56 protein-coding genes, 1 pseudogene and 2 riboswitches (1 of these 59 only partly in view) are annotated in these 55128 nt (G+C 69.5%); of the genes and pseudogenes, 15 read left to right on the top strand and 42 right to left on the bottom strand.

Features of this window, described 5'->3' with window-relative positions; all coding sequences use genetic code 11:
- Window positions 1-2278, bottom strand: the 5' portion of a protein-coding gene (gene carB / locus WMK75_RS02025; protein ID WP_347265986.1) for a carbamoyl-phosphate synthase large subunit. Its footprint begins 1055 nt before the window's first position; 2278 of the gene's 3333 nt are visible here — the first part of the coding sequence; its start codon is at window positions 2276-2278; its stop codon lies beyond the left edge, outside the window.
- A gap of 220 nt (window positions 2279-2498) precedes the next feature.
- Here carB and WMK75_RS02020 point away from each other — a divergent pair, with 220 nt between their 5' ends.
- A complete protein-coding gene (locus WMK75_RS02020) occupies window positions 2499-3332 on the top strand; it encodes a DMT family transporter (RefSeq protein ID WP_347265985.1) in 834 nt (277 codons plus the stop codon).
- A 39-nt stretch (window positions 3333-3371) separates the two neighbouring features.
- Here WMK75_RS02020 and WMK75_RS02015 read toward each other — a convergent pair whose 3' ends face one another.
- Both WMK75_RS02015 and WMK75_RS02010 read right to left on the bottom strand, forming a co-directional pair.
- Complete coding sequence (locus tag WMK75_RS02015) at window positions 3372-3734, bottom strand: cell division protein ZapA (protein WP_347265984.1); 363 nt, start codon at window positions 3732-3734, stop codon at window positions 3372-3374.
- A 3-nt stretch (window positions 3735-3737) separates the two neighbouring features.
- Window positions 3738-4226 (bottom strand): hypothetical protein, encoded by a 489-nt coding sequence (locus tag WMK75_RS02010; protein ID WP_347265983.1) that lies wholly within the window; start codon window positions 4224-4226, stop codon window positions 3738-3740.
- Window positions 4227-4405: 179 nt separating this feature from the next.
- On the opposite strand from WMK75_RS02010, the gene hisB reads away from it, so the two are divergent.
- Both hisB and hisH read left to right on the top strand, forming a co-directional pair.
- Window positions 4406-4993, top strand: a complete 588-nt coding sequence (gene hisB / locus WMK75_RS02005) for an imidazoleglycerol-phosphate dehydratase HisB (protein ID WP_347265982.1) — start codon at window positions 4406-4408, stop codon at window positions 4991-4993.
- Window positions 4993-5622, top strand: a complete 630-nt coding sequence (hisH, locus tag WMK75_RS02000) for an imidazole glycerol phosphate synthase subunit HisH (RefSeq protein ID WP_347266056.1) — start codon at window positions 4993-4995, stop codon at window positions 5620-5622. Before hisB ends, hisH begins: the two co-directional genes overlap by 1 nt.
- Window positions 5623-5766: 144 nt before the next feature.
- Here hisH and WMK75_RS01995 read toward each other — a convergent pair whose 3' ends face one another.
- The 12 genes from WMK75_RS01995 to WMK75_RS01940 all read right to left on the bottom strand — a co-directional run bounded on the left by WMK75_RS01995 (window position 5767) and on the right by WMK75_RS01940 (window position 16443).
- Window positions 5767-8823, bottom strand: a complete 3057-nt coding sequence (locus WMK75_RS01995) for an efflux RND transporter permease subunit (RefSeq protein ID WP_347265981.1) — start codon at window positions 8821-8823, stop codon at window positions 5767-5769.
- Window positions 8820-9983 carry an efflux RND transporter periplasmic adaptor subunit gene (locus WMK75_RS01990; protein ID WP_347265980.1) on the bottom strand — a complete coding sequence of 388 codons (1164 nt, stop codon included), beginning with the start codon at window positions 9981-9983 and terminating at the stop codon, window positions 8820-8822. The genes WMK75_RS01995 and WMK75_RS01990 overlap by 4 nt, the downstream gene beginning before the upstream one ends.
- 70 nt (window positions 9984-10053) lie before the next feature.
- Window positions 10054-10833: a division plane positioning ATPase MipZ gene (locus tag WMK75_RS01985; protein WP_347265979.1), complete on the bottom strand. Its 780-nt coding sequence runs from the start codon at window positions 10831-10833 to the stop codon at window positions 10054-10056.
- 129 nt (window positions 10834-10962) lie between these two features.
- Window positions 10963-11184, bottom strand: coding sequence for a 50S ribosomal protein L31 (rpmE, locus tag WMK75_RS01980; protein WP_347265978.1), 222 nt, complete (start codon window positions 11182-11184; stop codon window positions 10963-10965).
- Between the two features lie 11 nt (window positions 11185-11195).
- On the bottom strand, window positions 11196-11576 hold the full coding sequence (gene rplS, locus WMK75_RS01975; protein ID WP_347265977.1) for a 50S ribosomal protein L19: 381 nt from the start codon (window positions 11574-11576) through the stop codon (window positions 11196-11198).
- Entirely contained in the window at window positions 11573-12442 is an 870-nt protein-coding gene (gene trmD, locus WMK75_RS01970; protein WP_347265976.1) for a tRNA (guanosine(37)-N1)-methyltransferase TrmD, read from the bottom strand. The genes rplS and trmD overlap by 4 nt, the downstream gene beginning before the upstream one ends.
- Window positions 12439-12948 carry a ribosome maturation factor RimM gene (rimM, locus tag WMK75_RS01965; RefSeq protein ID WP_347265975.1) on the bottom strand — a complete coding sequence of 170 codons (510 nt, stop codon included), beginning with the start codon at window positions 12946-12948 and terminating at the stop codon, window positions 12439-12441. Before rimM ends, trmD begins: the two co-directional genes overlap by 4 nt.
- A 3-nt stretch (window positions 12949-12951) precedes the next feature.
- Complete coding sequence (gene rpsP, locus WMK75_RS01960; protein WP_347265974.1) at window positions 12952-13314, bottom strand: 30S ribosomal protein S16; 363 nt, start codon at window positions 13312-13314, stop codon at window positions 12952-12954.
- Window positions 13315-13359: 45 nt separating this feature from the next.
- A complete protein-coding gene (locus tag WMK75_RS01955) occupies window positions 13360-13656 on the bottom strand; it encodes a chorismate mutase (RefSeq protein ID WP_347265973.1) in 297 nt (98 codons plus the stop codon).
- Window positions 13653-14180 (bottom strand): GNAT family N-acetyltransferase, encoded by a 528-nt coding sequence (locus WMK75_RS01950; protein ID WP_347265972.1) that lies wholly within the window; start codon window positions 14178-14180, stop codon window positions 13653-13655. Before WMK75_RS01950 ends, WMK75_RS01955 begins: the two co-directional genes overlap by 4 nt.
- Window positions 14180-15676, bottom strand: coding sequence for a signal recognition particle protein (gene ffh, locus WMK75_RS01945; RefSeq protein WP_347265971.1), 1497 nt, complete (start codon window positions 15674-15676; stop codon window positions 14180-14182). The genes WMK75_RS01950 and ffh overlap by 1 nt, the downstream gene beginning before the upstream one ends.
- 179 nt (window positions 15677-15855) lie before the next feature.
- Window positions 15856-16443, bottom strand: coding sequence for an NAD(P)H-dependent oxidoreductase (locus WMK75_RS01940; protein ID WP_347265970.1), 588 nt, complete (start codon window positions 16441-16443; stop codon window positions 15856-15858).
- Window positions 16444-16537: 94 nt separating this feature from the next.
- On the opposite strand from WMK75_RS01940, the gene WMK75_RS01935 reads away from it, so the two are divergent.
- Window positions 16538-17386, top strand: a complete 849-nt coding sequence (locus WMK75_RS01935; protein ID WP_347265969.1) for a LysR family transcriptional regulator — start codon at window positions 16538-16540, stop codon at window positions 17384-17386.
- Window positions 17387-17401: 15 nt separating this feature from the next.
- Here WMK75_RS01935 and WMK75_RS01930 read toward each other — a convergent pair whose 3' ends face one another.
- Complete coding sequence (locus WMK75_RS01930) at window positions 17402-19366, bottom strand: protein meaA (protein ID WP_347266055.1); 1965 nt, start codon at window positions 19364-19366, stop codon at window positions 17402-17404.
- Window positions 19367-19594: 228 nt separating this feature from the next.
- Between WMK75_RS01930 and ccrA the strand changes: the two genes are divergently transcribed.
- On the top strand, window positions 19595-20884 hold the full coding sequence (gene ccrA / locus WMK75_RS01925; RefSeq protein ID WP_347265968.1) for a crotonyl-CoA carboxylase/reductase: 1290 nt from the start codon (window positions 19595-19597) through the stop codon (window positions 20882-20884).
- Window positions 20885-20933: 49 nt separating this feature from the next.
- Here ccrA and WMK75_RS01920 read toward each other — a convergent pair whose 3' ends face one another.
- Complete coding sequence (locus WMK75_RS01920) at window positions 20934-22184, bottom strand: aromatic amino acid transport family protein (protein ID WP_347265967.1); 1251 nt, start codon at window positions 22182-22184, stop codon at window positions 20934-20936.
- Between the two features lie 269 nt (window positions 22185-22453).
- Here WMK75_RS01920 and gdhA point away from each other — a divergent pair, with 269 nt between their 5' ends.
- Both gdhA and WMK75_RS01910 read left to right on the top strand, forming a co-directional pair.
- Window positions 22454-23809, top strand: coding sequence for an NADP-specific glutamate dehydrogenase (gene gdhA, locus WMK75_RS01915; protein WP_347265966.1), 1356 nt, complete (start codon window positions 22454-22456; stop codon window positions 23807-23809).
- A gap of 102 nt (window positions 23810-23911) precedes the next feature.
- Window positions 23912-24517: a gamma-glutamyl kinase gene (locus tag WMK75_RS01910; protein ID WP_347265965.1), complete on the top strand. Its 606-nt coding sequence runs from the start codon at window positions 23912-23914 to the stop codon at window positions 24515-24517.
- Here the strand turns inward: WMK75_RS01910 and WMK75_RS01905 are convergent.
- Entirely contained in the window at window positions 24505-24957 is a 453-nt protein-coding gene (locus WMK75_RS01905) for a type II toxin-antitoxin system RatA family toxin (protein ID WP_347265964.1), read from the bottom strand. The genes WMK75_RS01910 and WMK75_RS01905 overlap by 13 nt on opposite strands.
- A 55-nt stretch (window positions 24958-25012) precedes the next feature.
- Between WMK75_RS01905 and WMK75_RS01900 the strand changes: the two genes are divergently transcribed.
- Window positions 25013-25201, top strand: coding sequence for a hypothetical protein (locus tag WMK75_RS01900; protein ID WP_347265963.1), 189 nt, complete (start codon window positions 25013-25015; stop codon window positions 25199-25201).
- A 27-nt stretch (window positions 25202-25228) separates the two neighbouring features.
- Here the strand turns inward: WMK75_RS01900 and WMK75_RS01895 are convergent, their stop codons facing one another.
- A complete protein-coding gene (locus tag WMK75_RS01895) occupies window positions 25229-26077 on the bottom strand; it encodes a neutral zinc metallopeptidase (protein WP_347265962.1) in 849 nt (282 codons plus the stop codon).
- Between the two features lie 139 nt (window positions 26078-26216).
- Between WMK75_RS01895 and WMK75_RS01890 the strand changes: the two genes are divergently transcribed.
- The 4 genes from WMK75_RS01890 (at window position 26217) to WMK75_RS01875 (ending at window position 31273) form a co-directional block, all read left to right on the top strand.
- On the top strand, window positions 26217-26813 hold the full coding sequence (locus WMK75_RS01890; RefSeq protein WP_347265961.1) for a DedA family protein: 597 nt from the start codon (window positions 26217-26219) through the stop codon (window positions 26811-26813).
- A gap of 52 nt (window positions 26814-26865) precedes the next feature.
- The gene (locus WMK75_RS01885) at window positions 26866-27360 is read left to right on the top strand and encodes a disulfide bond formation protein B (RefSeq protein WP_347265960.1); all 495 of its coding nucleotides are present in this window, start codon (window positions 26866-26868) and stop codon (window positions 27358-27360) included.
- A 154-nt stretch (window positions 27361-27514) separates the two neighbouring features.
- Window positions 27515-30193: a DNA gyrase subunit A gene (gene gyrA, locus WMK75_RS01880; RefSeq protein WP_347266054.1), complete on the top strand. Its 2679-nt coding sequence runs from the start codon at window positions 27515-27517 to the stop codon at window positions 30191-30193.
- Between the two features lie 36 nt (window positions 30194-30229).
- Window positions 30230-31273 carry an AI-2E family transporter gene (locus WMK75_RS01875; protein WP_347265959.1) on the top strand — a complete coding sequence of 348 codons (1044 nt, stop codon included), beginning with the start codon at window positions 30230-30232 and terminating at the stop codon, window positions 31271-31273.
- Between the two features lie 3 nt (window positions 31274-31276).
- Here WMK75_RS01875 and WMK75_RS01870 read toward each other — a convergent pair whose 3' ends face one another.
- From WMK75_RS01870 to WMK75_RS01835, 8 genes are all read right to left on the bottom strand, one after another.
- Window positions 31277-33655, bottom strand: coding sequence for a DUF3772 domain-containing protein (locus WMK75_RS01870; RefSeq protein ID WP_347265958.1), 2379 nt, complete (start codon window positions 33653-33655; stop codon window positions 31277-31279).
- 8 nt (window positions 33656-33663) lie between these two features.
- On the bottom strand, window positions 33664-34695 hold the full coding sequence (locus WMK75_RS01865) for a cysteine synthase A (RefSeq protein ID WP_347265957.1): 1032 nt from the start codon (window positions 34693-34695) through the stop codon (window positions 33664-33666).
- 32 nt (window positions 34696-34727) lie between these two features.
- Window positions 34728-35834, bottom strand: a complete 1107-nt coding sequence (locus WMK75_RS01860; RefSeq protein WP_347265956.1) for an NUDIX domain-containing protein — start codon at window positions 35832-35834, stop codon at window positions 34728-34730.
- Between the two features lie 120 nt (window positions 35835-35954).
- Window positions 35955-36098, bottom strand: a complete 144-nt coding sequence (gene yacG / locus WMK75_RS01855) for a DNA gyrase inhibitor YacG (protein WP_347265955.1) — start codon at window positions 36096-36098, stop codon at window positions 35955-35957.
- Window positions 36095-37156 carry a ribonuclease E/G gene (locus WMK75_RS01850; RefSeq protein ID WP_347265954.1) on the bottom strand — a complete coding sequence of 354 codons (1062 nt, stop codon included), beginning with the start codon at window positions 37154-37156 and terminating at the stop codon, window positions 36095-36097. Before WMK75_RS01850 ends, yacG begins: the two co-directional genes overlap by 4 nt.
- Complete coding sequence (locus tag WMK75_RS01845; protein ID WP_347265953.1) at window positions 37153-37776, bottom strand: Maf family protein; 624 nt, start codon at window positions 37774-37776, stop codon at window positions 37153-37155. The genes WMK75_RS01850 and WMK75_RS01845 overlap by 4 nt, the downstream gene beginning before the upstream one ends.
- A 22-nt stretch (window positions 37777-37798) precedes the next feature.
- Window positions 37799-38017 (bottom strand): translation initiation factor IF-1, encoded by a 219-nt coding sequence (gene infA, locus WMK75_RS01840; protein ID WP_010397442.1) that lies wholly within the window; start codon window positions 38015-38017, stop codon window positions 37799-37801.
- Window positions 38018-38157: 140 nt separating this feature from the next.
- Window positions 38158-39282 (bottom strand): FliM/FliN family flagellar motor C-terminal domain-containing protein, encoded by a 1125-nt coding sequence (locus WMK75_RS01835; RefSeq protein WP_347265952.1) that lies wholly within the window; start codon window positions 39280-39282, stop codon window positions 38158-38160.
- 150 nt (window positions 39283-39432) lie between these two features.
- On the opposite strand from WMK75_RS01835, the gene cobF reads away from it, so the two are divergent.
- A complete protein-coding gene (gene cobF, locus WMK75_RS01830) occupies window positions 39433-40194 on the top strand; it encodes a precorrin-6A synthase (deacetylating) (RefSeq protein ID WP_347265951.1) in 762 nt (253 codons plus the stop codon).
- Window positions 40195-40212: 18 nt separating this feature from the next.
- On the opposite strand, the gene WMK75_RS01825 is transcribed toward cobF, so the two are convergent.
- From WMK75_RS01825 to cbiE, 7 genes are all read right to left on the bottom strand, one after another.
- Window positions 40213-40926 (bottom strand): CbtA family protein, encoded by a 714-nt coding sequence (locus WMK75_RS01825; RefSeq protein WP_347265950.1) that lies wholly within the window; start codon window positions 40924-40926, stop codon window positions 40213-40215.
- Complete coding sequence (locus WMK75_RS01820; RefSeq protein WP_347265949.1) at window positions 40926-41096, bottom strand: CbtB domain-containing protein; 171 nt, start codon at window positions 41094-41096, stop codon at window positions 40926-40928. The genes WMK75_RS01825 and WMK75_RS01820 overlap by 1 nt, the downstream gene beginning before the upstream one ends.
- A gap of 30 nt (window positions 41097-41126) precedes the next feature.
- Window positions 41127-41319, bottom strand: a riboswitch (cobalamin riboswitch).
- 19 nt (window positions 41320-41338) lie between these two features.
- Complete coding sequence (locus WMK75_RS01815) at window positions 41339-41689, bottom strand: DUF1636 family protein (RefSeq protein ID WP_347265948.1); 351 nt, start codon at window positions 41687-41689, stop codon at window positions 41339-41341.
- On the bottom strand, window positions 41686-42984 hold the full coding sequence (locus WMK75_RS01810) for a cobyrinate a,c-diamide synthase (protein WP_347265947.1): 1299 nt from the start codon (window positions 42982-42984) through the stop codon (window positions 41686-41688). The genes WMK75_RS01815 and WMK75_RS01810 overlap by 4 nt, the downstream gene beginning before the upstream one ends.
- A complete protein-coding gene (gene cobM / locus WMK75_RS01805) occupies window positions 42981-43754 on the bottom strand; it encodes a precorrin-4 C(11)-methyltransferase (protein WP_347265946.1) in 774 nt (257 codons plus the stop codon). Before cobM ends, WMK75_RS01810 begins: the two co-directional genes overlap by 4 nt.
- Window positions 43751-44116, bottom strand: coding sequence for a cobalamin biosynthesis protein (locus WMK75_RS01800; protein WP_347265945.1), 366 nt, complete (start codon window positions 44114-44116; stop codon window positions 43751-43753). The genes cobM and WMK75_RS01800 overlap by 4 nt, the downstream gene beginning before the upstream one ends.
- The gene (gene cbiE / locus WMK75_RS01795) at window positions 44113-45294 is read right to left on the bottom strand and encodes a precorrin-6y C5,15-methyltransferase (decarboxylating) subunit CbiE (protein ID WP_347265944.1); all 1182 of its coding nucleotides are present in this window, start codon (window positions 45292-45294) and stop codon (window positions 44113-44115) included. The genes WMK75_RS01800 and cbiE overlap by 4 nt, the downstream gene beginning before the upstream one ends.
- Here cbiE and WMK75_RS01790 point away from each other — a divergent pair.
- Window positions 45293-46033 (top strand): cobalt-precorrin-6A reductase, encoded by a 741-nt coding sequence (locus WMK75_RS01790; RefSeq protein ID WP_347265943.1) that lies wholly within the window; start codon window positions 45293-45295, stop codon window positions 46031-46033. The genes cbiE and WMK75_RS01790 overlap by 2 nt on opposite strands.
- On the opposite strand, the gene cobJ is transcribed toward WMK75_RS01790, so the two are convergent.
- Genes cobJ through WMK75_RS01755 form a run of 7 tightly spaced genes read right to left on the bottom strand, consistent with a single transcriptional unit; the run spans window position 46012 to window position 53817 of the window.
- Complete coding sequence (gene cobJ, locus WMK75_RS01785) at window positions 46012-46746, bottom strand: precorrin-3B C(17)-methyltransferase (RefSeq protein ID WP_347265942.1); 735 nt, start codon at window positions 46744-46746, stop codon at window positions 46012-46014. The two genes, WMK75_RS01790 and cobJ, sit on opposite strands and share 22 nt — an antisense overlap.
- Window positions 46743-47456 carry a precorrin-2 C(20)-methyltransferase gene (gene cobI, locus WMK75_RS01780; protein ID WP_347265941.1) on the bottom strand — a complete coding sequence of 238 codons (714 nt, stop codon included), beginning with the start codon at window positions 47454-47456 and terminating at the stop codon, window positions 46743-46745. Before cobI ends, cobJ begins: the two co-directional genes overlap by 4 nt.
- Entirely contained in the window at window positions 47456-48085 is a 630-nt protein-coding gene (locus WMK75_RS01775; protein WP_347265940.1) for a precorrin-8X methylmutase, read from the bottom strand. The genes cobI and WMK75_RS01775 overlap by 1 nt, the downstream gene beginning before the upstream one ends.
- Window positions 48069-49196: a cobalamin biosynthesis protein CobG gene (locus WMK75_RS01770; RefSeq protein ID WP_347265939.1), complete on the bottom strand. Its 1128-nt coding sequence runs from the start codon at window positions 49194-49196 to the stop codon at window positions 48069-48071. The genes WMK75_RS01775 and WMK75_RS01770 overlap by 17 nt, the downstream gene beginning before the upstream one ends.
- Entirely contained in the window at window positions 49193-52438 is a 3246-nt protein-coding gene (cobN, locus tag WMK75_RS01765; protein ID WP_347265938.1) for a cobaltochelatase subunit CobN, read from the bottom strand. Before cobN ends, WMK75_RS01770 begins: the two co-directional genes overlap by 4 nt.
- Window position 52439: 1 nt before the next feature.
- The gene (gene cobW / locus WMK75_RS01760; RefSeq protein ID WP_347265937.1) at window positions 52440-53465 is read right to left on the bottom strand and encodes a cobalamin biosynthesis protein CobW; all 1026 of its coding nucleotides are present in this window, start codon (window positions 53463-53465) and stop codon (window positions 52440-52442) included.
- Between the two features lies 1 nt (window position 53466).
- Complete coding sequence (locus WMK75_RS01755) at window positions 53467-53817, bottom strand: DUF1636 domain-containing protein (protein ID WP_347265936.1); 351 nt, start codon at window positions 53815-53817, stop codon at window positions 53467-53469.
- A 112-nt stretch (window positions 53818-53929) separates the two neighbouring features.
- A riboswitch (cobalamin riboswitch) is annotated at window positions 53930-54140 on the bottom strand.
- Window positions 54141-54175: 35 nt separating this feature from the next.
- Between WMK75_RS01755 and cobO the strand changes: the two genes are divergently transcribed.
- Window positions 54176-54802, top strand: coding sequence for a cob(I)yrinic acid a,c-diamide adenosyltransferase (gene cobO / locus WMK75_RS01750; protein ID WP_347265935.1), 627 nt, complete (start codon window positions 54176-54178; stop codon window positions 54800-54802).
- Between the two features lie 115 nt (window positions 54803-54917).
- Here cobO and WMK75_RS01745 read toward each other — a convergent pair.
- Window positions 54918-55128, bottom strand: a pseudogene (locus WMK75_RS01745) (IS5/IS1182 family transposase); the annotation flags it as partial.

Genomic DNA, 55128 nt, shown 5'->3' with positions numbered 1-55128 from the left:
CCTCGCGGATATAGCGGTGGAGCTGGTCCATGTCGCGCACGATCTCCATGGCGCGACCGCCCAGCACATAGGACGGGCGGATGACCAGCGGGAATCCGATGCGCCCGGCGATCTCCAGCGCCTCGGCGTCGGAATGGGCGATGCCGTTCACCGGCTGCTTCAGCTCAAGCTCGTGCAGCAGCTTCTGGAAGCGCTCGCGGTCCTCGGCCAGGTCGATGGCGTCCGGCGTGGTGCCGAGGATCGGGATGCCCTCCTCCTCAAGCGCGTTCGCCAGTTTCAGCGGCGTCTGGCCGCCGAATTGCACGATGACCCCGTGCAGCGTGCCGTTTTCCTGCTCGATGCGCAGAATCTCAAGCACATGCTCCAGCGTCAGCGGCTCGAAATACAGGCGGTCCGAGGTGTCGTAATCGGTCGAGACGGTCTCGGGGTTGCAGTTGATCATGATGGTCTCAAAGCCGACCTTGGTCAGCGCGAAACAGGCATGGCAGCAGCAATAGTCGAACTCGATGCCCTGACCGATGCGGTTCGGGCCGCCGCCAAGGATCACCACCTTCTTGCGGTCGGAAGGGCGGGCCTCGTTCTCGACCTCGCCCATCGCCGGGGCCTCATAGGTCGAATACATGTAGGGCGTCTGGGCCTCGAATTCGGCGGCGCAGGTGTCGATGCGCTTGAAGACCGGGTGCAGGTCATGGGCGCGGCGGGCGTGGCGGACCTGCGTTTCGGACTGGCCGGAAAGTTTCGCCAGACGGGCATCGGTAAAGCCCATCATCTTGAGCTGGCGCAGGCCCTCCAGATCCTTGGGCAGACCGGCTTCGTGCACCGCACCTTCCGCATCGACGATCTCGCGCAGGCGCGACAGGAACCAGGGATCGAAAGCGGTGGCATGGCCGATCTCGTCATCCGTCAGCCCGTGGCGCATGGCCTGGGCGATCAGGCGCAGCCGGTCCGGGGTCTGCTGGCTGATCGCCTTGATCACCGCCGCCTTGTCGGGGGCGCCGGGGATCTCGATGTCATCAAGCCCGCTCAGCCCGTTCTCCATCGAGGCCAGCGCCTTTTGCAGCGACTCGTGGAAGGTGCGGCCGATGGCCATGACCTCGCCCACGGATTTCATTGCCGTGGTCAGCTCGGGTTTCGAGCCGGGGAATTTCTCGAAGGCGAAACGCGGGATCTTGGTCACGACATAATCGATCGAGGGCTCGAAGGATGCGGGCGTGACCTTGGTGATGTCGTTGTCCAGCTCGTCCAGCGTATAGCCCACGGCCAGTTTCGCCGCGATCTTGGCGATCGGAAAGCCGGTGGCCTTGGACGCCAGCGCCGAGGAGCGGCTGACCCGCGGGTTCATCTCGATCACCACCATGCGGCCATCGCGCGGGTTGATCGCCCATTGCACGTTCGAGCCGCCGGTTTCCACACCGATCTCGCGCAGCACCGCGATGGAGCCATTCCTCATGCGCTGGTATTCGCGGTCGGTCAGGGTCAGCGCCGGGGCGACGGTGATCGAGTCGCCGGTGTGCACGCCCATCGGATCGACGTTCTCGATCGAGCAGACGATGATGGCATTGTCGGCGCGGTCGCGCACGACCTCCATCTCGAATTCCTTCCAGCCCAGAAGCGATTCATCGACCAGCACCTGCGCCACGGGCGAGGCTTCAAGCCCCGAGCGCACGATGCGTTCGTAATCGTCGCGGTTATAGGCGACGCCGCCGCCGGTGCCGCCCAGGGTGAAGGCCGGGCGGATGATCGCCGGCAGGCCGATGTCCTCGAGGTCGGCCAGCGCCTGGGCGATGCCGGCCTTGATGTCGTATTTGCCATTGGGCAGCTTCGGCGCCGCCACGATCGAGGCGCGCGGATTTTCCAGCCCGATGCGGTCCATGGCCTCGCGAAACAGCTTGCGGTCCTCGGCCATCTCGATGGCGGCACGCTGCGCCCCGATCAGCTCGACTCCGTAGCGGTTCAGAACGCCGGCATCGGCCAGCGCCAGGGCGGTGTTCAGCCCGGTCTGCCCGCCCATCGTGGGCAACAGCGCGTCGGGCCGTTCCCGGGCGATGATCTTTTCGACCACCTCGACGGTGATCGGCTCGATATAGGTGGCATCGGCCATTTCCGGGTCGGTCATGATCGTCGCCGGGTTCGAGTTCACCAGGATGACCCGATAGCCCTCTTCGCGCAGCGCCTTGCAGGCCTGGGCGCCGGAATAGTCGAATTCGCAGGCCTGCCCGATGACGATGGGACCGGCGCCGATGATCAGGATGGATTTGATATCGGTTCTTTTCGGCATGATCGTCCCTCGGGCTGGCGGCTGATAAATCGTCCGGGGTTATAGCCAAGGCGGGCAAAGTCGCAAGGGTCCGCACCGCGGGCGCGGTCAAAAAACCGCCCGCCCCGGCGATCTGCCGCCGCGCTGGACACCACCGCCGGGGCTTGCCAATCCCGCGCCCGGCGCGCAGCCTTGCGCGCAGCGCCGCTGCCGGCGGCGCCGACCCGAGGGAGGGACAGCCATGAGCCTGGCGGCCTTTGCCACCGTGCTTTTCGCCGCCGCGCTGCATGCCAGCTGGAATGCCATCGTCAAGGGCGGGCGCGACAAGCTGATGATGACGGCGCTGATCGCGGTGACCGCCGCCGCCATCGCCGGTGTGGTGCTGCCCTTCCTGCGCCAGCCGGCACCGGCAAGCTGGCCCTATATCGTCGCCTCGGTCCTGCTGCAAAGCGGCTATTTCGTGCTGGTCGCGCGCATCTATCACGTCGCCGACATGAGCCAGGCCTATCCGGTGATGCGCGGCACCGCGCCGCTGCTGGTGGCGCTGGCCAGCATGGTGCTGCTGAAGGAAAGCCTGGGCGCCGGCGCGCTGCTGGGCATCGGGCTGATCTGCGCGGGTGTGCTCAGCATGGCGGCGGCGGGCGGGCGCGGCGACAATCGCGGCACGGGGCTGGCGCTGCTCAATGCGGTGGTGATCGCCGGCTATACGCTGGTCGATGGCATCGGCGTGCGCATCTCGGGGGCGCCGGCGGGCTATGCCTTCTGGATCTTCCTGCTGACCGGGTTGCCCTTCCTGGCCTGGGGGCTGGTCGCGCGCCGCGACGATTTCCTTGGCGCGATGCGCCAATACATGCTGGCCGGCCTGGTCGGAGGCATCGGCACCTCGGCCTCCTACGGGCTGGCGCTCTGGGCGATGACGCTGGCGCCGGTGGCCATGGTCTCGGCGCTGCGCGAGACCTCGATCCTGTTCGGCGCCGCGATCTCGGGGCTGATCCTGCGCGAGACGGTCGGCCGGGCGCGCATCGCTGCCGCCTGCCTGATCGCCGCCGGCGCCATGGCGCTGCGCCTGGCCTGACAGCACAGCGCCGGGGTCCTTGCCGCCCGGATGGCGGCCCTAGCCGGGCAGCTGTTCCTCGGCCTTCTGCGCCAGCGCCTCGGCGCGCGCCGCCAGTTCCGCCATGGCCTCGACCACCGTGGGCGGCAGCACCGGCACCTCGACGCGCTGCGGATTGGTCTTCAGCCGGGTGATCTCGCGGTCGGCGGCGGCCGCGCGATCCTCAAGCCCCAGGGTGCGCTCGGCCAGCATCAGCCCGGCCAGCAGCAACAGGCGCGGCTCGGGCATGCGGCCGGCCTGCTGCAAGATCACCTGCGCCTCGGCATCCAGGAGCGCCGCGGCGCGTTTCAAGAGCCGCTCCTCGCCCTCCTGACAGGTCAGGGCATAGGCCTTGTGTCCGATCGAGAAATCCACTTCCGCCATGGCTCAGCCCCTTTCCACATCCGCGTCCAGCGCAAGCTCGGCCTGGGCGTCCATACGTTCCAGCGTCGCCAGCATGTCGCCCAGTTGCCCGACCTCGGCGGCGCGCGCCGCGCGCAGCGATTCGATCTCGGCCTCGAATGCGGCCCGGATGCGCTCGGCAGGCTCGCCCGCGGCCTCGAGCAGGGCGCGATTGGCGGCGGCCAGTGCCTCATTGGCGGCGCTCAGCCCCGCCGCCTCCTGCCCGGCGGTGACCAGGCGCTGATGCGCCTCGGCCAGCCGCGCCTCGCAGGCGGCCAGGCTGGCGCCCTGGCTTTCGTGCAGGGCCACCAGTTCCTGCGACAGGCGGCGGTTTTCCTGGCGCAGCGCCTCGTCCCCCGCCGCTTCGCCTTCCGCCGCCTTGCCGCGGGCCGCGACCGCTTTCTCGATGTGGCGGTCGATGCGTTCCAGCGCCGCGGTCAACCGCTTTTCGCTGGCGTTCAGCTCGTTCCTCATGGGCCCGGATCCTTTCAACTCGCTCGTCCCCGCTGCTGGCGTTTTTTCACTTTGTGGCACCCTGTGGCCGATATGACAAGAACGCCGGCGCGCGCGGCGACCGCCATGGGCGGCAGCGGCTTTTCAGCCCCGGCACCGCTGCCTATAAGACGGCAGGCCCAGAACGGAGAGACAGCCAGATGCGCAGCGCAACCATCATCCGCGAGACGGCCGAGACCCGCATCGAGGTCACGCTGAACCTTGACGGGACCGGCCGCTATGACAACCAGACCGGGGTCGGCTTTTTCGATCATATGCTGGACCAGCTGGCGCGGCATTCGCTGATCGACCTGACCGTGCGCGCCAGGGGCGACCTGCATATCGACGACCACCACACGGTCGAGGACAGCGGCATCGCCATCGGCCAGGCGCTGTGCCGCGCGCTGGGCGACAAGCGCGGCATCCGCCGCTATGGCAGCTTTCACCTCGCCATGGACGATGCGCTGATCCGCGCCGCGCTTGACCTTTCGGCGCGCCCCTATCTGGTCTGGAACGTGGATTTCCCGACCGCGAAGATCGGCAGTTTCGACTGCGAACTGGTGCGCGAATTCTTTCAGGCGCTGGCGGTGCATGGCGGCATCACGCTGCATGTCGACCGCCTGCACGGGCTGAATTCGCATCACATCGCCGAGGCCGCCTTCAAGGCCGTGGCCCGCGCCCTGCGCGAGGCGGTCGAGCCGGATGCGCGCATGGCGGGCGTGCTGCCATCGACCAAGGGGGCGCTATGATGCGGGTGGCGCTGGTCGATTACGACAGCGGCAACCTGCATTCGGCCGCGAAGGCCTTTGCGCTGATGGGGCGCGAGGCCGGGGCCGAGGTGGTGGTGACCTCGGACCCCGAACAGGTCGCGCGCGCGGACCGCATCGTGCTGCCCGGCGACGGCGCCTTTCCGGCCTGCCGCGCGGCGCTGGACGCGGTGCCGGGCCTGCACGAGGCCCTGCACGAGGCGGTGCTGGCGCGCGGCGTGCCCTTCATGGGCATCTGCGTCGGCATGCAGATGCTGGCCGATCTGGGCCATGAATACCGCGACACCCCGGGCCTTGGCTGGATCGGCGGCGAGATCGCGCCGATCCGCGCCCCCGGTCTGAAGGTGCCGCACATGGGCTGGAACGATCTGACCCTGCATGCCGCGCATCCGGTGCTGGCGGGCATCGCCAGCGGCGATCACGCCTATTTCGTGCACAGCTGGCAGTTTTGCACCCGCGATCCGGCGCATCTGCTGGCCTCGGTCGATTACGGCGGCCCAGTGACGGCGGTCGTCGGGCGCGACAATATCATCGGCACGCAGTTCCACCCGGAAAAGTCCCAGGCCCTGGGCCTGCGCATCATCGCGAATTTCCTGCGCTGGCGTCCCTGAGGGGCGGCGCGGCAGCCAGGACCCCGCTGATGCCTGATCCACGGGCAGAGAAACCACGGGCGCGATCCGCAGGGCCAGCCTTGGCGACCGGGCGGGCAGCCCGGCCAGGCCGCTGATCCCGAAGCCGCCGCACGGCGCCCGTGCTCACTCGCCCGCCGGCTCGATCGCCGGGTTCAGGCCGATGCGCCGCCGCAGCCAGGCCCCGGCCCGCAGCTGCCCGCCATGGATGACCGAAAACAGCGAGGGCACGAAAAGCAGCGACAGCAGCGTGGACAGCAGCAGCCCGCCGATCACCGCGATCGCCATGGGCGCGCTGAACTCGGCGCCCTCGCCGCTGCCGATGGCCGAGGGCACCATGCCCGCGGTCATGGCGATGGTGGTCATCACGATGGGCCGGGCGCGCTTGTGCACCGCATCGAGGATCGCCTCGCGCCGGGGCGTGCCGCGGTCGATGGCGCTGACCGCGAACTCGACCAGCATGATGGCGTTCTTGGTCACGATCCCCATCAGCATCAAAAAGCCGATGACCACCGCCATGCTGATGGCATTGCCGGTCAAAAACAGCGCCAGGATCGCGCCGCCGATGGCCAGCGGCAGCGACATCAGGATGGCGATCGGGGTGATGAAACTGTGAAACAGCAGCACCAGCACGACATAGGTCAGCATGACGCCCGAGACCATCGCCACCGTGAAGGCCTGGAACACCTCGCCCATGATCTCGGCATCGCCCGAGGGCTGGATCTCGGTTCCGGGCGGCAATTCGACCTGCCCTTGCAGCTCGGTGACCCGGGCGCTGACCGGCCCCAGCAGCGCCCCGCCCGCCAGATTGCCCGAGACCGTGGTGCGATAGCGCCGGTCATAGCGCCCGATCTCGGTGGCGCCGGCCGAGAGCGAGATCTCTGCCACCGCCTCGAGCGGCAGCTGGCCGGAAAGGCTGGGCACGCGCAGGTTGCGCACCGTCATCAGGTCGCGGCGCGCGGCCTCGTTGAGGCGCGTGACGATCGGGATCTGCTCGTCGCCGGTGTTGAAGCGCGCCAGGTTCGATTCGCTGTCGCCCAACGTCGCCACGCGCAGGGTGGTGGCCAGGGCAGAGGCGGTGACGCCAAGCTGCGCCGCCACCCCGGGGCGCGGATGGATCTGGATCTCGGGGCGCTGCAGGCTGGCCGAGGAGGTGACACCCTCCAGCACCGGCAGGGGCTTCATCGCCGCCATCAGCCGCTCGGCCGCCAGAGCCGCGCCCGCCTCGCTGTCGCCCAGGACCGAGATCGACAGGTCGGCATTGCCCTCCTCGTTCTGGAAGTTCAGCCGCATGTCGGGAATGTCGGTCAACTCGCGCGCCAACTCGTCCTCGATGGCAAAGCTCGAGCGCGCGCGCTCTTCCTTGGGGCCGTAGTTGACGGTCAGCTTTGCCTTGGTCACGTCGCTGTCGCCGCCATTGACAAAGACCGAGCGCACCTCGGGCACCGCTGCGATCCGCCCCGAGACGAGCCGCGCGGCGGCGGCGGTGTCCTCGACCGTGGCGCCGGGGGGCAGTTCGATGCTGATCTGGCTGCGCCCGACATCCTGCGCCGGGACGAATTCGGTCGGCAGCAGCGTGGCCGACCAGATCGAGCCGGCAAAGACCGCCAGCCCCAGCAGCAGCGTCAGGGCGCGGTGGCGCAGCGTCCAGCGCAGCACCGCCATCAATGCCCCCAGCACCGGCCCGTCGCGCGGCGCCGCACCATGGTGGCCGCCGCGCAGGAAATAGGCGGCCAGCATCGGCGTGATCAGCCGCGCCACCAGCAGCGAAAACAGCACCGAGACCGCCACTGTCAGGCCGAACTGCTTGAAATACTGCCCCGGGATGCCGCCCATGAAACTGACCGGGGCAAAGACCGCCACGATGGAAAAGCTGATGGCGATGACGGTCAGGCCGATCTCGTTCGCCGCCTCCATGCTGGCCTGATAGGGGGGCACGCCCATATTGATGTGGCGCACGATGTTCTCGATCTCGACGATGGCATCGTCGACCAGGATGCCGGTGACCAGGGTGATCGCCAGCAGGCTGATGCCGTTCAGCGTGAAGCCCAGCCAATACATGACAAAGAAAGTTGGGATGATCGACAGCGGCAGCGCCACGGCGGCGATCAGCGTCGCGCGCCAGTTGCGCAGGAACAGAAACACCACCACCACTGCCAGGGCCGCGCCCTCGTAAAGCGTGTCCATGGTGGAATGGTAGCTGCCCGAGGTATGGGTGGTCGCATCGTCGATCAGGGTGATCTGCGTGCCGGGATGGCGCGCGGCGATGGCGGCGACGCGCGCCTTGCTGCCGTCGCCCGCCACAAGGTCGGACTTGCCCGAGCCGCGAAACACCCCGAAGGCGACCACGGGCTGGCCGTCGAGCAGCGCGAACCTGCGCGCCTCGGCGGCGCCGTCGCTGACGCGGCCCAGCTGGTCCAGCCGCACCGTGCGCCCGTTCGCGATCAGGATGGGCGTCGCCGCCAGCCGCGCGACATCCTCGGCCGAGCCAAGGGCGCGGATGCTGAATTCGCTGCCGGCCAGATCGCCGCGCCCGCCGCCCATGTCGATGTTCTTGGCGCGCAGCTGTTCGGAAATCCCGGCCACGGTCAGGCCGAAGGCCATGATCCGGTCGGGGTCGAGATCGACGTTGATCTGGCGCTCGGCGCCGCCGATGCGCGAGACGCTGGCCACGCCCGGCACCGTCAGCAGCTCGCGCGCCAGCACGTCGTCGACGAAATCGGACAGTTCGGCGATGGATTTGCGCGGGTCGCTGACCGCATAGGTCAGGATCGCGCCGCCGCTGATGTCGATACGGTGGATCTGCGGCTCGACGATGGAGTCGGGCAGGTCGGCGCGCACCCGGGCCACGGCATCCTTCACGTCGTTCACCGCCCGGTCGGTGTCGGTCTCAAGCTCGAACTCGACATAGATGCGGGCGGAACTGTCGGTGGCGGTGGCGGTGATGTGGCGCACGCCGCTGATCGAGGCCACGGCATCCTCGATCGGCTGGATCACCTGCCGCGACAGCTCGCTGGGCGCAGCGCCGGGCTGCGCCACGCTGATGCTGACCAGCGGCAGATCGATATTGGGCATGGCGGTGACCGGCAGGCGGCTGAAACTGTAAAGCCCGACCAGCAGCAAGACCAGGAACAGGGCGACGGGCGGCACCGGATGCCGGATCGACCAGGCCGAGAAATTCATGGCGCCGCCCGCACCAGATCGCCGCTGCGGAAAAAGGCCCCGGCGCGGGCGACGACCTGTTCGCCCACCTCGAGCCCCTGCAGGATCTCGCGCCGGTCGCGCCAGATCAGGCCGGCGCGCACCGGCCGCGTCTCGATGCGGCCGTCGCGCACCACCTGCACCCGCGCGCCCTGCGCGTCGGCCAGCACCGCGGCCACCGGCACGGTCAGCGCCTCGCGCCGGTCGGTGATGATCCAGCCGCTGGCAAATAGCCCCGGCCGCAGCCGCGGATCCTGCTGCAGCGCGATGCGCGCCAGCCCCAGCCGCGTCGCCGGATCGACCTCGGCCGGAGCAAGGCGCAATTGCCCCGCCAGGGGACCGATGCCCGCGACCTCAAGTTCGGCGGTGTCGCCGGGCCGGATCTGGCTGACCGCGGTCTCGATCACCTCGGCGGCCAGCTCGATCTCGCCGCCGGCGACCAGGGTGAAGAGTGGCGGACCGCCAGTCGTGGAATTGGCGCCCAGCACGGCATTGCGGCCGATCACCACGCCATCCACCGGCGCCAGCACCCGCGCATAGGACAGGTTCAGCCGCGCGATGGCACGCGCGGCCTCGGCCGCGGCCAGCGCCGCCCGCGCCACCGCAAGCCCGTCGGCGGCGGAATCGGCCGCCGCCCGCGCCGCGACCTCGGCGGCGATCACCTGGTCCAGCACCGCCTGGGCGGCATTGCCGCTGTCGCGCAGGCTGCGGGTGCGCGTCAGCGCCGCCTCGGCCTGCACCAGCGCCGCGCCGGTGCTGGCGATCTGGTTCTCGGCCTGATGCACGCCGGCCTCGGCGCGCTGCCACTCGGCCTCGGCCTGGGTCAGCTGCGCGGCCAGCGCGGTGTCGGACAGCCGCAGCAATTCGTCCCCGGCCTTCACGCTGTCGCCCAGTTCGGCCGAAATCGCGGTGATCTTGAAACCCGCGACATTGGCATGCACCTCGGCCAGCTGCCGCGCCACCAGCGAGCCCGAGACCGGCACCCGCGCCTCGATCTGCCGGTGCTCGGCCGTGGCCAGCGTCACCAGCGGCAGGTCGGCCTGCACCGCGGCGCCGGCCGTTTCGGCCGCGACGGGCCCTGCCGCGCCCGACAGCGCAACAGCGGCCGCCAGGGCCCGGATGATGCTGCGCGCTGCCGTCATGATCCTTCCCATCCGCCCTTCGCGCGCACAACATAATGGGTGCGTGCCCCGGCAACAATGCCGCCGCGGCCTAGAAGGACACGCCGACCCCCGGCAGCCTCAGCTCGCCGATCAGCTCGCGCAGTTCCTGGCGCGCGGCGATGTTGGACATGCTCAGCTGTTCGGTGCCGATGTCCTTGAGATCGAGCAGCGTCAACCCGCGCGGGAACAGTTCGCGAAAGATCACCCGTTCGGAAAATCCCGGCGCCACGCGAAAGCCGATGCGTTTCGACAGCATGTCCAGCGCGCCGCCGACCTTGCGCTTGTTGTGCATCGCCTGGGTGCCAAGGCGGTTGCGCAGCACCAGCCAGTCGATCGGCCCCGCGCCCGCCTCGCCGCGCAGTTGCCGCGCCGACCAGACCATCTCGGCATAGATCGAGGGGCCGAGGATCTTGCCCTCGGGCGAAAGCCGCGCCAGCAGGTCGAAATCGATGAAACTGTCGTTCATCGGCGTGATCAGCGTATCGGCCAGCGTATGCGCCATCTGGCTGAGCCTGGTATGCGAGCCGGGACAGTCGAGCAGGATGAAATCACATTCCGCCTCAAGCGCGCCGACGGCGCGCGACAGCGGGTCGATGCCGTCGCTTTCGGGTTCGAGATGACCCAGCAGCGGGCCTGGCAGGTCCAGCCCCTCGCGCTGGGCGAAATGGGCGCGGTTTTCCAGATAGCGGCCGAAGCTGCGCTGGCGCACGTCCAGATCCAGGGCGCCGACACGGTGGCCCATGCGCGCCAGCGCCGTCGCCACATGCATCGAGGTCGTGGACTTGCCCGATCCGCCCTTTTCATTCCCGACGACGATGATATGCGCCACGACTCCTCCCGATTGGCCGGCTGATGCGGCGGCAACCTTAGGGCGCGGGCGGGGCGATGAAAAGCGCCTGCCGGACATGCGAGACGCCGCCCCGGGGGGCGGCGCCAACGTCGCGGTGCCTGTCGCGGCTCAGAAGCCGAGGCCGGCGTATTTGTTCTTGAACTTCGACACGCGACCGCCGGTGTCCATCAGCTTGGCCGAGCCGCCGGTCCAGGCCGGATGCGAGTTCGGATCGATGTCGAGCGACATGGTGTCGCCTTCCTTGCCCCAGGTCGAACGCACGGCATAGGTGGTGCCATCGGTCATCTTGACCTGGATCAGGTGATAGTCGGGATGGATGTCTGCTTTCATGGCGCGTCTCCTCAGGCCTTGGCGTCGGCTTTGGGCTTGTAGTTGCTGACCTCGGCGATGCGGGCCGATTTGCCGCGACGGTCGCGCAGGTAGTAAAGCTTGGCGCGGCGCACGCGACCGCGGCGCACGACGGTGATCGAATCGACATTGGTCGAATACAGCGGGAAGACGCGCTCGACGCCCTCGCCGAAGCTGATCTTGCGCACGGTAAAGGACGCGCCGATGCCGCCGCCCTTGCGCGAGATGACCACGCCTTCGTACATCTGCACGCGCGAGCGCGAGCCTTCGGTGACTTTATAGCCGACGCGCACGGTGTCGCCGGCCTTGAAATCCGGGATTTCCTTGCCGAGCGCGGCGATCTGCTCGGCTTCGAGTTGGGCGATCAGGTTCATCGCTGGTTTTCCTCTTCTGGCTCGCGGTAGTTCCGCGATTGGTCTGATGCGCCCGAGAGCTGTCGGTCCTTTGCCGGGTCCATACGGGTTTCGTATGCCCGCCACAGGTCGGGGCGGCGTTCCTTGGTCAGCCTTTCGGCCATGTCGCGTCGCCAACTGGCAATGGCCGCGTGATTTCCCGAGAGCAGGACTTCCGGGATCGCGCGGCCTTCCCAAAGGGCGGGCTTCGTATACTGGGGATGTTCCAGCAGGCCACCATGGTCCGGGGAAAAGGATTCCTCGGCCAGAGACGCCTGATTCCCCAGCACGCGCGGTATAAGGCGAACCGTCGCGTCGATCAAGACCTGCGCCGCCAGTTCGCCGCCGGTCAGGATATAGTCGCCGATGCTGATCTCCTCGATGTCATGGGCGTCCAGCACGCGCTGGTCCACGCCCTCGAAACGGCCGCAGATCAGGGTCATGCCCGGGCCCGAGGCCAGTTCGCGGGCGCGCGCCTGGGTAAAGGGGCGCCCACGCGGCGAGAGATAGATCACCGGCAGGCCGGATCCGGCGTCGCGCAGCGCCGCGTCCATGACATCGGCGCGGATCACCATGCCGGCGCCGCCGCCCGCGGGCGTGTCGTCGACATCGCGGTGTCGGCCGATGCCGAAGGGGCGCAAGTCGGTGCAGCGCAGGTTCCACAGCCCTTCGGCCAGCGCCCTGCCGGTCAGCGACAGGCCAAGGATGCCGGGGAAAGCCTCGGGGAAAAGGGTCACGACCTGCGCGGTCCAGGCACCCCTGACCTGCGACTCGGCCATCAGGTCGCGCGGCTGCATGCTGGCGCGGATCGACAATCGGCCGTGCGATTTCAGGCCCTTGGCGGTCATTCTTCCGGCTCTTCCTCGGGCGGGTCGGCGATGATGCGCCCCGCGGCCAGATCGACCGTGGGCACAAAGGCGCGGGTAAAGGGCAAAAGCAGGGTCTGGCCGCGGCCCGGGCCTTGGATTTCCAGGATGTCGCCGGCGCCATGGTCATAGATGGCGCGGACGGTGCCGAGCAACGCGCCGCCGGTGTCATGCACCGACAGCCCGATCAGGTCGCTGTGATAGAATTCGTCGTCGGGCAGCGCCGGCAGCCGCGCGCGTTCCACCCAAAGCGTCACGCCCTTCAGCGCCTCGGCGTCCTCGCGCGTCTCGACGCCCGAAAGCCGGGCGCCAAGCCCGCCGGTCACCGGCCGCGTCAGCCGCACGCTGAACGCGCGGCTGCCATCCTCGGAACAGAGCGGACCATAGGCGGCGATATCTTCGGGGTTCGAGGTGAAGCTTTTCAGCCTGACCTCGCCCCGGACGCCAAAGGCGCCTGCAATCGCGCCGACACAGACCCGCCCGGTCATGGCTTATTCCGCGGCGGGCTCGGCGGGTGCGGCTTCACGGGCGGCGCGCTTGGCGGCGCGTTCCTTGGCGGCCTTGCCCGGCTCGCCCTTCTTCAGGTTCTGGCGCTCGGCCTTGGCCTTCACGCCGGCGGATTCAAGAAAGCGCGCCACGCGGTCGGTCGGCTGCGCGCCCTGCGACAGCCAGTATTGCACCCGCTCGAGGTCCATCTTGATGCGGTCTTCCGAATCCTTGGCCAGAAGCGGGTTGTAGGTGCCCAGCTTTTCCAGGAAGCGCCCATCGCGCGGCATGCGCGAATCACTCGCGACGATGGCGTAGTGCGGACGTTTCTTCGAGCCACCACGGGCCAGGCGGATTTTCATTGCCATTGGTTTTCTCCTTGAAAATGGCGGGGTTGACGGGGAAACCCCGCGTCAGTTCTGGTATTGCTCGTGATGCCGGATGACTTCGGCGATCACGAAATTCAGGAATTTGCGCGCGAATTCCGGGTCGAGGTCGGCCTCGCGCGCGAGGCGTTCCAGCCGCTCGATCTGGCTCGCCTCGCGGGCGGGATCGGACGGAGGAAGGTCGTGTTCGGCCTTGAGGCGGCCGACGTTCTGCGTGTGCTTGAACCGCTCGGCCAGCGTATAGACCAGGATCGCGTCCAGCCGGTCGATGCTGGCGCGATGCTCTTTCAGCAGCTCGGCGGCGCGGGTGGTCGTGTCGGTCATGCGGACCTCGGGTGGCGATAGACAAGGCAGGGATGGCCCAGCACCGCGCCCTCGCGCTCGACCGTGGCGCCCAGACGCTCGGCCAGGGCGCGCGAGCGGCGGTTTTCGGGCACGATCAGCGAAACCAGCGGCCCAAGGCCAAAGATGTCGCGGGCAGCATTGCGGGCGGCCAGCGCCGCCTCATGGCCGATGCCGCGCCCCTCGAAACCCTCGTAAAGATGCCAGCCCAGTTCCGGTTCGGGCCAGTCGGCGTGGTGGATGACCCCTGCCCGGCCGGCGACGGCGCCGGTGGCTTTTTCCTCGATTGTCCACATGCCATGACCGCGCAGCAGCCAATGTCCCACCGCCGAGCTGAGCCGCAGCCAGCTTTCGTAACGGTTGCAGGGTCCACCGACCCAGCGCGAGCGTTCCGTGGCATAGAAGGCCACCATCGGCTCCAGATCCTCAAGCCGCGGGGCGCGCAGGATCAGCCGGTCGGTTTCGACCAGCGGGACATCGACAGAAAGGGTGGTGGCTGCCCCCATCATTTCTTTCCGAACAGGCCCGACAGCCCGCCGGGCAGGCCCATGCCGCCCAGCTGCCCGCCCAGGCCCTTGCGGTCCTGCAGCATCCTGGTCGCCTCGGCCATCTGTGCGGGATCGACATTACCCATGTCGGGCAGCCCGCCGCCCTTGCCGGTCATGGCGCGCATGGCCTGTTTCAGCATGCCGCCCTTGCCCATCTTGCCCAGCTTCTTCATCGTGTCGGCCATCTGCTTTTGCATCTTCAAAAGCTTGTTCAGTTCGGCCACGTCCATGCCGGCGCCGGCGGCGATGCGCTTCTTGCGGCTGGCCTGCAAAAGGTCCGGATTGGCGCGTTCCTTTTTCGTCATCGAATTGATCAGCGCTACCTGCCGGCGGATGGCGGTGTCGTCAAAACCGGCGGCCTCGGCCTGCTTGGCCATCTTGCCCATGCCCGGCATCATGCCCATGATCGACTGCATCCCCCCCATCTTGAGCATCTGCTCAAGCTGGTTCTTCAGGTCGTTCATGTTGAACATGCCCTTTTGAAAGCGCTTCATCATGCGCTCGGCCTGCTCGACCTCGAGAACTTCCTGCGCCTTTTCCACCAGGGCAACGATGTCGCCCATGCCAAGGATGCGGCCGGCGATGCGCTGCGCGTCGAAGACCTCGATCGCGTCCATCTTTTCGCCAAGGCCGACAAAGCGGATCGGCTTGCCGGTGACGGCGCGCATCGACAGCGCCGCGCCGCCGCGGCCGTCGCCGTCCATCCGCGTCAGCACCACGCCGGAAATCCCGACCTTGCCATCAAATTCCGTGGCGACGTTCACCGCGTCCTGGCCGGTCAAGCCATCGACGACCAGCAGGGTTTCACGCGGCGAGGCCACGTCGCGGACCGCCTGCACCTCGTCCATCAGCACCTGGTCGATATGCAACCGCCCGGCGGTGTCCAGCATGTAGACATCATAGCCGCCCAGCGTCGCCTGCTGCTTGGCGCGTTTCGCGATCTGCACGGCGTTCTCGCCCGGCACGATCGGCAGGGTATCGACGCCGATCTGCTGGCCGAGGATCGCCAGCTGCTCCATCGCCGCCGGGCGGTTGGTGTCGAGCGATGCCATCAGCACGCGCTTCTTCTCGCGGTCCTTCAGGCGCTTCGCGAGTTTCGCCGTGGTGGTGGTCTTGCCCGAGCCCTGCAGGCCGACCATCAGGATCGGCGCCGGCGGGTTGTCGATGCGCAGCGCGTCCGGCTCGCCCTCGCCCTGCAGGGTCTTGATCAACTCGTCATGGACGATCTTGATCACCTGCTGGCCGGGGGTGATGGATTTCGTCACCGCGCTTCCGGTGGCCTTGTGCGTCACCGATTTCACAAAGCTGCGCGCCACCGGCAGCGACACGTCCGCCTCCAAGAGCGCGACGCGCACCTCGCGCATCGCGGCGGTGACATCGTCCTCGCTCAGCGCGCCCTGCTTGGTCAGCCGGTCAAAGACGCCGCCCAGCCGGTCGGAAAGATTCTCGAACATGGGCGGGCCTCCTTGCGGTCCAGATCCAAAACGTTTCGGCCCCCGTGGGCGCAACGCGCTGACGGGGGGCGATCCCCGCGCATGCGGGGACCGGAAGGCTGGTCCTTCCGGGAATTCCGGGGCCTTTTACCCGGGCGCAGCCCCCGAGTCAACGAAGGCCGCGCGCATTCCACCCCGGATCAGGCGGCGAGGCGGTCCATCGCCTCTTGCGCACGCGCCAGCCCGGCCTCGCGGTCCTGGGCCAGCCGGTCGGCGGCGACGAATTCGACATCGGTGATGCCAAGAAAGCCCAGGATATGGCGCAGATAGCCCGAGGCGAAATCCAGTTCCGACCCGAAGGGCGTGCCGGCAGCGACATAGGCGATGATGGCGCGCTTGCCCTTCAGCAGCCCCTCGGGGCCGGTCTCTGTATAGCGGAAGGTGACGCGGGCGCGGGTGATCTGGTCCAGCCAGTTCTTGAGCTGCGCGGTCAGGGTGAAATTGTAGACCGGCGCGCCGATCACCAGCACATCGGCCTGCTGCACCTCGCGCACGAAGGCGTCGGAAATGTCGATCAGGCGCTGCTGCTCGGCGGTCGGGTTCTCGGGCGCGAGGCGCACGGCGTGAAACCAGGCGGTATCGATGAAAGGCACGCCTTCGTTCAGGTCGCGATAGGTGACGCGGGCCGCGGGATCGGCGGCCTGCAGGCGGGCGGTGATCTCGGCGGTCAGCCGGCGCGAGACCGAGGCCTCGCCGGTGATGGCGCTGTCGAGATGCAGGATGTTCATGGCGGGCTCCTTGAATGGGTTCCCGGCAGAGTTAATGCCTTGTGGCCCTCGGCGAAACTGCGATATTCGCGCAATGTCTGTGCAGGAGCGCACAATGGAGCCCGACAGCTGGGACGACATCCGCATCGCGCTGGCCGTGGCGCGCGCCGGCACGGTCAGCGGTGCGGCGCAGGCGCTGGGCGTGCATCATGCCACCGTCATCCGCCGCATCGACGCGCTGGAGGCGCGTCTGGGCGCGCGGCTGTTCCAGCGCCACCCGCGCGGCTATGCCCTGACCGAGGCCGGGCGGGCGCTGCTGGAGGCGGGGACGCAGACCGAAGAGCGCTTCCGCCGCATGGCTGCGCGCATCAGCGGTGCGGCCGAGCGCATCGAGGGCGATCTGGTGCTGACCTCGCTGCCGGAACTCTCGGATCTGGTGATGCCGCCGCTGCTGGGGCTGCTGGCCCGCCATCCCGGGCTGCGGCTGCGCTATGTCACCGACCCGCGGCTGTTCCGGCTGGACGCGGGCGAGGCGCATGTGGCGATCCGCGCCGGCACCCGCCCGACCGAGCCCGATTACGTGGTGCGCCGCATGACCAGCGTGCTGGCGCCGCTCTATGCCGCCCCCGCCTACCTGGAGCGCCACGGCCCGGTCGCGCAGTTGGCCGGGCACCGGCTGATCCTGCCCGCCGCCGCCGCCCGCCAGGCGCCGCACATGCGCTGGCTCGAGGGCCGCATCAGCCGCGCAGACATCGTCATGGAAAGCAATGACGCCAGCGCCCGGACGGCGGCGATCCGCGCCGGGCTGGGGCTGGGCTGGCTGTTTCCGGCCCAGGCCGCGGGTCTGGTCGAGGTCATGGCGCTGCCGGAATGGGAATCGCCGCTCTGGCTGGTCAGCCATGTCGATCTGAACCGCACCCCAAAGGTGCAGGCGGTGCTGGCGGCGCTGCGCGGCGGCACCTGACCGCCGCGCCCGGGCTCAGGCCGCGGCCTCGGCGGGTTCGACCAGCGCCACGATGTCCATCATGATGCGGTTCAGCTCGAAATCCTTGGGTGTATAGACCCGCGCCACCCCCATCGCCAGCAGCCGCGCCGCGTCCTCGTCGGGGATGATGCCGCCGACCAGCACCGGCACATGGGCCAGCCCCGCCTCATGCATGCGCGCCATGGTCTCCTCGATCAGCGGCAGGTGGCTGCCCGACAGGATCGACAGGCCGACGACATGCGCCTCCTCGGCGCGGGCGCAGGCGACGATCTGTTCGGGCGTCAGGCGGATGCCGTCATAGGTGATGTCCATGCCGCAGTCGCGGGCGCGAAAGGCGATCTGCTCGGCGCCGTTGGAATGGCCGTCCAGCCCCGGCTTGCCGACCAGGAACTTCAGCCGCCGGCCAAGGCGCCGGCTGACGGCATCGACGGCCTCGCGGATCGGCTCCAGCCCCTCGGTGCGGTTCGAGGGGCTGGCGGAAACCCCGGTCGGCCCGCGATATTCGCCATGCACGGCGCGCATCACCGCGGCCCATTCGCCGGTGGTGACACCGGCCCGGGCGGCGGCGATCGAGGGCGGCATCACGTTTTGCCCCTTCTGCGCGGCATCGCGCAGCGCGACGAGGGCGGCCTCGACGGCCGTCTCGTCGCGACCCTCGCGCCAGGCCTGCAGCCGGGCGATCTGGTCCTGCTCGACCGCCGGATCGACGACCATGATGCCGCCGTCGCCGGCGACCAAGGGCGAAGCCTCGCCCTGCTGCCAGCGGTTGACGCCCACGACCACCGTCTCGCCCGCCTCGACGCGGTTCAGCCGTGCCGCGTTCGATTCGACCAGCCGCGATTTCATGTAGTCGATGGCGGCGATGGCGCCGCCCATCTCGTCGAGTGTCGCCAGTTCGGCGCGGGCGCCGGCTTTCAGCTCTTCGACCTTGGCCGCCACTGCCGGGTTGCCGTCAAACAGATCGCCATATTCCAGCAGGTCAGTTTCATAGGCGACGATCTGCTGCATCCTCAGCGACCATTGCTGGTCCCAGGGCCGCGGCAGGCCCAGCGCCTCGTTCCATGCCGGCAACTGCACGGCGCGGGCGCGGGCATTCTTCGACAGCGTGACCGCCAGCATTTCAAGCAGGATGCGATAGACGTTGTTTTCCGGCTGCTGCTCGGTCAGGCCAAGGCTGTTGACCTGCACGCCATAGCGAAAGCGGCGGAACCTCTCGTCCTCGATGCCGAAACGCTCGCGCGTGATCTCGTCCCAAAGCTCGGTGAAGGCGCGCATCTTGCACATCTCGGTGACGAAGCGGATGCCGGCGTTCACGAAGAAGCTGATGCGCCCGACCATTTCCGGAAAGCCTTCCGGCGGCACCTTGCCTTTGAGGTCATCGAGCACCGCGATGCCGGTGGCCAGCGCATAGGCCAGTTCCTGTTCGGGCGTGGCGCCTGCCTCCTGCAGGTGATAGGAACACACGTTCATCGGGTTCCATTTCGGCAGATGCTCGCGGGTATAGGCGGCCACGTCGGTGATCATGCGCAAGCTGGGTTTCGGCGGGCAGATATAGGTGCCGCGCGACAGGTATTCCTTGACCAGGTCGTTCTGCACCGTGCCCTGCAGCTGCGCGATGTCGGCGCCCTGCTCCTCGGCCACGGCGATATACAGCGCCAGCAGCCAGGGCGCCGTGGCATTGATGGTCATCGAGGTGTTCATCTGCTGCAGCGGGATCTGCTGAAACAGCGCCCGCATGTCGCCCAGATGGCAGACCGGCACCCCGACCTTGCCCACCTCGCCGCGCGCCAGCACATGGTCGCTGTCATATCCGGTCTGCGTCGGCAGATCGAAAGCCACCGAAAGCCCGGTCTGCCCCTTGGCGAGGTTGCTGCGGTAAAGCGCGTTCGACTTCTCGGCGGTCGAGTGGCCCGCATAGGTGCGGAACAGCCAGGGTTTGTCTTTCTCGGCCACGGTGATCCCTCGCAACAAAATTACGGCAGGTTCAGCGATAGCGTAACAATCCTGCACCGTCAATTCGCCGCGATGCAGCAGGGTCATCTGTATTTTGCGACAGATTATTACAAAGCGCGCCGCCATCGTATTGCAATGTTGCGCATGCCCTCTTACAACCGGCCTTGCATGAGGCGCCGATTCTGCGTCGCGGCGCAAGACGCCGGACGCGGGATGCTAGATGAGGAAACTGACATGGCCCTGGACCACCCGACCACGATCGCGCCCTATGACGCGCCGGAAAAGGACCTCTACGAGATCGGCGAGATGCCTCCGCTCGGCTATGTGCCGAAATCGATGTATGCTTGGGCGATCCGGCGCGAGCGCCATGGCGAGCCGGACAAGGCCATGCTGGTCGAAGTGGTCGAGACCCCGCCCATCGACAGCAACGAGGTGCTGGTGCTGGTGATGGCCGCGGGCGTGAACTACAACGGCATCTGGGCCGGGCTTGGCGTGCCGATCAGCCCTTTCGACACCCACGGCGCCCCCTATCACATCGCCGGCTCGGATGCCGCGGGCATCGTCTGGGCGGTCGGCGACAAGGTCAGGAACTGGAAGGTCGGCGATCAGGTGGTCGTCCATTGCAACCAGGACGACGGCAATGACGAGGAATGCAACGGCGGCGACCCGATGTATTCGCCCAGCCAGCGCATCTGGGGCTATGAGACGCCGGACGGCAGCTTTGCCCAGTTCACCCGTGTGCAGGCGCAGCAACTGATGAGGCGCCCGCGCCATCTGACCTGGGAGGAATCGGCCTGCTACACCCTGACGCTCGCCACCGCCTATCGCATGCTGTTCGGCCATGAGCCGCATGAGCTGAAGCCGGGGATGAACGTGCTGGTCTGGGGCGCCTCGGGCGGGCTTGGCAGCTTTGCCATCCAGCTGATCAATGCCGCCGGCGCCAATGCCATCGGCGTGATCTCGGACGAGGACAAGCGCGACTTCGTGCTGTCGCTGGGCGCCAAGGGCGTGATCAACCGCAAGGACTTCAAGTGCTGGGGGCAGCTGCCCACCGTGAACACCCCCGAATACAAGGAATGGTTCACCGAGGCGCGCAAGTTCGGCAAGGCGATCTGGGACATTACCGGCAAGGGCAACAATGTCGACATCGTCTTTGAACACCCCGGCGAGGCGACCTTCCCGGTCTCGACGCTGGTGTGCAAGAAGGGCGGCATGGTGGTGATATGCGCCGGCACCTCGGGCTTCAACTGCACCTTCGACGTGCGCTACATGTGGATGCACCAAAAGCGCCTGCAAGGGTCGCATTTCGCGCATCTGAAACAGGCCAGCGCCGCCAACAAGCTGATGCTCGAGCGCCGCATCGACCCCTGCATGTCCGAGGTCTTTCCCTGGGCCGAGATCCCGCAGGCGCATCTGAAGATGCTGCGCAACCAGCACAAGCCCGGCAACATGGCCGTGCTGGTGCAGGCCCCGACCACCGGACTGCGCACCTTCGAGGATGCGCTCGAGGCCGGACGCCGCTGACCCATGATGCCGGCCCGGCGCCAGGGGCGTCCGGGCCGGCAGGTTTCGCCTAGATGAAGCCGTAAACCAGCGCGCTCATCGAGGCGAGGCCGGCGATGGTCACGAAGATGTTCGACAGCCGCCCGCGATAGCGCGCCAGCGCCGGCACCTTGCTGACCGCATACATCGGCATCAGATACAGGATCGCGGCGATGACCGGACCGGCCAGCATCTCGATCAGGCCCAGGATCGACGGGTTCAGCACCGCCGCCCCCCAGGTGGTCAGGAAGATGAACAGCGCCACGCCGCGGTTCAGATTGGCCTCACCCCGGGTGCCGTGACCGACGCCCACGCCGCGCAGCAGGCCCTTCATGCCCTCGGCCGCGCCAAGGTAATGGCCGAAGAAGGACGAGGCGATGGCCACGAAGGCCACGATCGGGCCGAACAGGCTGATGAAATTGCTGCCATAGGTATTGGCCAGGTAGGACAGCACCGGCAGGTTCTGCGACTTGGCCTCGGCCAGCTGCGCCGGCGACAGCGCCAGCACGCAGGAAAACACGAAGAACATCACGAAGCCGACCAGCAGCAGCGCGGTGCGGTAAAGGATCATCTCGGCCTTGGCCTGGCCGTTCGCGCCATAATGGCGCCGCATCGACACGGCAAACTGCGAGATCGCCGCCGCATGGCTGAACGAGAACACCAGCACCGGCAGCGTCAGCCAGATCGTGCCGACGGCGGTGCCGACGGGGGTGACCTCGCGCACCGAGGACAGGTTCCAGCCCGGGATCAGATAGATCGACACGAAGATCAGGATCGCCACCAGCGGATAGACCAGCCATTGCGTGACCATCAGCATGAAATGCTCGCCGGCCATCATGACGCCCATCAGCGCCGCGACCAGTGCGCCCGACAAAAGCCAGCGCGGCGGCGAGGCCATGCCCAGCTGGTTCACCAGGAAACTGTCGACGGTATTGGTGATGCCCACGCCATAGATCAGCACGATCGGATAGATCGACAGGAAATACAGCACGGTGATCAGCTTGCCGGCGCGCTCGCCGAAATGTTCGATGACAACCTCGGTGATGTCGGCGTCCGGACGGCTGCCCGAGCAGACGAAGCGCGCCAGACCCAGGTGCGAAAGATAGGTCATCGGCCCGATCAGCGCGGTGATGATCACCAGCGGCCAGAAGCCACCGATCCCGGCGTTGATCGGCAGGAACAGGATGCCGGCCCCGACGGCGGTGCCGAACAGGCCCAGCGTCCAGGTGGTGTCCAGACGGCCCCAGACTAGCGGTGCATCCTCATTGCTTGCAGTGGTCATTGCATCCTCCATTGACCTTTGTACGCGCAGGCCAGGAGGGCGAATCCCCCGATGCGCGAGAATCCGGGGCAGATGCACCAGAACCTGCAGGTGATTCAACTGCCAGAGTAAAATCACTCTTCACCTTGATATACATGAATTTTCCGTGATTCTCGCCCGCTTTCCGCCCGCAATCGTGGCAAACTGCCCGATTTTCGGCCGCGACCCATTCAATCTGCCCGGAACTTCAGTTAAGGAACCTGCCGACACCAACCCGAGGATTCCGCGACATGGCGCAGATCGACGACAAGCTTGCCCCCATCTATGACGAGGTGATCCGCCGCAATGCCGGCGAACCCGAGTTCCACCAGGCCGTCCGCGAAGTGCTGGAAAGCCTCGGCCGCGTCGTGGCCAAGCGCCCGGACTATCTGGAAGACGCCCTGATCGAGCGCATCTGCGAGCCGGAACGCCAGATCATCTTCCGCGTGCCGTGGACCGATGACAAGGGCCGAGTGCAGATCAACCGCGGTTTTCGCGTGCAGTTCAATTCGGCCATGGGCCCCTACAAGGGCGGGCTGCGCTTTCACCCTTCGGTCAATGTCGGCATCATCAAGTTCCTGGGCTTTGAGCAGACCTTCAAGAACGCGCTGACCGGCCTGCCGATCGGCGGCGCCAAGGGCGGCTCGGACTTTGACCCCAAGGGCAAGTCGGATGCCGAGGTCATGCGCTTTTGCCAAAGCTTCATGACCGAACTCTATCGCCACCTGGGCGAATATACCGACGTGCCGGCCGGCGACATCGGCGTGGGCGCGCGCGAGATCGGCTACATGTTCGGCCAATACAAACGCCTGACCAACCGCTACGAGGCGGGCGTGCTGACCGGCAAGGGCCTGTTCTACGGCGGCTCGCTGGCGCGCAAGGAGGCCACAGGCTACGGCAACACCTATTTCACCCGCGCCATGCTGCAGACCGGCGGCACCGATTTCGACGGCAAGACCGTGACCGTCTCGGGTTCGGGTAATGTCGCCGTCTATACGATCGAGAAGGTGCAGTCCTATGGCGGCAAGGTCATCGCCTGTTCCGACAGTTCGGGCTATGTCGTGGACGAGAACGGGCTGGACCTTGATCTGGTCAAGGAAATCAAGGAGGTGCGCCGCGGCCGTATCAGCGAATATTCCCGACTCAGGGGCAATGGCAGCTATTTCGTGAAATCCGCCGACGGCAATATCTGGGACGTGCCCTGCGAGGTCGCCATGCCCTCGGCCACCCAGAACGAACTGACCGGCAAGGACGCGAGGAAACTGGTCAAGAACGGCGTCATCGCCGTGGGCGAAGGCGCCAACATGCCCTCGACCCCCGAGGCGATCCGCACCTTCCAGCAGGCCGGCGTCAAGTTCGGCCCCGGCAAGGCGGCGAATGCCGGCGGCGTCGCCACCTCGGCGCTGGAGATGCAGCAAAACGCCTCGCGCGACCGCTGGACCTTCGAGCAGACCGAGGCCCGGCTGGCCGGCATCATGCGCGACATCCATGACAGCTGCTACGCCACCGCCGAGGAATTCGGCGCCCCCGGCGATTATGTCATCGGCGCCAATATCGCCGGCTTCATCCGCGTGGCCGAGCCGATGCGCGCCTTCGGCCTGATCTGAGCCGGGTATCCGCAGCGGGACGCGGGCCGCAGGCGCGGCCCGCCTTGCCAGACGGGTCGCGGCCGGGTAATCGGCCGCCATGCCCATGAATTTGCCGCCAAGATGCTGATCTTCATCGCCCCAAGGATCGTGCTGCTTTCGGTGCCCAAGACCGGCACCACCGCGCTTGAGCAGGTGCTGGCGCCCAGGGCCGAGATCGCCTTTCGCGCTCGCCCCGAGATCAAGCACCTGAACCTGCGGCAATATCGCAACCGCATCCGCCCGCTGCTGGCGCCGTTGGGCGGGCCTGCGTTCGAGACCGTCGCCGCCATCCGCGAGCCGCTTGACTGGCTGCGCAGCTGGTATCGCTTTCGCGCCAGAGATGAGCTGATCGGCCATGCCAACAGCACCGCCCGCATCAGCTTCGAGCAGTTCGTCACCGACTACCTGCGCCCCGAGGACCGGCCCGCCTATGCCCGGCTTGGCCGGCAGTCGGATTTCCTCAGCGACAGCCAGGGCCGGGTCGCGGTCGACCACATCTTTCGCTACGAGGCGATGCCGGCGCTGACCGGTTTTCTTGCCGCGCGGCTGAAGCTGGCGCTGGAGTTGCCGCGCGCCAATGTCTCGCCCGAGGCCGCGACCGACCTGACCCCTGAAACCGAGGCCCGCCTGCGCGCGGCGCTGGCGCCGGACCTCGCCATCTGGCAGGCCGCGCGTCAGGCGCCGTAAAGCGCCCTGCCCCGGTCCTCGAAGGCGCGCACGATGCGCGACATCGCCTCGCCAAAGACGACGCCGATCACCTTGCCCAGCAGGGCGCTGCGGAATTCGAAATCGACAAAGAACTCGACCCGGCTGCGCCCGCCGGGCAGGTCGGCAAAGGTCCAGCCGCTGCGCAGATATTTGAACGGGCCGTCCAGATATTCGGTGTCGATGCGCCGATCGTCCGGCCACAGCGTCACGCGCGAGCCGAATCGCTCGCGGAAGACCTTGAAGCTGATGACCAGATCCGCCTCGACCACCTCGCTGCCCTCGGGGCCGGGGCGACGGGCGCGGATGCGGGCGGCGGTGTTCCAGGGCAGAAATTGCGGATAGCTTTCGATATCGGCGACCAGCGCATACATCTGGTCGGCGGTATAGGGCAGGATGCGGCTGTCGCTGTGATGGGGCAAGACCAGGTTCCGGGCGGGTTTCCGTTTCGGGCAGCACTAGCAAAGGACGACGGGAATGAACAACCTCATCTGGCTGCTGCGAGCCTCGCGCTGGGCACGCCACCCGCCGGGCGCCCGCAGGGTGGTCATGGTTCTGGCAATCATCGCCCTGGGGCTGGCGCTGGCCGGGCTTGAGCATTTCGGCCTCTGGCCGGACTGGGCCACCGCCGAGCGCCCGCGCGGCATCCATCTGCAGCGCCCCTGACCCCCCAGCGCGTCACAGCCCCGCCCGTCACAACCCAAGCGCGCCGAAGGTGTCGCAGGTGCGCATCTGCCCCGAGACGAAGCCCCGCTTGAACCAGGCCTGGCGGTCGGCCGATGAGCCATGGGTAAAGGCGTCGGGCATCGGTGCGCGCCCGGCCTTGCGCATCAGCGTGTCGTCGCCCACCGCCGCGGCGGCGTTGACCGCCTCGGCGATGTCGCCCTCGTCGATGCTGCCGAACTGCTCGCTGGCCTGGCGCGCCCAGATGCCGGCCAGGCAGTCGGCCTGCAATTCGGTCAGCACCGAGATGCGGTTGGCGCGCGCCTCGTCCGAGCGCTGGCGCTCCTGCATGGTCTTGCCAAGGATGCCCAGCTGGTTCTGGACATGGTGGCCGACCTCATGCGCCACGACATAGGCAAAGGCGAAATCGCCGCCGGCGCCCATCTTCTGCGCCATGGTGGCGGAGAAATCCGTGTCCAGATAGACGGTGCGATCGTTCGGGCAATAGAACGGCCCCATGGCCGATTGCGCCGTGCCGCAGGCGGAACTGTCGATGCCCGAGAACATCACCAGTTTCGGATCGACATAGTCGATGCCCTCCTGCGCCGGCATGACGCGGCCCCAGACATCCTCGGTATCGGCCAGCACGACCGAGACGAACTGCCCCAGTTCCTGGTCCTGGGCGGAAAGCTCGCGCGGGGCGCCGGCCTGCTGCTGGCCGCCGTCGTCGATGGCCTCGACCACGGGCGAGACATCGACCCCGAAGAAAAAGCTCATCGCCAGCACCACCAGCAGGCCCACGATGCCCAGCCCGCCCGCGCGGCGCATGCCACGCCGGTCCTCGACATTGTCGCTGCCCCGTCTGCCGCGCCATTCCATCGCCGCCCCCTGTCCGCAACCGGGCACAGACCCGCCCTGCGCGCCAGCTTGTGCCAAAGCCGGGCGGCGCGCAACTGCCTGGCTTGACAGTCGCGCCGCCAGCCCGCAGCAAGCCGGGGTTGCAGCGGGGGAATTCGGCATGTTCGACTGGGTGGTGTCTGTGATCGAGGCCTGGGGCTATCCGGGCGTCTTCCTGCTGATGGTGGCCGAGAACGTGTTTCCGCCCATCCCATCCGAGGTGATCATGCCGCTGGCGGGCTTTCTTGCCGGCTCGGGCCGGCTGTCGCTGGCGCTGACCATCCTCGTCGGCACGCTGGGCTCGGTGCTGGGCACGCTGATGTGGTATTACCTTGGCATGTGGTTCGGCGAGGCGCGGCTGAAGCGTTTTGCCGCAAGGCATGGCCGGCTGCTGACGCTGTCGCCCGCTGACATCGATGCTGCGCATGACTGGTTCCAGCGCCACGGCGCCATGGCAGTGTTCATCGGCCGCATGATCCCGGCGATCCGCACGCTGATCTCGGTCCCGGCCGGGCTGGCGCGCATGCCGCTGTGGCGGTTTCTGACCTATACGGTGCTGGGCAGCGCCATCTGGACCGGGCTGCTGACCCTGGCCGGGCTGCTGCTGCATGAAAACCATGCGCTGGTCGCGGATTGGATCGACCCGCTGTCGAAGCTGGTGGTGGCCGCGGTACTCGCGGTCTATCTTTACCGCGTCGTAACCTGGAAGCCGCATTGAACTCACGCGATTGGCACTTGCGGGCCGGCGCGCGCCGCCCTAACCCGATGCCATGAACGGATTTCACCGCAGATCACTGGCGCTTTGGGCAGGGGCGGGCTCGGCCGCGCTGCTGCTGGCGGCGCTGACCTTCCAGGCCTTCGGCTATGCGCCTTGCGAATTGTGCATCCTGCAGCGCTGGCCGCATCTGGCGGCGGCGATCGTCGCGGCGCTGGTCTGGTGGCTGGGCTGGCGGCGCTGGCTGGCGGCGCTTGGCCTGCTGGCGGCGCTTTGCGCCACCGGCTTTGCCATCTATCACGCCGGGGTCGAACTGAAGCTGTGGCAGGGCCCGCAGCATTGCTCGGGCGGGGTCGGCAGCCTGGCGCAGATGTCGACGCAGGACCTGATGGCAGCGCTGGAAAAGGCCCCGGTGGTGCGCTGCGACGAGGTGTCCTGGAGCCTTCTGGGCATCTCCATGGCCGGCTGGAACGCCATCTGCTCGGCCATGCTCTCGGCGCTGTGGCTGGCCTCGCTGCGCGGGCGCGCGCGCGTCACCGGCATCGCCTGAGCGCCGATTTCCGGGGCCGCGCCCCCGGTCAAGATTGCGCCCGGGGCGGGCATGGGCTAGACCCGTTGCGACAAAATCCTGAGGTTTTCCCGTGGCTGACATCCCCGAAAACGACGACGATACCCCCGAGAACGGCGGATCGGAACGCGCCGTGATGCATCACGACGGGCCGGTGATCGACATCTCGCACGAGATGCGGTCGTCCTATCTGGACTATGCCATGTCGGTGATCGTCAGCCGGGCGATCCCCGACCTGCGCGACGGGCTGAAGCCGGTGCACCGCCGCGTGCTGTTTGCCATGCAGGAATCGGGCAACACCCATGACAAGCCCTATCGCAAATCGGCACGACCGGTGGGCGATACCATGGGGAAATACCACCCGCATGGCGATGCCTCGATCTATGATGCGCTGGTCAGGATGGCGCAGAATTTCTCGATGTCGCTGCCACTGCTGGACGGTCAGGGCAACTTCGGCTCCATGGACGGCGACAGCCCGGCGGCCATGCGCTATACCGAGGTGCGCATGGACAAGCCCTCGGCCTGGCTGATGATGGACATCGACAAGGATACCGTCGATTTCCAGGACAATTACGACGGCAAGGACCGCGAGCCCACCGTGCTGCCGGCGCGGTTCCCGAACATGCTGGTCAATGGCGCGGGCGGCATCGCCGTCGGCATGGCGACCAACATCCCGCCGCACAATCTGGGCGAGGTGGTCGATGCCACGCTGGCGCTGATCGAGGACCCCGACCTGCCGACCGAACGCCTGCTCGAGATCATCCCCGGCCCGGACTTTCCGACCGGCGGGCTGATCCTTGGCCGCTCGGGCGCGCGCAAGGCCTATCTCGAGGGGCGCGGCTCGATCGTCCTGCGCGCCAGGACCCGGATCGAGGAGACGCGCACCGGCCGGCAGGCGATCATCCTCGACGAGATCCCCTATCAGGTGAACAAGGCCAGCCTGATCGAAAAGATCGCGGAACTGGCCAAGGAAAAGCGCATCGAGGGCATCGCCCATGTGCAGGACGAATCCGACCGCATCGGCGTGCGCGTGGTCATCGAACTGAAACGCGACGCCACGCCCGAGGTGGTGCTGAACCAACTGTTCCGCTTCACCCCCATGCAGAACACCTTTGGCGCCAATATGCTGGCGCTGAACGGCGGCCGGCCGGAACAGCTGACGCTGCGCGATTTCCTGACGCATTTCATTACCTTCCGCGAAGAAGTCGTGGCGCGGCGCACCGCCTTTGAACTGCGCAAGGCGCGCGAGCGCGCGCATGTGCTCTGCGGCCTTGCCGTGGCGGTCAGCAACGTGGACGAGGTGGTGGCGACCATCCGCAGTTCCGCCGACGCCGCCGAGGCGCGCGAGCGGCTGATGACCCGGCGCTGGCCGGCGCGCGAGATCGTCGAATACCTGCGCCTGATCGACGACCCGCTGCATCCGGTGAACGAGGACGGCACCTACAACCTGTCCGAAACCCAGGCCCGCGCCATCCTGGAACTGCGCCTGCAGCGCCTGACACAACTGGGCGTGCAGGAGGTCACGGACGAGCTGAAGTCGCTGGCCGATGCCATCCGCGAATATCTGGCCATCCTCGCCTCGCGCGAGCGGATCATGGAGATCATCTCGGGCGAGCTGCGCGAGGTGAGGTCGCTTTTCGCCGTGCCGCGCCGCACCGAGATCACCGACTGGGCCGGCGATCTCGAGGACGAGGACCTGATCGAGCGCGAGGACATGGTGGTGACCATCACCTCGGGCGGCTATATCAAGCGCACCGCGCTGGCCGAATTCCGCAGCCAGCGCCGCGGCGGCAAGGGCCTTTCCGGCATGGCCACCAAGGAAGACGATGTGGTGACCACGCTCTTTGTCGCCAATACCCATACGGAACTGCTGTTTTTCACCACCGATGGCATGGTCTACCGGCTCAAGACCTGGCGCCTGCCCCTGGGCGGGCGCACCGCCAAGGGCAAGGCCATGGTCAATATCCTGCCGATCGACAGTGGCGTGTCCATCGCCGCCTTGATGCCGGTCGATGCGCCCGAGGCGGACTGGGACGATTATCAGGTGGTCTTTGCCACCTCGGACGGCGACGTGCGCCGCAATGCGCTGTCGGATTTTGCCAATGTCATGCGCAACGGCAAGATCGCCATGAAACCGCCCGAGGGGGTGGAATTGGTCGATGTGCGCATGGCGACCGAACATGACGACGTGATGCTGGTCACCGCCCTGGGCCGGGCGATCCGCTTTCCGACCACCGATGTGCGGGTGTTCAAGGGCCGCGATTCCACCGGCGTGCGCGGCATCCGCCTGGCGGCGGGCGACCGCGTGGTGTCGATGTCGGTGATCCGCCATTTCGACGCGGACCCGGCCGAGCGCGAGGCCTATCTGAAGATGCGCCGCGCCGTGGCCGGCGCACTGGACGACGGCGCCGAGGCCGACGAGGATGAGGACAGCGTCGCCGAGGGAAGCATCACCCAGGAACGCTATGCCGAGATGTCGGCGGCCGAGGACCTGATCCTGACCATCACCGCCCAGGGCGCCGGCAAGATCAGCTCAAGCCACAACTATCCGGTGCGCGGCCGCGGCGGCCAGGGCGTGATGGCCATGGACAGCGCCATGCGCGGCGGGCTGCTGGTCGCCAGCTTTCCGGTCGAACGCGACGACCAGATCATGCTGGCCACCTCGACCGGCCAGTCGATCCGGGTGCCGGTCGAGGGGATCAGCTTCCGCTCGCGCACCGCGGGGGGCGTGCGCGTCTTCAACACCGGCGAGGGCGAGACCGTGGTTTCCGTTGCACGCATCGCCGAGAACGGCGAGGATGAGCCCGAGGAGTAAGGGCAGCGCAAGGCCGCGGCAAGGGACGGGGCAGCCATGGACTTCCGGGACATGCAGGCCGGCGCAAGGCTTCAGACCGGCTTTCTTGGCATCATTGCCTTCGCCATTGTCCTGATCCTGCTGGTGCAGGCCAGGTTCATCCTGATCTGTCTGGCCTTCGCCATCATCATCTTTTCGCTGACCAGCGACGCGATCTCGGCCTTTGCCCGGCTGCGGGTGCCGAACTGGCTGGCGACGACGCTGGCGCTGATCGCCATCGCCACCGGTCTTCTGGGGGTGACCACGGCGCTGGTGGCGCAGGTGAACCAGGTGGTCAGCGTCGCCATCGCCTATGCCGACCGGGTGCAATCGGTGCTGACCAGCCTCAGCCAGCGCTGGGGCCCCGAGGCGCAGGACGGCATCAACACCATCCTGGCCAGCATCGACGTGGCCGGCTGGGTGCGCACGGCCGCGGGTCAGGCCTCGAACCTGATCTCGGGCTCGGTGATGATCCTGATCTTTGTCGGCTTCATGTTCAGCGAGCGTTTCTGGTTCCCGCGCAAGATCCAGCACCTGGCCGGCGGAGCCGAGCGCGCGGCGCAGATGCAGGCGGTGGCGCATCGCATCATGCGCCGGGTGAACCGCTATCTGGTGGTCAAGGGCGCGATCAGCGCCCTGACCGCAGCGCTGGTCTGGCTGACCTTCCGCCTGGCCGGGCTGGAACTGGCCGGCGCGCTGGCGATGCTGACCTTCGTGCTGAACTTCATCCCGGTGCTGGGCTCGGTCATCGCCACGGTGATCACCGTCGCCATGGCGCTGGCGCAGACCGGCGATCTTGCCCCGACGCTGGTCATCGCCGGCGTGACCACGGCGGTGCATTTCATCATCGGCAATATCCTTGACCCGATGCTGATGGGGCAGACGCTGCGCCTGTCCTCGTTCGGGATCGTGCTGTCGCTGGCCTTCTGGGGCGCGGTCTGGGGCATCGCCGGCGCCTTTCTGGCGGTGCCCATCATGGTCGCGCTGATGATCGTCTGCGCGCAGTTTCCCTGGGCGCGCCCGGCCGCCATCCTGCTGTCGCAGGAGGGCATCCCGGAATGAGGCTCAGCCCGGGCGCGGCGCGTCCTGCGGCAGCCGGCCCGCCAGGGCGGTCAGCGCCTCGGCGTCGCGCAGGCGGATCTCGCGCTGGGTATGGGGGATCTCGATCCCCTCCTCGGCAAAGCGGCGGGCGATCTCGTGATAGATCTCCGAGGTCACGGCGCTGCCGCCATTGATATCGGCCAGCACGGCGCGGATCTCGAAGGTCAGGCTGTCGGCGGCAAAGCCGCGAAACAGCACCGCCGGCGGCGGGTTGACCAGCACCGTCGGCTGGTCCTCGGCGATCTCGGTCAGGACGCGCTCGACCTTGCGGGTGTCGCTGCCAAAGGCCACGCCTACCGGCACGATGATGCGCCCCTGCAGGTTGGCGCGCGTCCAGTTCGTCACCGGCTGCGTGATCAGGTTCGAGTTCGGCACGATGATGTCGGTGCGGTCGAAGGTCTGGATCTGCGTGGCGCGCACCGCCATCTTGCGCACGATGCCCTGCTGGCCGCCGACCTCGATCCAGTCGCCGACGGCGATCGGCCGCTCGACCAGCAGGATGATGCCCGAGACAAAGTTCGACACCACCTGCTGCATGCCGAAACCGATGCCGACCGACAGCGCACCGGCCACCACCGCCAGCGAGGACATGTTGATCCCGGCGGCGGTGATCGCCATCAGCACCGCCAGCGCCACGCCGACATAGCCCACGATCGAGGTCACCGCATGCTGGCCGCCGCTGTCCAGCGAGGTCTTGGGCAGGATCGAGTTGCGAAAGGCCCCCTTGACGAAGTTGGTCAGGAAGTAACCCAGCATGAAGACCACGACCGAGGTGACCAGCGCCATCGGCGACAGCCGCACGCCGCCCAGCGAAAAGCCCTGCTGCGCCCGCGTCCAGGCCTCGGCCAGGTCGCTGACGCGCGCGCCCCAGATCAGCGCGAACAGCGGCAGCGACAGCAGGATCAGGGCAAACCCCATCAGCACCGGCATCAGCGCGTCGCGCGCCGCCTGGTCGCCGCCCTTGGCCATGGCGTAGAAATCGGCGATGAAATCCAGCAGGATGATCAGCAGCCCGACCAGCGCCAGCGTCAGGATCGAGGACCAGAGCACGGCATTGGCCGCGGTGACGAAGCCTGCCGCCGCCAGCACCGGCGCCGCCGGCGCCACCAGCCGGCCAGCCCCCGCCAGGAAGATGGCGACGCGCACGCGGTATTCCGACCCTTCGGCAATCGCCGCTGGCCTCAGGCTGCGCAACAGGCTGCACATCCGAAACAGGCACAGCGCCCCGAACAGGATCAGCAGCAGGTGCAGCACCCCGGCCGCGGCCTCGCTGAGGCGCTGCGGCAGCGCGTCGCTGTCGTTCTGGCTGTTGAAGCCCGATAGCGGCAGCACCGCATGCGAGAACACCTGATGCAGCGACAGCGACAGCGCCAGCAGCCGGGCGCGCAGCCGGGCCTGGGCGCGGCGCTCCTCGGGCATGGGCAGGGGCGTCTGCACGGCGGTTCCCGGCGCCGGAAACAGCCGCCGCGCCAGCCAGAGGCCGCTGAAATAGGACAGGCCCGCCGCGGGCAGCGACAACAGCAGCGGCATGCCCCAGTCGCCGAACAGCCCCGCCACCACCAGCGCCCCCACCGCCAGCGACAGGCCCAGCTGCGGAATCAGGATCTGGCCCAGCGAGACGGCAAAGATCAGCGCGGCGCGCGAGCGCTCGCTGGCGCGCGCCGACAGCCGCGAGGGCAGCGAATCGACCCAGCGCCGACCCCGCGACAGCAGCAGCAGCGCCCCCAGCAGGATGGCCGCGGTCAGCACCATCTGGCGCGTGCCGTCGGGACCGCTGCCGAACCTGCCCCAGCCGTCACGGACCTCGGCAAAGATCTTGCGGCCCAGTCCGGCGACTTCCTGCGCCGTCAGCACCCAGTTCGCCGGATTGAGCGGCGAGGCGGTCTGGCGGATCATCGCCGAGGTCTGACGCTCGCGAATGGTGCGGTCGATCTGCGCGATGATGCCGTCGGCGCGGCCATAGGCCTCGACCGCCTGCCGGCCGGGGGCCTGCAGGCGTCCCAACTCGTCGTTCAGTTCCTTGCGCCGCGCGGCGATGTCCTCGGCCTCGGTCTGGCCCTCGGCCGGCAGCGGCCCCAGCGCCGAGATCTGCTCCTTCAGCGTGGCAATGCGGGTCGAGTTGGTGCCCTCGGCGCCCTTGAAGCGCTCGCGCCATTTCACCACCTCGGCGCGGATCTCCTGCAGGCGCTTGTCATTGGCCGAGCCGATCTCGACCGTCTTCTCGGTGTCTTCGGCCAGCTTGGTCCAGGCGGCGAAATCGGGCGCCTGCGCCTGCTCCTGCGCGGCAAGGGGCTGGGCGGCAAGAATGACAAGCGCCAGAAGCAGCGCGACAAGACGGGACATGCCGTGGATCAGTCCTGATAGACCTCGGGCAGGCCGGCGGGTGTGCGGGCCATCCATTCGGGCACCGGCAAACCCTTGGCCCGCAGGAAGTCGGGGTTGAAAAGCTTGGTCTGGTAACGCGTGCCATAGTCGCACAGCACCGTCACGATGGTGTGACCCGGACCCATTTCCCGCGCCATGCGGATCGCCGCCGCCATATTGACCCCGGACGAGCCGCCAAGGCACAGCCCCTCGTGTTCGAGCAGATCGAAAATCACCGGCAGCGCCTCGGTATCGGGGATGCGCCAGGCCATGTCGGGGGTGAAGCCTTCCAGATTGGCGGTAATGCGGCCCTGGCCGATGCCCTCGGTGATCGAGGTGCCGGGGCTGTCGAAGGTGCCCGCGGTGTAGAAGCTGTAAAGCGCCGCGCCCTCGGGGTCGGCCAGGCCGATCCTGACCCCCCTGGGCTGCAGCGCCATGGCGACGCCGGCCAGCGTGCCGCCCGACCCCACGGCGCAGGTGAATCCATGCACGCGGCCACCGGTCTGTTCCCAGATCTCGGGGCCGGTGGTTTCAAGATGCGCCTGGCGGTTGGCGAGGTTGTCGAACTGGTTGGCCCAGACGGCGCCGTCGGGTTCGCTCCGCGCCAGGGCCTCAGCCAGGCGGCCGGAATAGCGCACATAGTTGTTCGGGTTCTTATAGGGCTGCGCCGGCACCTCGACCAGTTCGGCCCCCGCCAGGCGCAGCATGTCCTTTTTCTCCTGGCTCTGGGTCTCGGGGATGACGATGACCGAACGGAACCCCATCGAGGCCCCGACCAGCGCAAGGCCGATGCCGGTATTGCCGGCGGTGCCCTCGACGATCGTGCCCCCGGGCTTCAGTTCGCCGCGCGCGATCGCGTCGCGGATGATGTAAAGCGCGGCGCGATCCTTGACCGACTGGCCCGGGTTCATGAATTCGGCCTTGCCCAGGATCTCGCAGCCGGTCAGTTCCGAGGCGCGGCGAAGCCGGATCAGCGGCGTATTGCCGACGGCAGAGGCAAGATCGGGGCAGATGCGCATGGCTTGGCCTTTCGGAGGGTGCTCGCCATGGTTTACACGCCGCCGGCCGATGGCGGCAACCCCGCGGGGCCGGCAAGTTCGCGGCCCAGCCGGGCGTGGTTCAACTCCAGCCACAGCGCCAGGGTCAGCAGGGGACCGTTGCGGATCTCGCCCGCCAGCGCCATGCGGGTCAGTTCCGCGCGAGGGATGACATGGCTGCGGATGTCCTCGTCCTCGGTCTCAAGTCCGCCCAGCCCTGCGGCGGCATCCGGTAGATCGGCGATGCCAAGATAAAGATACAGATACTCCGCCAGCGCCCCGGGGCTGGGATAGTGATGCGGCGCCGGGATCAGGCGGTGGATCTGCAGCCCGGTCTCCTCGCGCGCCTCGCGCAGCGCCGCGACCTCGGGCGTCTCGCCGGCGTCGATGCGCCCGGCCACGGTCTCGTGCAGCCAGGGCTGGCAGTCGCCGCGGGCCGTCGGCGCGGCGCGGAACTGGTCGATCAGCATGACGCGGTCGCGCCGCGGGTCCCAGGGCAGCACCACCGTCGCATCCCCCGAGACGAAGACCGCCCGGCGCAGCGGCGCCGACCAGCCGCCGCGATGCCGGCGCTGGCGCAGGGTGAGATCCTCGAGCGCAAAGAACTGCGCATAGGGCTCGTCACGCGAGATGATCTGCAGCCGCTCCACCCCCGGCGGGCCAAGCGGCGGCAGGACGCGGGTCTCGGCCATGGCGCGCTGGCGCGAGGCGACCCAGGTCGCGATCATCGGCAGACGGGCACGGATCGTCGCCGCCGGACGGTCGGCGGGAAGCGCCAGCAGCCAGTCGGCCAGCGCCGCCGCCAGCCCTGGCTGCCACGGCCCCCCGCCGGTCGCGTCGCTTGCGCCGGGCTGCGCCAGGATGCCCAGCAGATCCCGCCCCATGCAGGGCAGAGGCGCAAGGCCCATGATCTCGGCATAGCGGCGCAGCTGCGGGGTCCAGTCGGTCTGCCATGTTTCCAGCGCATCGGCGCCCGGCAGCAGCACCGGCCAGCCATCGACCCCCAGCCCCGCCCTGGCCGGCACCGGCAGCCTGCCGGAAAGGGGCGCGGCGGGTGTCGCGCCGGGCGCAAGGCGCAGGCGCAGCGCCGCATCGGCCAGCGGCCCGATCAGGAACGGCATGGCGACCCGGGTTTGCTGGCAAGATGGCGGGCGGGAAAGGACATGATCTACCTGTTTTCTGGGCATGTGCCGGTTTCGCGGCCGCGCGCCGCCGCCGCCGCCGGCCGGGACGCGCGGCGCTTACGGCCCGCGTTCCTCGGCCGGGGTCGCGGGGATGCGGTAATCACCGCGCAGCCAATGCGCGAGGTCCACATCGGCGCAGCGGCGCGAACAGAACGGGCGGTATTGCTGCACTGCGGGCTTGCCGCAGATCGGGCATTTCATCGCGCATCCGCCCGCGAGGCCAGCCGCGCCAGGGCCACGCGGTCGCGCTTGCGATTGATCTCGTAAAGACCCATGGCAGTCCAGCCGATCAGCACCGACTCGGCCGATTCGGCGCGAAAGGCCGCGCGCAGCACCTGCTCCAGCGTGCCGCGATCACGCTTGGGCATCGGGGCGAAATCCACGACGATCTGGCCGCCCAGCCCGCGCAGGCGCAACTGCCGCGGCAGGTCGCGCGCCAGCGCGATATTGGCCTTGAGCCCGGCGGCGGGCGAATGGTCGCTGCCGGTATTGACATCGATCGCCACCAGCGCGCGCAGCGCCTCGATCTCGGCCCAGGCGCCATTGCCAAGATCGACACGCGGGGACAGAAGTGCCGCGACCGCGGCGGCGGCGCCGGTTTCCTCAAAGGCATGTTCGCCCTCCTCGACCGCGTCCGGCTGCGGGCTCGACCAGTCGAGCCAGGCCAGTTCCGACGGTTCGGGCGCGTCCAGCAGCAGTTCGGGCGCACCCTCGCGCTCGGCCAGGATGGTGCGGGCAAGCGCCAGAAGCTGCGCCAGTTCCCCGGCCAGTTCCTCGGACGGGGCGGCCTCTGCGGCGCTGCGAAACACAAGGCCCGGAGGCTCGGCCAGCCCGGCCAGCGCCTCGGCGCCCATGGCCGTCAGCTGCGCGCGCAATTCGCCGTCGCGGATGCGGCGCGAGACGTTCACGCCCGGCGCCTCGGGGGTGACGATGACCAGGCGGCCGCGAAAATTCAGCCGGGCCGAGACCGGGATCGCCTTGCCCTCCTCGGCACTGCCGCTGACCTGGACCAGCAGCGCCTGCCCCTCGCGCAGCCCGCTGCGGTCGCGCAGATAGCCGCGCGCGCCGTCCGGCAGGCGCAGGAACACGCCGCCCTGGCCCTTGATCAGGCGATCGACGCGGGCACGGCAGATGGCGCCCGGGGCAAACTGGGTGACGCCGGTCGGATCGACCAGCAGATCCTCAAGCCGGCCGTCGCGCATCAGCGCCGCCGCCGCCTGGCCGAACAGGCGGCCGATGACGATCTGGCTGCCCTTCATGGCCGTTTCCCTTCGATTCCCAAGGCGGCAAGCATGGCCGAGGTCTCGGCCAGCGGCAGCCCGACGACGGCGCTGTAGGATCCCTGCATCCAGACTGCAAAGGCCGCGGCCCGACCCTGGATGGCATAGGCCCCCGCCTTGCCCTGCCATTCCCCGGAGGCGAGGTAATCCGCGATCATCGCGGGCGTCAGCGGGCGAAAGCGCAGGATGGTCTCGACCAGGCGCTCACGCAGGCGGCCGTCGTGGCCAAGGGTGACCGCGGTCATCACCCGGTGCCGCCGGCCGGAAAGCAGGGTCAGGAAACGCGCCGCCTCGGCCGCATCCGCGGGCTTGCCCAGGATGGCCCTGCCGACCGCGACCACGGTATCGGCGCATAGCACGGCACCATCGGTCAGAGGCAGCAGCGCCTGCGCCTTTTCACGCGCCATGCGGCGGGCATAATCGCGGGGCAATTCCCCCTTGCGCGGCGTCTCGTCGATTTCGGCGGGCAGGATGCGGTCGGGCACGATGCCGATCTGCGCCAGCAACTCCAGCCGGCGCGGGCTGGCCGAGCCGAGCAGCAACTGCCGCGACGGGGCCGAAGCGGTCTTGCGCGCGCCATCCGCCGGCGCGGCGGTCACCACGGGAACGGCCGCGGCGGGGTCACTTGAAGCGGTAATTGATCCGCCCCTTGGTAAGGTCATAGGTGTTCATTTCAACCTGAACCTTGTCGCCAGCGAGGACGCGGATGCGGTTCTTGCGCATCTTTCCTGCCATATGCGCGATGATCTCATGGCCGTTTTCAAGCTCGACCCGGAATGTCGCATTCGGCAGGAGTTCCTTCACGACGCCGGGAAATTCGAGCATTTCTTCCTTGGCCATGTCTTCTCCTGTAGGGGTGACCCGCAGCTTGGCGGGCGCAAGCTACATGCGTCCGGGCGGGCGGAAATTCAAGCGAAATCTGGCCTCGCGGCTGGGCGGGGCGCTGCGCAGGCCCGAAATCCGCCGGTGCGGCGGCAGGTTCAGCCGGCGGAAAGGCCGAGGGTCGCCATGTCGGCCGGCGCCGGATCGCTGCGAAACGGGTCCGGCTCGCCCAGGTCGGCTGGCATGGACAGCGCTGGCGAGGCAGCGGCCGCAGGGCGGGCCGAGGGCTGCACAACCGCCATGTCCCGGCGGGGGGGCGCGGTACCCAAGACGGCCCCCTGCAGGCGGATCGCGTGCAGCCCGTTCGCCTCGCCCAGCCGGCCGCGGGCCAGAAGCTGCCCCTGTGCGGTCTCGACCACGGCATTGTCCAGCGCGTCCTGCGGCAGAGCCAGCAGCGCCCCCGGCACCAGCCGGCGCAGCGCCTGCAAGGTCATGGTGCGCCGGCAGAGGATGCCGACCAGCGCGACCGGCGCGGCCTGCACCGCCTCCGACAGGGTGACGGCGGTGGCGGTGGCGGCATCCGGCGCGGGCGGCGGCAAGCCGGCCAGCCCGGTGCCCCGGGCCGTGGCCGCCGGGCGCGTGCCGGGCAGCGCGATCATCAACCGCCCGTCGCGCTGGCCGCCGGCGCCCATGCGAAACCGCAGGCTGAGCCTGGCAAACATCCCGTCCTCAAGCATCAGCGCCAGCGGCCGGGGATCGTCCAGATAGGTGGCATAGCGATAGCTGCCGAAATCCGGGCGCGCGCCGCAGCGGGCAAGCTCGCGCGCCAGTTCCGCCAACAGCGCGTCGACGAAATCCGATGCGATGGCGGCATCGGTGCGCGTCGGCCGGCGGGCCGGGATGGCGCGCGAGGTGATCCGCCCCATCGCCTGCATCTCGATGAGCGAGCCAAGCAGGTCGGGGCAGATCGCCACCACCCCAAGCCCCTCGCCCGCGCCCTCGATCACCGCAAGCAGGGCGCGCTCGGGCAGGACCTCGGGCAGTTCGGCCAGGCTGACCTGCGACCACTCCACCTGTTCGACCAGCAACGGCAGCCGTGCCTGGCGTTCGGCGGCACGCGCAAGGGCGATGCCGGCGGCGCGGTCGGGATCGGTCTCGCCCGTCGGGGCGGGGCAATTGGCGGGGTCCGCGCCCCGGCGATGTGCGATCAGCCGGCGCAGCACCTGCCCGGCCTGCCCCGTTGCGTTCCGTGTCGCCCCTTGTGCCGTTGCTGCGCTGTCCATGCCGGTTCCGAATCACAGGTCATCCAGCACAATCTGGCAGGAAATGGTTTCGAAAAGGTTCCGCCCGCAGCGCCATGGCGGGCGCTGTCGCGCCGTGCTAAGCCCGCCCCGCGCCGCATGCCCCGGCGCCCAGCCATGCAGGAGGCGCGATTGGAAACCGAGATCTGGCTGATCGGCATCGGCACCGGCAATGTCGAGCACCTGACGCTGCAGGCGGTCCGGGCGCTGAACCGCGTCGATCTGGTGCTTGTGCCGCGCAAGGGCGCGGAAAAATCGGCGCTGGCCGATCTGCGGCGAACGATCTGCGCCGAGCTGCTGACCACTCCGGGCATCGTCACCGCCGAATTCGACCTGCCGCGGCGCGATGGCGATGCGCCCGACTATCTGGCGGGCGTTCTGGATTGGCACGACGCCATCGCCGAGGCCTGGAAGGCGGCGATCGAGGCGCATCCCGGCGCCCGCAGGGTCGCGATCCTCGTCTGGGGCGACCCGTCGCTTTACGACAGTTCGTTGCGCATCGCCGAACGCCTGCGCCCCTGGCGCAAGGTCGCGCTGCATGTCGTGCCGGGCATCATGTCGCCGCAAGTGCTGGCCGCCGCGCATCGCATCCCGCTGAACGAACTGGGCGCCCCCTTTCAGGTCACAACCGGCCGATGCCTGCGCGAACAGGGCTGGCCGCAGGGCGTCGACACGCTGGTGGTGATGCTGGACGGCGGCTGCGCCTTTACCACACTGGACCCGAAGGGCGTGTCGATCTGGTGGGGCGCCTGCCTGGGCATGCCGGAACAGATCATCGACTCGGGGCCGCTGGCCGAGGCCGGGCCGCGCATCTTGGCCGCGCGGCAGGCGGCAAGGGCGCGGCTGGGCTGGATCATGGACATCTATCTGCTGCGCCGCAGCCCCGGCGCCTAGGCACCGGGGCCAGCGCCGTCACTGCCGCGCGCGCGACCAGAGCGTGGCGGTGAACAGCCCCAGCGCCACCCAGGCCACCAGTCCGACGCCCAGCGCGCGGCCGGCGAATTGCGCCGCCAGTTCGGGCGGGGTCGGGCCGAACATCTCGTCTGGCTGCGGCGCGCCGATCAGATGCGGCAGCGCGGCCATGGCGATGGCCGGCGCCCAGGCCCGCCAACCGCGGCCGAAGGCGATCAGCCACAGCGCCGCGGCCGACAGCAGCACCGTCGCCGCCCACCAGATCTCGCGCTGGGTGATGTCGGCGGCGGCCATGCCGGGCAGTTCCGGCGCCAGACCAAAGGCCGGCGCCAGCTGCACGGCGATGAACCCGGCCAGCCCCCAAAGCATGCCCTCGCGCGCGGTGACGCGGTGGCCGCGGCTTTCGGTCAGGGCGATGGCCGCGACCATGAGCAGCGCATAGCCGGCATAGACCACGATCGAGAACAGCACCGACAGCCCGTCGCGCTGCACATCGAACCCGGCGACCGGGGGCGCCGCGGCCTGCGCCGCCGCGGCAGGCGCCGCAGCATGGTCGTGACCGACCGAGGCGGCGGCGAAATGCACCAGATCACCCCCTTCGTAAAGTTCGGCATGCAGCAGCACGGGCTGCACGAATCCCAACTGTAGCAGGGCGGCAATCAGCCCCGCCGCAGCACCAGCGATCAGCGCGCTGGTCAGAAGTCGCGACAGCATCAGTGGCAGGGAAAGCCGGTGGCGTGGCGCACGTCGTGGGCCGCATCATGCAGTGTCGCGGATTGGGCCAGCCCGGCGATGAACACCAGCCCGGCACCCAGGGCCGCGACGATGATGATGTCGCGAATCGTCACGGAAACCGCGCCCGAGGCGCGGGTAATCGTCGTCATGTCTTCCTCCTTGCCGTCATCCCCGACGGCGGATTGCGTCTTGCGCGTGGTCGGTCTCCTGACTTGCAGGTCGCTGCCTTCTCCCGCCTTCCCATGGCACGCGGCCACAGTGGCTTGTCGGGTCGGCTCTCTGCTCACAGTCGCGGGGGCGGTCGGGTTGAGGCGGGCCTCTCCCTGTTCCCTAACTGCCGCAGTCTGCGGCACCATGCGCCCGTCCAGAGTGGCATTGCCGCCGCCCGGGGTCAAGGGCAAGGAATGCGCGCCAGCACCCGCAGCCGCAGGCTGCCAAGCGGGCGCGCATCCGCGATCTCGCCCCGCGGCGCAGCTAGGTACAGCGCCACGAAGCGGCGCAGCCCGGGCAGGTCCGCCTCGGTCAGCGGGCCAAAGAGATAGGCCATGCGCCCCGGCGCCCGCACCGCCACCGAAGCGCCGCTGCGGCAGCCCGAAAGGCAGGCCGAGGCGCGGACATCGCAGCCGGTGCCCGCCAGCGCCGCGCCGACCTGCGCCAGCCTCTGCGCGCCGCCGGGGCATTCGGCGCAGACGAACAGGCAGACGGTCCCTGCCCCGTCATCCGCATCGCCCCCCGCGCTCATGTCGCGCGGGCGATCAGGTGAAAGAACGTGCCCGAGACCTGGCCGCGCCGCGAGCCGGTCTCGGGCACCGCCGCGCCATCGGCATCGCAGACGCGGGCCAACGGCGCATCGGGCTGGGCGAGGATGGTCGAGTAATGGAACTCGTGCCCGCGCAGCCGCGTCCCCTCGGGCAGGCCGGCTGCCGGGGCCGCAAGCGCCGCCAGCCGATAGCCCAGATGCATCCGCCGCTTTTCATGGCTGGTGACCAGGCCCAGCAACCCGGCCATGGCATGGCGCGTGCCGGCGGCATCGACCAGCGCCTCGCCCAGCACCATGTAGCCGCCGCATTCGCCGTGCACCGGCCGGCTGGCAGCAAAGGCGCGCAGCCCCGCCAGAAACGCCCCGGCGCCGGCCAGGCGCCCGGCATGCAGCTCCGGATAGCCCCCCGGCAGCCAGCAGAAATCCGCATCAGCCGCCGGCCCCTGATCGGCCAGCGGCGAGAACGGCAGGATCTCGGCGCCCCGGGCACGCCAGCCGTCCAGAAGATGCGGATAGACAAAGGAAAACGCCGCGTCCTGCGCCAGGGTGATGCGCTGGCCGGGCGGCGGCAATGGCGCCATGCCTCCCTGCGGCAGGTGCCCGCGCGCCGCGGCCCTGATCGCGCCCAGGTCAAGATGCGCGCGCAGGAAGGCCGCGTATTGCGTGACCGCCTGTTCAAGATCGGGATGCTCGACCGCCTGCACCAGCCCCAGATGGCGCTCGGCCAGGGTCAGGTCGCCGCGCCGGGGCAAGGCGCCAAAGATCGGGATCGCCAGCGCGTCGAAGGCCAGGCGGCACAGCCGTTCGTGCCGGGCCGAGGCGACGCGGTTCAGGATCACCCCGGCCAGGCGCACATCGTCGCGCATGCGCGCCATGCCCAGCGCCAAGGCCGCGGCCGTCTGCGCCTGCCCCGAGACATCCAGCACCAGCACCACCGGCCAGCCGGTCAGCGCGGCGATGTCGGCGCTGGCGCCATTGCCGCTTTCACCCGGGCTGGCCACGCCGTCGAACAGCCCCATCGAGCCCTCGGCCAGCGCGAATTCCCCCGTGCGCGCCAGCTGTGCCGCCAGCATCCCCGACGGCATCGCCCAGCTGTCGAGGTTGAAGGATTCGCGGCCGCAGGCGGCGCGGTGGAATGCCGGGTCGATATAATCCGGACCGCATTTGAAGGGCTGCACCGCGATGCCGTCCTCGGCCAGGCAGCGCAGCAGACCCAGCATGACCGTGGTCTTGCCCGCGCCGGAACAGGGGGCGGAAACGATCAGGCCCGCGCTCATCGGCGCACCGCATCGGCGCGGCCGGCACGAAAGCGGCGGTCGTAATCGGCGGCATAGAGCCGGCTTTCGGCAAAGCCCTCCTGGGCCAGCGCCGGTCCGACGAGGATCAGCGCCGTGCGCTCCATGGTTTCGTCCACGCGCCGGGCGATGTCGTCGAGCGTACCGCGCAGGATGCGCTGGTCGGGCCAGCTGGCGCGCCAGACCACCGCGACCGGGCAAGCCACGCCGTAATGACCGGCCAGTTCCGCCGCGACCTCGGCCAGGCGGTGGATCGACAGATGGATGGCCAGCGTCGCCCCGGTGGCGGCGAAGGCGGCAAGCCTCTCGCCCTCGGGCATGGCCGAGGCCCGGCCCGAGGTGCGGGTCAGCACCACGCTTTGCGCGACGCCGGGCAGCGTCAGCTCGGTGCCCAGCGCTGCCGCGGCGGCGGCGAATGACGGCACGCCCGGGGTGATGGAATAGGGGATCTTCAGTTCGCGCAGGCGGCGCAGCTGCTCGCCCATGGCCGACCAGACCGACAGATCGCCCGAATGCAGCCGCGCGACATCCTGGCCCCGTTCATGCGCCAGCACGATCTCGGCGATGATCGCATCCAGATCCAGCGGCGCGGTGTTCACCAGCCGCGCCCCCGGCGGGCAATGCGCCAGCACCGCCTCGGGCACCAGCGAGCCGGCATAGAGGCAGACCGGGCAGGCGGCGATCAGGTCGCGTCCGCGCAGGGTCAGCAGGTCCGGCGCGCCCGGTCCGGCGCCGATGAAGTGAACGGTCATGTCGCTTGTCCTTTCGTGGCGATGGCGACGGTGGCCATTCCGTCGCCCGAGATGATGCGTGGCCCGGCAAGCAACGCCCCCGGCCCCAGCGCGGCAAGCGCGCAGGCTTCGGCGACGCTGCCGGTGCCGTGGCTGCGGCGCGCGGCGGCGCTGTCGCTCAGCACCGGCTGGTGCGGCAACAGCCGGTCCTCAACGGGCTGCAGCACAAATCCCGCGGCGCGCAGCGCGCCCGCCAGCGGCTGGTCCAGCTTCGAGACCGGCAGCGCCAGCCGGCGCAACTCTGCCGCCCCCGCCCGTGCCAGCGCGTCCCGAACCGAACCGATGCCGGCACCGCGGCGAAAGCCGATCCCCGCAACCCTCATCGCGCGACGCTCCATTGCGTGACCGGATAGGCGGACTTCCAGCCGCGCCTGCCGCCCAGGGCTGCGGCCTCGGACAGTTCGATCCGCAGCAGGCTGCCGCCATGCGCGCCATGCCAGCGCACGAGCAGCGCCTCGGTCTCAAGGGTGACGGCATGGGCGACCAGCCGCGTGCCGGGCGCCAGCCGCGCCCAGAGCGCCGCCAACAGCCCCGCATCCGCGCCGCCGCCGACAAAGACCGCCTGCGGCGCGGGCAGATCCTGCAACAGGTCGGCGGCCGCGCCCTGGCGGATGTCCAGCCGGTCCGCACCCAGCCGGCGGGCATTGCCGGCGGCGCGCGCGGCGCGGCCGGGGTCGCGCTCGATGGCGATGCAGCGGCAGGACGGATGCGCCAGCAGCCATTCGATGCCGATCGACCCCGAGCCGGCGCCGATGTCCCAAAGCAGCTCGCCCGGCCGCGGCGCCAGCGCCGACAGCGCCAGCGCCCGCAGCGGCCGCTTGCTGATCTGGCCGTCATGGGCAAAGAAATCGTCAGCGATCCCCGAGGCGCGGGGCATGACCCGGCCCCCGCCCGCCAGCTCCAGCGCCACCGCGACCAGCGCGCCGATGCCCTCAGGCAGCGGGCCGCGGGCCGGGGCCTCGCGGATACGCTCATTCGTGCCGCCCAGCGCCTCCATGATGTGCAGCCGGCTGTCGCCGAAACCCTCGGCAGCCAGCCAGAGGGCAAGATCCCGCACCGCCTGCCCGTCGCGCAGGGTGACGATCACGCGCCGGCCCGGCGCCAGTTCCGGGCGCAGCCGCTGATGCGGCGCGGCATGCAGGCCAAGACAGGGCGTATCCTCAAGCCGCCAGCCCAGACGCGCCGCGGCCAGCGAAAACACCGATGCCATGGGATAGGCCCGCCATTCGCCGCGCGGCAGCGCCTCGGCCAGCGCGCCGCCGGCGCCGTGCCAGAACGGATCGCCCGAGACCAGCACCGCCACCCGGCGCCCGCGCAGCGCCAGCACCGGCGCGACCGAAAAGGGCACCGGCCAGGGGCGCCGGTCGGCGTGCTCCAGCATCGCCAGATGCCGCGGCCCGCCAAAGACCGTCTCGGCCGCGGTCAGCGCATTGCGGCTTGCCTTCGGCAGGCCGGCCAGACCATCCTCGCCGATACCGACGATCGAGAGCCATTCAGACATGACCACCCTCATCCTTGGCGGCACCACCGAGGCCAGCCGCCTTGCCCAGGCCATGGCCGCGGCCGGCATGGCCGCGATCCTGTCCTATGCCGGACGCACCCAAACGCCGCGCCCGCAGCCCGTGCCGCTGCGCATCGGCGGCTTTGGCGGCGCCGAGGGGCTGGCCGCGTGGCTGCGCGCGCATGGCATCCGGCGGCTGGTGGACGCCACGCATCCCTTCGCCGCCCGCATCAGCGCCAATGCCGCCCTGGCCAGCGCCGCCACCGGCATCCCGCTGCTGGCACTGGAACGTCCCGCCTGGCAGCCCGGCCCCGGCGACCGCTGGACCGCGGCCGGCGACATCGCCGAGGCCGCCCGCCTGCTGGCGGGGCCGCGCCGGCGGGTGTTCCTGGCGCTGGGGCGGCAGAATCTGGCGGCTTTCGCCGCACAGCCGCAGCACCGCTACCTGCTGCGCCTGGTCGACCCGCCCGCAGGCCCGCTGCCCCTGCCCGATTGCGCGCTGGAAATCGCCCGCGGCCCCTTTGACACTGCGGGCGATCTGGCACTGATGCGGCACCACGGCATCGAACTGGTCGTGGCCAAGAACGCCGGCGGCGCCGGGGCCGAGGCCAAGCTGGCCGCCGCCCGCGTCCTGGGCCTGCCGGTGCTGATGATCGCCCGGCCGGCGCCTGCCCCGCGGCCAAGCGTCGCCAGCGTCGATGAGGTGCTGGCCTGGTGTCATGCCGACCTGGGCGTATAGACAAAGCGCCCAAGCCGGCGCGTGCGCGACGAGCCGACCAGAACCAGGCTGCGCATGTCGGCCATCTCGGGCCGGGCCTCGGCCAGGGTCACGGTAAGCAGTGCCTGATCCGGCGTCGAGACGGCGCGGGCGAAGGTGATCAGCCGGTCGGGCCCGCAGGCCTCGCGCAGCACCTGCAGTACCAGGGCGAATTGCCGCGGCCGCGCCTTTGAGCGCGGGTTGTAGAAGGCCATGGCGAAATCCGCCTCGGCCGCCAGCCGCACCCGGCGCAGCACCAGATCCAGGGGTTTCAGGTTGTCCGACAGGTTGATGGCGCAGAAATCATGGCCCAGCGGCGCCCCCGCCGCCGCCGCCGCCGCCAGCATGGCGGTGATGCCCGGCAGCACGCGCAGGTCCAGATCCAGCCATGATTGCGGCCCGGCCTCCATCGCCTCGAAGACGGCCGAGGCCATGGCAAAGACCCCCGGATCGCCCGAGGATACCACCACCACCCGCCGCCCCGCGGCCGCCAGACGCAGCGCCAGCCCCGCGCGGTCCAGTTCCACCCGGTTGTCCGAGCCGTGCCGCACCAGCCCGGCGCACGCCGGCACCCGCGCGACATAGGGAAAATAGCCGACGACATCCGTCGCTGCGGCCAGCGCGGCGGCGACCTCGGGGGTGAGCATGGCCTCGGCGCCGGGGCCCAGCCCGGCGATGACCAGCCAGCCGCTCATGGCCGCCGGCCCCGGCCGTGGATCAGCACGATCGAGAAATAGGGCACCGTCCCCTCGACCTCGGCCAGGCGGCGCACGCGCTCGGCCGGCATGGTGCCGTGCTCGACCAGCCAGGCGTCCTGAAACCGCCCAGCCGTCCGCAGCGCGGCGCAAAGCCGCGGCAGGTTGCGGCCGATCTTCATCACCACCAGCGCATCGGTATCGGCGATGCGCCGCGCCAGTTCCGCCTCGGGCAGGGTCGCGGGCAGCACGGTCAGGATGTCGTCGCCCCAGGTGATCGGCTGGCCGGTCGCGGTCCAGCAACCGGCCATGCCGGGAATGCCCGGCACCACCTCGACCAGGTCCCTGGGCAGGCGCGCGTGCAGATGCATGAACGAGCCGAAGAAGAACGGGTCGCCCTCGCACAGCACCACGACATCGCGCCGCTGCGCCGCCGCCGCCAGCCGCGCCGCCCAATGGTCGTAGAAGGCCGCCAGCGCGCTGTTGTAGGCCGGGTCGTCCACCGCGATCTCGGTGGTCACCGGATATTCCATCGCCCATTCCTCGGCCCCGGGCGGGATCAGCCCCTCGACGATGCGCCGCGCCTGGCCAGGGCGCCCGGCCTTGCGGAAATAGGCGACCACCCCGGCCGCGCCCAGATGGCGATGCGCCCGCAGGCTCATCAGGTCGGGATCGCCGGGGCCAAGGCCGATGCAGACGATGCGGCCCATCATTCCGCCCTGCCGGCCAGCGCGTTCAGCGCCGCCGCGGTGATCGCCGAGCCGCCCAGCCGGCCCTCGACGATGCACCATGGCAACGGGTTTTCCTGCGCCAGCGCCGCCTTGGATTCCGCCGCGCCGACAAAGCCGACCGGGCAGCCGATGATCGCCGCCGGGCGCGGGCAGGCCGGATCGGCAAGCATGTCCAGCAGGTGGAACAGCGCCGTCGGAGCATTGCCGATCGCCACCACCGCGCCGGCCAGATGCGGGCGCCACAGTTCCAGCGCCGCGGCCGAGCGCGTGGTGCCCAGTTCCGCCGCAAGGCGCGGCACCCCGGCCTCGCCCAGGGTGCAGATCACCCGGTTCGCCGCCGGAAGGCGCGCGCGGGTGACGCCCTCGCTGACCATGCGCGCGTCGCACAGGATCGGCGCCCCCGCCTCCAGCGCCGCGCGCGCGCTGCTGGCAAAGCCGGGGGCAAAGCGGATCGCGCGCGCCAGGTCCACCATGCCGCAGGCATGGATCATGCGCACGGCGACGACCTCCTCCTCGGGGGAAAAGCGCGCCAGATCGGCCTCGGCCCGGATGGTGGCGAATGAGGCGCGATAGATGGCGGCGCCGTCGGTTTCATAAAGATGGGGCATCGTGATCTCGCAAGATGGCGGAAAGGTCGTCGGGGTGAAGGTCGCGGCAGAGGGGCGCATCGCCGGCCCTGCCGCCGCGGATCAGGTCAAAGCGCCCGTCGCGCCCGGTCAGGGTGATCGTCGCCGGCCCCGGATGCGCGCAGCCCTTGGCGCAGCCCGAGACATGCAGCAGCGCCCCCGCCGGCAGCAGATGCGCCAGGCCAAGCGCCAGCGCCCGCGTCTCGACCGTGGCCGCGGCGCAGCCCGCGCGGCCGATGCAGGCCGCCAGCCGCAGCCGCGGGTCCAGAGGGTCCGCGATCAGATCCGGCGCGGCGGCGGGGGCGGATTCCAGCAGCAGCGCGCGCCAGGGCGTCAGGCGCAGCGGCGCCACGGCAAGGGCCTGCAGCGTCGCGGCGGCGATCTGGCCCAGCGGCAGCGCCCGCAGCGCCCCGAAGGGCGTGGCACCCGGCGCCGGCACCGGCGCAGTCAGCGGCGCGACCTCGGCGCGCAGCGGCAGCAGCCCCTCCGCGACCAGCTGCGCCATGCGGCGACGCTTGCCGGCATGGCGCGCGAACCAATGCGCCAGCGCGATGAGGCGATCGATGGCGGCATCCGCGGCGACGGGCTCGCCCGCCGCCATGCCCTCGGCGCGCAGGATCAGCCCGCCGGGTGCGCGCTCAAGGCGCAGATCGGCCGAGGCCCGGCCAAGCACCGCCGCCGGGCCGGTGTCGATGGCAAAGCCGAACTTCGCCGGCAGCGCGGGCAGTTCCGCCAGCCGCGCCCGCAGCTCATCCGCCAGCGCCAGCGTGCCGTCGCCCGGCCGCCACAGCGGCGTGCACAGGATGTTGCGCCGCCGCTCGGTCTCGGGATCGGGGTCCAGCAGCCCGGCGTCGCGCAGGCCCGCCTGCAGCGCTGCCAGATCGGCCGCGCGCACGCCGCGCAACTGCAGGTTGGCACGGCTGGTCAGCTCGATCCGGCCGCGCGCGAACCGCGCCGCCAGATCCGCCAGCGCCCGCCCCTGTTCGGGCGCCAGCCGGGCGGCATGCGGGCGGATGCGCAGGATCAGCCCGTCCTGCGCCGGCATCGGTGTCAGCGCGCCCGGGCACCAGCCCTTGACCGGCCCCCCGCTCATGTCAGCCCCGCGGCCAGGCTGTTGCGGCGGCTGTGCCACAGCCCGGCCTCGGCCAGGGCCGCGAAGGTTTCCTGCATCGCCGCCAGCGCTCCGGGGTTCTCGCGGCTCAGGAAATCGGCGATGCGCTGATCCTCCAGCGTCGCGGCGTGATAAAGGTCGAACAGATGCGCCGGCACCACGTCCGCCAGATGCGCGAAGGCCGCCATGTGGTCCAGCGTCGCCGCAATCTCGGCCGCGCCGCGAAAGCCGTGGCGCATCATCGCCGCCAGCCAGTCCGGATTGGCGGCACGGGCGCGGACCACGCGGGCGATCTCTTCGGGCAGACTGCGGGCGCGGGGCGCCCCGGGGCGCGAGGCATCCAGATGGTAAAGCGCCGCCTGCCTGCCGATCACCGCCAGCGCCGCAGCAAAGCCGGCCTCATGGCCGGCGTAATCCTCGGCCAGCAGCAGGTCGGTCTCGGGCAGGTCCTGGACATGGACAAAGGCATCGGCGCCGCGCAGCCGCGTCTCGAGCGCGGCGCGCGCCGGCTGGCCTGTGGCGGAATGGTCCGAGGCGGCCAGCCAGGCCTCGCCCGCCGCGCGCCGCGCCCCGGCAGAAAAGTCACCCGTGCCGATGCCCAGCCCGTAATGCGCCGGCGGCGGCGCAAAGACGCGCGGGCCGGGGGCGGCGGCGACATAGGGGTTCATGTCCACTGCCTCGTCGCGCGCGGCAAGGGCCGCGGCCGCGGCCTCGAACAGGCCGGGCAGATCGGGAAAGACATCGCGAAACAGGCCCGAGACACGCAGCGTGACCTCGATCCGCGGCCGGTCCAGCAGCGCCAGCGGCAGGATCTGGAAACCGCTGACGCGCCCCGATTGCGCGTCCCATTCCGGCGCCACGCCCGCCAGATGCAGCGCCATGGCAAATTCCTCGCCCGCCGTGCGCATGCAGGCCGAGCCCCAGAGATTGACCACCAGCCCGCGCGGAAAGTCGCCGTGGTCCTGCAGGTGCCGGCGCAGCAGCTCCTCGGCCAGCAGCACGCCTTGCGTCTGCGCCGCGCGCGAGGGCACGGCGCGCGGATCGGTGCCGTAAAGATTGCGCCCGGTCGGCAGCACATCGGCGCGCCCGCGCCAGGGCGAGCCCGAGGGGCCGGCCGCGATGCGCCGCCCGGCAAGCGCCGCGACCAGCGCCGCGCGCTCGGCCGCGAGCGAGGCCGGATCGCCCGCGAAACCGTCCTGCTGCGGCGTGCCGCGGCCCCAGACATGCAGCCCGTCGCCGAATTGCGAATCCTTGAGATCGCAGACAAAGCGGTCGATCAGCGGCACGGCCTCGGCGGCAGAGGCGCCGGCCGGGATGCCCAGATCCGTCTCGAGCCCGGCAAGCTGCGCCTCATCGCGGATGGCGGCGACCAGGCGGCGCTGGCGCGCGGGGTCCAGCCCGTCGGCCAGCGAATATTCATCGAGCAGCCGTTCCAGTTGCAGCAGGCCCGCGGGCAGTGCTGCGCGCGCCAGCGGCGGCGGCAGATGGCCCAGCGTCACCGCGCCCAGCCGGCGCCGCGCCTGCGCCGCCTCGCCGGGGTCGTTGACGATGAAGGGATAGATCACCGGCAGCGCCCCCGTCAGCGCCTGCGGCCAGCAGGCGGGCGACAGCGCCGCGGCCTTGCCCGGCAGCCATTCCAGCGTACCATGCGCCCCGACATGGACCAGCGCATCGGTCTGGCTTTGCAGCCACAGATAGAAGGCGACATAGGCGTGGCAGGGCGGGCGCGTGGTGTCGTGATATTCCCCGTCGCGGTCGGGCACCGCGCTGCGCTCGGGTTGCAGCGCCACCAGGACCTGGCCGCGGCGCAGCGCGGCAAAGGCGAAGGCCCCGGCGGAGATGCCGGCATCATCTTCGGGGCGGCCATGCGCCGCGTGCAGCGCCGCAACCAGCGCCGCGGGCAAGCCCGCCAGCGCCGCGCGGTATTCGGCCAGCGGCCAGAGGATGCGCTGACCCGCCAGCGCCTGCGCCAGCGGCGGGCCATCCGCCACCACATGCCCCGCCGTAGCCAGATCGGCCAGCATCGCCTCGGCCGAGGCCAGCGCATCCAGCCCGACGGCATGGGCCATGCGATGCGCCTTGCCGGGATAGGTCGAAAGCACCAGCGCCACGCGCCTTTCGGCCGCGGGCAGCGCCGCCAGCCGCAGCCAGCCCAGCACCCGCGCCACCACGGCGCGCAGCTGTTCGGGATCGGCGCGGTGGCGGGCGGTCGCGAATTGCAGCTCCGGATCCGCGGCGGCGGCTTGCTTGAACGAGACCACCCCGGCAGCGATGCGCCCGTCCACCTCGGGCAGGGCCACATGCATGGCCAGATCCGAGGCCGACAGGCCGCGGTCCGAGCCGAGCCAGGCCTCGCGGCCGTTCGTGGCGTGGATGACCTGAAACACCGGCACCCCGGGCGCGTCCAGCGGCGAGCCTGGGGTGCCGGCGGAAAATGCCGTGGCATTGACAATCGCGGCGGGGGCCAGCGCGGGCAATTCCCGCCGCAGCCAGCGCGCCGCCGCATCATGCCGCAGGCTGGGCAGGAACAGGCCCAGCGCCCGGCAACCCGCCTGTTCAAGGCCGCGGATCAGCGCCGCGATGCTGTCGCAATCCGCCGCCGCAAGCCAGGCGCGATAGAAGGGGATCACCACCAGCGGCGCCGTGCCTGGCGCGCAGGCGGCGCCGATGCCGTGCGCGGGGTGCCAGCGCCCGAATTCGGGCAGCGCCGTGGTTTCGGGCCCCGGACCGGCGGGCAGACCGGCTGCGCGTGCCAGCAGCGTCAGCGCCGCCTGCGCCGCGATCTCGCCGCCGCCGTCGCACAGATCGCCCAGTTCGCGCAGCAAGGTCGTCGGCAGGGTCGAGGCGCGCTCCAGCGCCGGATCCGGGCGACCGTCGCCGGGCAGCACGGCCAGCGCCATGCCGCGCGCCCGCGCCAGCCGCGCCACCTGCTCGACCCCGTAGGGCCACCACGAGGCGCCGCCGATCAGCCGGATCAGGATGCCGCGCGCACCCGCCAGCGTGCGTTCCAGATAGGTGTCGACCGAAAGCGGATGCGTCAGCGCCGCCAGATTGGCCAGCCGCAACCCCGGCAGCGCGTCCCTGCCCCGCCGCCAGCCCGCCGCGAAAGCCCCGAGATCGCTGTCCGAGAAGGACAGCACCACCAGATCCGCGGGCGCCTGCCCCAGATCGCGCGGTGCGGCACCCTCGTCCAGGCCGTGGCTTTCGCGAAACAGCACATGCATGTCAGGCCAGCGCCCTTTCGACGGCGGCGCGGTCGATGTCGCCCTTTTCCGCGATCACCACCAGCCGGCTGCGGCGCGGCTGCGACCCCCAGGGCCGGTCGAACTGCTGGCGCACCCGCGCGCCCACCGCCTGCACCAGCAGCCGCATGGGCTTGCCCGCCACCGCGACATGGCCCTTGACCCGCAGGATCCGGCCTGCCGCCGCGAGGTCCGCGATGCGCGCCGCCAATGCCTCTGGGTCGTCCTGCTCGGGCAGGTCGATGATGATGCTGTCGAAATCGTCGTGGTCGTGATCCTCGGCGCCGTCGTGATGCGAGGGGCGGGCATCGAGGCTGTCCTCGGCCGCCGCCCCGAGGCCCAGCACCACGCGCGCGTCGATGACACCCTCGGTCAGGGCCAGCATCGGCAGCGGCCGCGGCGCCTCGGCGGCGATCAGCGCGCGCGCGGCGGCTAGCCCGGCCTCGCCGGCCAGGTCGGGTTTGCTGAGCAGCACCAGGTCGGCGCAGGCAATCTGGTCCTCGAACACCTCGGAAAGCGGGGTCTCGTGCTCGGCGCCCGCCTCGGTGCCGGTATTGCCGGGTCGCGCCGGATCGGGCGCAAAGCGGCCGGCGGCCACCGCCTCGGCATCGGCAACCGCGATCACGCCGTCGATGGTGATGCGCGAGCGCAGGTCCGGCCAGTCGAAGGCCCGCAGCAGCGGCTTGGGCAGCGCCAGGCCCGAGGTCTCGATGATGATGTGATCGGGGCGCGGCTGCAGCGCCAGCAGGCGCTCGATCGAGGGGATGAACTCATCGGCGACGGTGCAGCAGATGCAGCCGTTGGTCAGTTCAAGGATATTCGCCTCGGGGCAGTCGGCATCGGCGCATGCGCGGATCAGTTCGCCGTCCACGCCCATGTCGCCGAATTCGTTGACCAGCACCGCCAGCCGCCGCCCGCCGGGATGGCGCAGCAGGTGCCGGATCAGCGTGGTCTTGCCGGCGCCCAGAAAGCCGGTGACGATGGTGACGGGGGTTTTTTCCAGAGACATGTCAGACCTCGATCGGGGGAATGCGTGCGATGATGTTCTTGCGGATGACCTCGGGGCGCATGCGCCAGGGCACCTGGCCGTCGGCGCTGGCACCATAGGCACGATACATGGCGATCAGGTCGGGGATGTCATGCATGGGCGACAACGCGCCCTGGACATAGGTCCAGCGCCCGCGCCCGCGCAGCACCACGGCGCAGCCATGGTCGCAGGCGCACAGGCAGGGCTGGCGGCGATGCGCGATCCCATGGCGCTCCAGCGCCTCCGAGAGGCGCGCCCCGTCGCTGGGGGCGTCCGGGTCGCTTCCCGGCAGGCGGCAGGTGGTGCAGACCACCAGTTCGAATGTCTCGGCCACGGGCCCCTCCGGCCAGGTCGCTTGCTTGGCGGCGGGAAGGGTCGGCGGCACGTCCCGGTCCGCCAGGCGGACCTGTGGACGACGACTCACCCCGGTCGCGCATTTCCATCGGCCCTTGCGGACCGCGGCTGGCAGGTCTCCCGGCTTGCGGATGTCAGAGGCGGGCCTCTGGCGGGCGCCCTGCCTTCCCGGCGTTGCGGCCAGTGGCGGTGGGCGACCTCTCCGGTCACGGTCGCGGGGGCGGCTGCGCTTGACCCCTTGCGGGGTTGTCGCATTCCCTCTTGGTCTGCCATAAGGCAGCAACCAGCTCGTGCCACGAGCCAAGCCACGAACCACCGCCCAAGTCAAGCGAGGCCAGATGACCGCGAACGGCACCACCCCCGAAGAAGCCGCCCTGCATGCGGAAAAAAAGGCGAAAATCAAGGCGGTCCGCGACCGCATGATGGCCGGCAAGACCATCGAGAAGGGTCTGGTCATCGTGCTGACCGGGCCGGGCAAGGGCAAGTCCTCCTCGGGTTTCGGGATGATTCTGCGCGCCCTGGCCCATGGCATGCCCTGCGCGGTGGTGCAGTTCATCAAGGGCGCCATGGCCACCGGCGAGCGCGACCTGCTGACCAGCCATTTCCCCGACCTGTGCCGGTTCCACACCATGGGTGAGGGGTTCACCTGGGAAACCCAGGACCTGGAACGCGACCGCGCGGCGGCACGGGCGGGCTGGGAAAAGGCCAAGTCGCTGATCCGCGATCCCGCCATCCGCATGGTGCTGCTCGACGAGATCAACATCGCGCTGCGCTATGACTATCTGGACGCGGCCGAGGTGGCCGATTTCCTGCGCCGGGAAAAGCCGCCGATGACCCATGTCATCCTGACCGGCCGTAACGCCAAGCCGGAATTGCTGGAACTGGCGGATCTGGTGACCGAGATGGCGGCCAGCAAGCACCCGTTCCGCGCCGGCATCAAGGCCCAGGCCGGGATCGAGTTCTGATCCAGGGCCGGCGATCGCGACGCCGCGCCTGCCCGGTGCCGCGCTTTTCTGGTGCGACCGCTTGCGCCAATGCCGCACGGGGCGGCGCAACGGTGCTAGGGCCCGTGGACATTCGCTTCGCGGCGAGGATGGTCGCCACGAGGTGCCAGTTGGCGGCGTAACTGCATGCGGTCTTTTCGTAGCGCGTGGCGATGGCTCGGAACTCCTTGATCTTCGCGAAGAAATTCTCGATCAGATGTCGCCATTTACAGGCATGCCGGTCGTGGTCGCGCCTGATCTTGCGGTTCGCTTTCGGCGCAATGACTGCGCTCGCGCCGCGCAGATCC

It is taken from the genome of Paracoccus sp. (in: a-proteobacteria) (genome assembly GCF_039808215.1).
Taxonomy (GTDB): Bacteria; Pseudomonadota; Alphaproteobacteria; order Rhodobacterales; family Rhodobacteraceae; genus Paracoccus.
This window is presented reverse-complemented; position numbering and strand designations above follow the sequence as displayed.

Coding starts and splice junctions, on each gene's coding strand:
- WMK75_RS02020 (WP_347265985.1), top strand. CDS start 2,499: ATGAGCCTGGCGGCCTTTGCCACCGTGCTTTTCGCCGCCGCGCTGCAT.
- WMK75_RS02015 (WP_347265984.1), bottom strand. CDS start 3,734: ATGGCGGAAGTGGATTTCTCGATCGGACACAAGGCCTATGCCCTGACC.
- WMK75_RS02010 (WP_347265983.1), bottom strand. CDS start 4,226: ATGAGGAACGAGCTGAACGCCAGCGAAAAGCGGTTGACCGCGGCGCTG.
- hisB (WP_347265982.1), top strand. CDS start 4,406: ATGCGCAGCGCAACCATCATCCGCGAGACGGCCGAGACCCGCATCGAG.
- hisH (WP_347266056.1), top strand. CDS start 4,993: ATGCGGGTGGCGCTGGTCGATTACGACAGCGGCAACCTGCATTCGGCC.
- WMK75_RS01995 (WP_347265981.1), bottom strand. CDS start 8,823: ATGAATTTCTCGGCCTGGTCGATCCGGCATCCGGTGCCGCCCGTCGCC.
- WMK75_RS01990 (WP_347265980.1), bottom strand. CDS start 9,983: ATGACGGCAGCGCGCAGCATCATCCGGGCCCTGGCGGCCGCTGTTGCG.
- rpmE (WP_347265978.1), bottom strand. CDS start 11,184: ATGAAAGCAGACATCCATCCCGACTATCACCTGATCCAGGTCAAGATG.
- rplS (WP_347265977.1), bottom strand. CDS start 11,576: ATGAACCTGATCGCCCAACTCGAAGCCGAGCAGATCGCCGCGCTCGGC.
- trmD (WP_347265976.1), bottom strand. CDS start 12,442: ATGACCGCCAAGGGCCTGAAATCGCACGGCCGATTGTCGATCCGCGCC.
- rimM (WP_347265975.1), bottom strand. CDS start 12,948: ATGACCGGGCGGGTCTGTGTCGGCGCGATTGCAGGCGCCTTTGGCGTC.
- rpsP (WP_347265974.1), bottom strand. CDS start 13,314: ATGGCAATGAAAATCCGCCTGGCCCGTGGTGGCTCGAAGAAACGTCCG.
- WMK75_RS01955 (WP_347265973.1), bottom strand. CDS start 13,656: ATGACCGACACGACCACCCGCGCCGCCGAGCTGCTGAAAGAGCATCGC.
- WMK75_RS01950 (WP_347265972.1), bottom strand. CDS start 14,180: ATGGGGGCAGCCACCACCCTTTCTGTCGATGTCCCGCTGGTCGAAACC.
- ffh (WP_347265971.1), bottom strand. CDS start 15,676: ATGTTCGAGAATCTTTCCGACCGGCTGGGCGGCGTCTTTGACCGGCTG.
- WMK75_RS01940 (WP_347265970.1), bottom strand. CDS start 16,443: ATGAACATCCTGCATCTCGACAGCGCCATCACCGGCGAGGCCTCGGTC.
- WMK75_RS01935 (WP_347265969.1), top strand. CDS start 16,538: ATGGAGCCCGACAGCTGGGACGACATCCGCATCGCGCTGGCCGTGGCG.
- ccrA (WP_347265968.1), top strand. CDS start 19,595: ATGGCCCTGGACCACCCGACCACGATCGCGCCCTATGACGCGCCGGAA.
- WMK75_RS01920 (WP_347265967.1), bottom strand. CDS start 22,184: ATGACCACTGCAAGCAATGAGGATGCACCGCTAGTCTGGGGCCGTCTG.
- gdhA (WP_347265966.1), top strand. CDS start 22,454: ATGGCGCAGATCGACGACAAGCTTGCCCCCATCTATGACGAGGTGATC.
- WMK75_RS01910 (WP_347265965.1), top strand. CDS start 23,912: ATGCTGATCTTCATCGCCCCAAGGATCGTGCTGCTTTCGGTGCCCAAG.
- WMK75_RS01900 (WP_347265963.1), top strand. CDS start 25,013: ATGAACAACCTCATCTGGCTGCTGCGAGCCTCGCGCTGGGCACGCCAC.
- WMK75_RS01895 (WP_347265962.1), bottom strand. CDS start 26,077: ATGGAATGGCGCGGCAGACGGGGCAGCGACAATGTCGAGGACCGGCGT.
- WMK75_RS01890 (WP_347265961.1), top strand. CDS start 26,217: ATGTTCGACTGGGTGGTGTCTGTGATCGAGGCCTGGGGCTATCCGGGC.
- WMK75_RS01885 (WP_347265960.1), top strand. CDS start 26,866: ATGAACGGATTTCACCGCAGATCACTGGCGCTTTGGGCAGGGGCGGGC.
- gyrA (WP_347266054.1), top strand. CDS start 27,515: ATGCATCACGACGGGCCGGTGATCGACATCTCGCACGAGATGCGGTCG.
- WMK75_RS01875 (WP_347265959.1), top strand. CDS start 30,230: ATGGACTTCCGGGACATGCAGGCCGGCGCAAGGCTTCAGACCGGCTTT.
- WMK75_RS01870 (WP_347265958.1), bottom strand. CDS start 33,655: ATGTCCCGTCTTGTCGCGCTGCTTCTGGCGCTTGTCATTCTTGCCGCC.
- WMK75_RS01865 (WP_347265957.1), bottom strand. CDS start 34,695: ATGCGCATCTGCCCCGATCTTGCCTCTGCCGTCGGCAATACGCCGCTG.
- WMK75_RS01860 (WP_347265956.1), bottom strand. CDS start 35,834: ATGCCGTTCCTGATCGGGCCGCTGGCCGATGCGGCGCTGCGCCTGCGC.
- yacG (WP_347265955.1), bottom strand. CDS start 36,098: ATGAAATGCCCGATCTGCGGCAAGCCCGCAGTGCAGCAATACCGCCCG.
- WMK75_RS01850 (WP_347265954.1), bottom strand. CDS start 37,156: ATGAAGGGCAGCCAGATCGTCATCGGCCGCCTGTTCGGCCAGGCGGCG.
- infA (WP_010397442.1), bottom strand. CDS start 38,017: ATGGCCAAGGAAGAAATGCTCGAATTTCCCGGCGTCGTGAAGGAACTC.
- WMK75_RS01835 (WP_347265952.1), bottom strand. CDS start 39,282: ATGGACAGCGCAGCAACGGCACAAGGGGCGACACGGAACGCAACGGGG.
- WMK75_RS01825 (WP_347265950.1), bottom strand. CDS start 40,926: ATGCTGTCGCGACTTCTGACCAGCGCGCTGATCGCTGGTGCTGCGGCG.
- WMK75_RS01820 (WP_347265949.1), bottom strand. CDS start 41,096: ATGACGACGATTACCCGCGCCTCGGGCGCGGTTTCCGTGACGATTCGC.
- WMK75_RS01815 (WP_347265948.1), bottom strand. CDS start 41,689: ATGAGCGCGGGGGGCGATGCGGATGACGGGGCAGGGACCGTCTGCCTG.
- WMK75_RS01810 (WP_347265947.1), bottom strand. CDS start 42,984: ATGAGCGCGGGCCTGATCGTTTCCGCCCCCTGTTCCGGCGCGGGCAAG.
- cobM (WP_347265946.1), bottom strand. CDS start 43,754: ATGACCGTTCACTTCATCGGCGCCGGACCGGGCGCGCCGGACCTGCTG.
- WMK75_RS01800 (WP_347265945.1), bottom strand. CDS start 44,116: ATGAGGGTTGCGGGGATCGGCTTTCGCCGCGGTGCCGGCATCGGTTCG.
- WMK75_RS01790 (WP_347265943.1), top strand. CDS start 45,293: ATGACCACCCTCATCCTTGGCGGCACCACCGAGGCCAGCCGCCTTGCC.
- cbiE (WP_347265944.1), bottom strand. CDS start 45,294: ATGTCTGAATGGCTCTCGATCGTCGGTATCGGCGAGGATGGTCTGGCC.
- cobJ (WP_347265942.1), bottom strand. CDS start 46,746: ATGAGCGGCTGGCTGGTCATCGCCGGGCTGGGCCCCGGCGCCGAGGCC.
- cobI (WP_347265941.1), bottom strand. CDS start 47,456: ATGGGCCGCATCGTCTGCATCGGCCTTGGCCCCGGCGATCCCGACCTG.
- WMK75_RS01775 (WP_347265940.1), bottom strand. CDS start 48,085: ATGCCCCATCTTTATGAAACCGACGGCGCCGCCATCTATCGCGCCTCA.
- WMK75_RS01770 (WP_347265939.1), bottom strand. CDS start 49,196: ATGAGCGGGGGGCCGGTCAAGGGCTGGTGCCCGGGCGCGCTGACACCG.
- cobN (WP_347265938.1), bottom strand. CDS start 52,438: ATGCATGTGCTGTTTCGCGAAAGCCACGGCCTGGACGAGGGTGCCGCA.
- cobW (WP_347265937.1), bottom strand. CDS start 53,465: ATGTCTCTGGAAAAAACCCCCGTCACCATCGTCACCGGCTTTCTGGGC.
- cobO (WP_347265935.1), top strand. CDS start 54,176: ATGACCGCGAACGGCACCACCCCCGAAGAAGCCGCCCTGCATGCGGAA.